This is a genomic window from Arthrobacter sp. D3-16, assembly GCF_054408515.1.
Genome location: NZ_CP096437.1, coordinates 4,207,586 through 4,263,664, shown reverse-complemented (window position 1 = coordinate 4,263,664; position 56,079 = coordinate 4,207,586). Strand labels below are relative to the sequence as shown.

The 56,079-nt window shown below is 65.4% G+C and carries 54 protein-coding genes (2 of these 54 only partly in view); 33 read left to right on the top strand and 21 right to left on the bottom strand.

What is annotated here, in order from left to right; translation table 11 throughout:
• The 21 genes from M1D32_RS19900 to M1D32_RS19800 form a co-directional block, all read left to right on the top strand.
• Window positions 1–1,397, top strand: partial view of a glycosyltransferase family 87 protein gene (locus M1D32_RS19900; protein ID WP_458780316.1) — the 3' portion only. It extends 70 nt beyond the left edge of the window; the window shows 1,397 of its 1,467 coding nt (coding positions 71–1,467); its start codon lies beyond the left edge, outside the window; its stop codon occupies window positions 1,395–1,397.
• Window positions 1,390–2,838, top strand: coding sequence for a phytoene desaturase family protein (locus M1D32_RS19895; protein WP_458780315.1), 1,449 nt, complete (start codon window positions 1,390–1,392; stop codon window positions 2,836–2,838). Before M1D32_RS19900 ends, M1D32_RS19895 begins: the two co-directional genes overlap by 8 nt.
• A 77-nt stretch (window positions 2,839–2,915) precedes the next feature.
• Window positions 2,916–4,904, top strand: coding sequence for a penicillin-binding transpeptidase domain-containing protein (locus M1D32_RS19890; RefSeq protein ID WP_458780314.1), 1,989 nt, complete (start codon window positions 2,916–2,918; stop codon window positions 4,902–4,904).
• Window positions 4,905–4,986: 82 nt separating this feature from the next.
• Window positions 4,987–6,726 carry an ATP-binding cassette domain-containing protein gene (locus tag M1D32_RS19885; RefSeq protein WP_458780313.1) on the top strand — a complete coding sequence of 580 codons (1,740 nt, stop codon included), beginning with the start codon at window positions 4,987–4,989 and terminating at the stop codon, window positions 6,724–6,726.
• Window positions 6,727–6,899: 173 nt separating this feature from the next.
• Window positions 6,900–7,676, top strand: a complete 777-nt coding sequence (locus M1D32_RS19880) for a DeoR/GlpR family DNA-binding transcription regulator (protein ID WP_458780312.1) — start codon at window positions 6,900–6,902, stop codon at window positions 7,674–7,676.
• Window positions 7,673–8,869, top strand: a complete 1,197-nt coding sequence (locus M1D32_RS19875; protein ID WP_458780311.1) for an MFS transporter — start codon at window positions 7,673–7,675, stop codon at window positions 8,867–8,869. Before M1D32_RS19880 ends, M1D32_RS19875 begins: the two co-directional genes overlap by 4 nt.
• Window positions 8,870–8,929: 60 nt before the next feature.
• Window positions 8,930–10,426: a phosphatase PAP2 family protein gene (locus M1D32_RS19870; protein ID WP_458780310.1), complete on the top strand. Its 1,497-nt coding sequence runs from the start codon at window positions 8,930–8,932 to the stop codon at window positions 10,424–10,426.
• Between the two features lie 173 nt (window positions 10,427–10,599).
• On the top strand, window positions 10,600–11,547 hold the full coding sequence (locus tag M1D32_RS19865) for an ABC transporter ATP-binding protein (RefSeq protein WP_458780309.1): 948 nt from the start codon (window positions 10,600–10,602) through the stop codon (window positions 11,545–11,547).
• Window positions 11,548–11,552: 5 nt separating this feature from the next.
• Window positions 11,553–12,449: an ABC transporter permease gene (locus M1D32_RS19860; protein ID WP_458780308.1), complete on the top strand. Its 897-nt coding sequence runs from the start codon at window positions 11,553–11,555 to the stop codon at window positions 12,447–12,449.
• 22 nt (window positions 12,450–12,471) lie between these two features.
• Window positions 12,472–13,821 (top strand): sensor histidine kinase, encoded by a 1,350-nt coding sequence (locus tag M1D32_RS19855; RefSeq protein ID WP_458780307.1) that lies wholly within the window; start codon window positions 12,472–12,474, stop codon window positions 13,819–13,821.
• Window positions 13,818–14,510 carry a response regulator gene (locus M1D32_RS19850; protein ID WP_458780306.1) on the top strand — a complete coding sequence of 231 codons (693 nt, stop codon included), beginning with the start codon at window positions 13,818–13,820 and terminating at the stop codon, window positions 14,508–14,510. The genes M1D32_RS19855 and M1D32_RS19850 overlap by 4 nt, the downstream gene beginning before the upstream one ends.
• Before the next feature lie 57 nt (window positions 14,511–14,567).
• Window positions 14,568–15,452: an intradiol ring-cleavage dioxygenase gene (locus tag M1D32_RS19845; protein WP_458780305.1), complete on the top strand. Its 885-nt coding sequence runs from the start codon at window positions 14,568–14,570 to the stop codon at window positions 15,450–15,452.
• Between the two features lie 10 nt (window positions 15,453–15,462).
• Window positions 15,463–16,773, top strand: coding sequence for a M18 family aminopeptidase (locus M1D32_RS19840; protein ID WP_458780304.1), 1,311 nt, complete (start codon window positions 15,463–15,465; stop codon window positions 16,771–16,773).
• A gap of 305 nt (window positions 16,774–17,078) precedes the next feature.
• A complete protein-coding gene (locus M1D32_RS19835) occupies window positions 17,079–18,491 on the top strand; it encodes an amino acid permease (RefSeq protein WP_458780303.1) in 1,413 nt (470 codons plus the stop codon).
• Window positions 18,492–18,721: 230 nt separating this feature from the next.
• Complete coding sequence (rpsF, locus tag M1D32_RS19830) at window positions 18,722–19,027, top strand: 30S ribosomal protein S6 (protein ID WP_015939036.1); 306 nt, start codon at window positions 18,722–18,724, stop codon at window positions 19,025–19,027.
• 73 nt (window positions 19,028–19,100) lie between these two features.
• The gene (locus M1D32_RS19825; protein ID WP_066272611.1) at window positions 19,101–19,691 is read left to right on the top strand and encodes a single-stranded DNA-binding protein; all 591 of its coding nucleotides are present in this window, start codon (window positions 19,101–19,103) and stop codon (window positions 19,689–19,691) included.
• A gap of 126 nt (window positions 19,692–19,817) precedes the next feature.
• A complete protein-coding gene (gene rpsR, locus M1D32_RS19820) occupies window positions 19,818–20,057 on the top strand; it encodes a 30S ribosomal protein S18 (protein ID WP_003800144.1) in 240 nt (79 codons plus the stop codon).
• A gap of 17 nt (window positions 20,058–20,074) precedes the next feature.
• Window positions 20,075–20,527 (top strand): 50S ribosomal protein L9, encoded by a 453-nt coding sequence (gene rplI / locus M1D32_RS19815; protein WP_458780302.1) that lies wholly within the window; start codon window positions 20,075–20,077, stop codon window positions 20,525–20,527.
• A gap of 169 nt (window positions 20,528–20,696) precedes the next feature.
• Entirely contained in the window at window positions 20,697–21,548 is an 852-nt protein-coding gene (locus M1D32_RS19810; RefSeq protein ID WP_458780301.1) for a PhzF family phenazine biosynthesis protein, read from the top strand.
• A gap of 92 nt (window positions 21,549–21,640) precedes the next feature.
• Window positions 21,641–22,267: an FMN reductase gene (locus M1D32_RS19805; protein ID WP_458782243.1), complete on the top strand. Its 627-nt coding sequence runs from the start codon at window positions 21,641–21,643 to the stop codon at window positions 22,265–22,267.
• 78 nt (window positions 22,268–22,345) lie between these two features.
• Window positions 22,346–22,651, top strand: coding sequence for a TFIIB-type zinc ribbon-containing protein (locus tag M1D32_RS19800; protein WP_458780300.1), 306 nt, complete (start codon window positions 22,346–22,348; stop codon window positions 22,649–22,651).
• A 49-nt stretch (window positions 22,652–22,700) separates the two neighbouring features.
• On the opposite strand, the gene M1D32_RS19795 is transcribed toward M1D32_RS19800, so the two are convergent.
• Window positions 22,701–23,273: a hypothetical protein gene (locus M1D32_RS19795; protein ID WP_458780299.1), complete on the bottom strand. Its 573-nt coding sequence runs from the start codon at window positions 23,271–23,273 to the stop codon at window positions 22,701–22,703.
• Between the two features lie 3 nt (window positions 23,274–23,276).
• On the bottom strand, window positions 23,277–23,555 hold the full coding sequence (locus M1D32_RS19790) for a hypothetical protein (RefSeq protein ID WP_458780298.1): 279 nt from the start codon (window positions 23,553–23,555) through the stop codon (window positions 23,277–23,279).
• Window positions 23,556–24,221: 666 nt separating this feature from the next.
• Here M1D32_RS19790 and dnaB point away from each other — a divergent pair.
• Window positions 24,222–25,604 (top strand): replicative DNA helicase, encoded by a 1,383-nt coding sequence (gene dnaB / locus M1D32_RS19785; protein WP_458780297.1) that lies wholly within the window; start codon window positions 24,222–24,224, stop codon window positions 25,602–25,604.
• A 51-nt stretch (window positions 25,605–25,655) separates the two neighbouring features.
• Here the strand turns inward: dnaB and M1D32_RS19780 are convergent, their stop codons facing one another.
• From M1D32_RS19780 to M1D32_RS19770, 3 genes are all read right to left on the bottom strand, one after another.
• On the bottom strand, window positions 25,656–26,627 hold the full coding sequence (locus M1D32_RS19780; RefSeq protein ID WP_458780296.1) for an acyl-CoA thioesterase: 972 nt from the start codon (window positions 26,625–26,627) through the stop codon (window positions 25,656–25,658).
• A gap of 129 nt (window positions 26,628–26,756) precedes the next feature.
• Window positions 26,757–31,157, bottom strand: a complete 4,401-nt coding sequence (locus M1D32_RS19775) for a rhamnogalacturonan lyase family protein (RefSeq protein ID WP_458780295.1) — start codon at window positions 31,155–31,157, stop codon at window positions 26,757–26,759.
• A 382-nt stretch (window positions 31,158–31,539) separates the two neighbouring features.
• Window positions 31,540–31,974, bottom strand: a complete 435-nt coding sequence (locus M1D32_RS19770; RefSeq protein ID WP_458780294.1) for a DoxX family protein — start codon at window positions 31,972–31,974, stop codon at window positions 31,540–31,542.
• Window positions 31,975–32,082: 108 nt separating this feature from the next.
• Here M1D32_RS19770 and M1D32_RS19765 point away from each other — a divergent pair, with 108 nt between their 5' ends.
• The 3 genes from M1D32_RS19765 to M1D32_RS19755 all read left to right on the top strand — a co-directional run bounded on the left by M1D32_RS19765 (window position 32,083) and on the right by M1D32_RS19755 (window position 34,512).
• Window positions 32,083–33,435, top strand: a complete 1,353-nt coding sequence (locus tag M1D32_RS19765) for an MATE family efflux transporter (RefSeq protein WP_458780293.1) — start codon at window positions 32,083–32,085, stop codon at window positions 33,433–33,435.
• Between the two features lie 25 nt (window positions 33,436–33,460).
• Window positions 33,461–34,051, top strand: a complete 591-nt coding sequence (locus M1D32_RS19760) for a hypothetical protein (protein WP_458780292.1) — start codon at window positions 33,461–33,463, stop codon at window positions 34,049–34,051.
• Between the two features lie 104 nt (window positions 34,052–34,155).
• On the top strand, window positions 34,156–34,512 hold the full coding sequence (locus M1D32_RS19755; RefSeq protein WP_458780291.1) for a hypothetical protein: 357 nt from the start codon (window positions 34,156–34,158) through the stop codon (window positions 34,510–34,512).
• A 4-nt stretch (window positions 34,513–34,516) separates the two neighbouring features.
• Here the strand turns inward: M1D32_RS19755 and M1D32_RS19750 are convergent, their stop codons facing one another.
• On the bottom strand, window positions 34,517–35,062 hold the full coding sequence (locus M1D32_RS19750; RefSeq protein ID WP_458780290.1) for a CGNR zinc finger domain-containing protein: 546 nt from the start codon (window positions 35,060–35,062) through the stop codon (window positions 34,517–34,519).
• A 71-nt stretch (window positions 35,063–35,133) separates the two neighbouring features.
• On the opposite strand from M1D32_RS19750, the gene M1D32_RS19745 reads away from it, so the two are divergent.
• On the top strand, window positions 35,134–36,231 hold the full coding sequence (locus M1D32_RS19745; protein ID WP_458780289.1) for an EamA family transporter: 1,098 nt from the start codon (window positions 35,134–35,136) through the stop codon (window positions 36,229–36,231).
• A gap of 83 nt (window positions 36,232–36,314) precedes the next feature.
• Here the strand turns inward: M1D32_RS19745 and M1D32_RS19740 are convergent, their stop codons facing one another.
• The gene (locus M1D32_RS19740; protein ID WP_458780288.1) at window positions 36,315–36,578 is read right to left on the bottom strand and encodes a WXG100 family type VII secretion target; all 264 of its coding nucleotides are present in this window, start codon (window positions 36,576–36,578) and stop codon (window positions 36,315–36,317) included.
• Window positions 36,579–36,791: 213 nt separating this feature from the next.
• Here M1D32_RS19740 and M1D32_RS19735 point away from each other — a divergent pair, with 213 nt between their 5' ends.
• Window positions 36,792–37,064, top strand: coding sequence for a DUF2277 domain-containing protein (locus M1D32_RS19735; protein ID WP_458780287.1), 273 nt, complete (start codon window positions 36,792–36,794; stop codon window positions 37,062–37,064).
• Window positions 37,065–37,085: 21 nt separating this feature from the next.
• On the opposite strand, the gene M1D32_RS19730 is transcribed toward M1D32_RS19735, so the two are convergent.
• The 6 genes from M1D32_RS19730 to M1D32_RS19705 form a co-directional block, all read right to left on the bottom strand.
• The gene (locus tag M1D32_RS19730) at window positions 37,086–39,398 is read right to left on the bottom strand and encodes a heavy metal translocating P-type ATPase (RefSeq protein WP_458780286.1); all 2,313 of its coding nucleotides are present in this window, start codon (window positions 39,396–39,398) and stop codon (window positions 37,086–37,088) included.
• 21 nt (window positions 39,399–39,419) lie between these two features.
• A complete protein-coding gene (locus tag M1D32_RS19725) occupies window positions 39,420–39,659 on the bottom strand; it encodes a heavy-metal-associated domain-containing protein (protein WP_458780285.1) in 240 nt (79 codons plus the stop codon).
• A 67-nt stretch (window positions 39,660–39,726) separates the two neighbouring features.
• Window positions 39,727–40,089, bottom strand: coding sequence for a metal-sensitive transcriptional regulator (locus M1D32_RS19720; protein ID WP_458780284.1), 363 nt, complete (start codon window positions 40,087–40,089; stop codon window positions 39,727–39,729).
• Window positions 40,090–40,373: 284 nt separating this feature from the next.
• Window positions 40,374–40,889 (bottom strand): universal stress protein, encoded by a 516-nt coding sequence (locus M1D32_RS19715; RefSeq protein WP_458780283.1) that lies wholly within the window; start codon window positions 40,887–40,889, stop codon window positions 40,374–40,376.
• Between the two features lie 56 nt (window positions 40,890–40,945).
• Window positions 40,946–41,689 carry a class F sortase gene (locus M1D32_RS19710; protein WP_458780282.1) on the bottom strand — a complete coding sequence of 248 codons (744 nt, stop codon included), beginning with the start codon at window positions 41,687–41,689 and terminating at the stop codon, window positions 40,946–40,948.
• A 103-nt stretch (window positions 41,690–41,792) separates the two neighbouring features.
• Window positions 41,793–42,521, bottom strand: coding sequence for a hypothetical protein (locus tag M1D32_RS19705; RefSeq protein ID WP_458780281.1), 729 nt, complete (start codon window positions 42,519–42,521; stop codon window positions 41,793–41,795).
• Window positions 42,522–42,806: 285 nt separating this feature from the next.
• Between M1D32_RS19705 and M1D32_RS19700 the strand changes: the two genes are divergently transcribed.
• The 3 genes from M1D32_RS19700 to M1D32_RS19690 all read left to right on the top strand — a co-directional run bounded on the left by M1D32_RS19700 (window position 42,807) and on the right by M1D32_RS19690 (window position 44,538).
• Complete coding sequence (locus tag M1D32_RS19700; RefSeq protein ID WP_458780280.1) at window positions 42,807–43,007, top strand: hypothetical protein; 201 nt, start codon at window positions 42,807–42,809, stop codon at window positions 43,005–43,007.
• 63 nt (window positions 43,008–43,070) lie between these two features.
• Entirely contained in the window at window positions 43,071–44,177 is a 1,107-nt protein-coding gene (locus M1D32_RS19695) for a WD40/YVTN/BNR-like repeat-containing protein (protein WP_458780279.1), read from the top strand.
• Between the two features lie 88 nt (window positions 44,178–44,265).
• On the top strand, window positions 44,266–44,538 hold the full coding sequence (locus M1D32_RS19690) for a MoaD/ThiS family protein (RefSeq protein WP_458782242.1): 273 nt from the start codon (window positions 44,266–44,268) through the stop codon (window positions 44,536–44,538).
• Between the two features lie 97 nt (window positions 44,539–44,635).
• On the opposite strand, the gene M1D32_RS19685 is transcribed toward M1D32_RS19690, so the two are convergent.
• Window positions 44,636–44,872: a hypothetical protein gene (locus tag M1D32_RS19685; RefSeq protein WP_458780278.1), complete on the bottom strand. Its 237-nt coding sequence runs from the start codon at window positions 44,870–44,872 to the stop codon at window positions 44,636–44,638.
• Between the two features lie 165 nt (window positions 44,873–45,037).
• On the opposite strand from M1D32_RS19685, the gene M1D32_RS19680 reads away from it, so the two are divergent.
• On the top strand, window positions 45,038–45,433 hold the full coding sequence (locus M1D32_RS19680) for a hypothetical protein (RefSeq protein WP_458780277.1): 396 nt from the start codon (window positions 45,038–45,040) through the stop codon (window positions 45,431–45,433).
• Between the two features lie 60 nt (window positions 45,434–45,493).
• On the opposite strand, the gene M1D32_RS19675 is transcribed toward M1D32_RS19680, so the two are convergent.
• Together M1D32_RS19675 and M1D32_RS19670 are read right to left on the bottom strand one after the other, a co-directional pair.
• A complete protein-coding gene (locus tag M1D32_RS19675; protein WP_458780276.1) occupies window positions 45,494–47,188 on the bottom strand; it encodes an alpha-amylase family protein in 1,695 nt (564 codons plus the stop codon).
• Entirely contained in the window at window positions 47,185–48,225 is a 1,041-nt protein-coding gene (locus tag M1D32_RS19670; protein WP_458780275.1) for a TIGR03885 family FMN-dependent LLM class oxidoreductase, read from the bottom strand. Before M1D32_RS19670 ends, M1D32_RS19675 begins: the two co-directional genes overlap by 4 nt.
• A gap of 170 nt (window positions 48,226–48,395) precedes the next feature.
• Between M1D32_RS19670 and M1D32_RS19665 the strand changes: the two genes are divergently transcribed.
• Together M1D32_RS19665 and M1D32_RS19660 are read left to right on the top strand one after the other, a co-directional pair.
• Entirely contained in the window at window positions 48,396–49,319 is a 924-nt protein-coding gene (locus tag M1D32_RS19665; protein WP_458780274.1) for an AEC family transporter, read from the top strand.
• 64 nt (window positions 49,320–49,383) lie between these two features.
• On the top strand, window positions 49,384–50,460 hold the full coding sequence (locus tag M1D32_RS19660; protein WP_458780273.1) for an ATP-dependent DNA ligase: 1,077 nt from the start codon (window positions 49,384–49,386) through the stop codon (window positions 50,458–50,460).
• Window positions 50,461–50,465: 5 nt separating this feature from the next.
• Here M1D32_RS19660 and nikE read toward each other — a convergent pair whose 3' ends face one another.
• From nikE to M1D32_RS19635, 5 genes are all read right to left on the bottom strand, one after another.
• Window positions 50,466–52,085, bottom strand: a complete 1,620-nt coding sequence (nikE, locus tag M1D32_RS19655) for a nickel ABC transporter ATP-binding protein NikE (protein ID WP_458780272.1) — start codon at window positions 52,083–52,085, stop codon at window positions 50,466–50,468.
• The gene (locus M1D32_RS19650) at window positions 52,082–52,912 is read right to left on the bottom strand and encodes an ABC transporter permease (protein ID WP_458780271.1); all 831 of its coding nucleotides are present in this window, start codon (window positions 52,910–52,912) and stop codon (window positions 52,082–52,084) included. Before M1D32_RS19650 ends, nikE begins: the two co-directional genes overlap by 4 nt.
• A complete protein-coding gene (locus tag M1D32_RS19645; protein WP_458780270.1) occupies window positions 52,905–53,846 on the bottom strand; it encodes an ABC transporter permease in 942 nt (313 codons plus the stop codon). Before M1D32_RS19645 ends, M1D32_RS19650 begins: the two co-directional genes overlap by 8 nt.
• A gap of 25 nt (window positions 53,847–53,871) precedes the next feature.
• Complete coding sequence (locus M1D32_RS19640; RefSeq protein ID WP_458780269.1) at window positions 53,872–55,428, bottom strand: ABC transporter substrate-binding protein; 1,557 nt, start codon at window positions 55,426–55,428, stop codon at window positions 53,872–53,874.
• A 270-nt stretch (window positions 55,429–55,698) separates the two neighbouring features.
• On the bottom strand, window positions 55,699–56,079 hold the 3' end of the coding sequence (locus M1D32_RS19635) for an MFS transporter (RefSeq protein ID WP_458780268.1). The gene runs 939 nt beyond the window's last position; only the last 381 of its 1,320 coding nucleotides appear in the window; its start codon lies off the right edge, out of view; the stop codon is at window positions 55,699–55,701.

The following is a 56,079-nucleotide window of genomic DNA, read 5'->3' as shown; positions in this document are numbered from 1 at the left end:
TGCTGCGCAACTTCACCGAGGTCGTCGGCGGCCCCCTCGGAAGCAGGGCTGCTCCGGGCATCGTATCCCCGGGCATCTTCACCGTTGAACGTGTACTGATACTGCTCACGGTCCTGGCGGCCCTTGCAGGCATCCTGGTCAAAGGATATTGCCGCGTCAACGGCTGGGAATCCCCCACGCAGTTCTACGCCACCTGCTATTCGGACTTTCCCGAGCTTTTTCGGAACCGTGGACTGGCAGAAGGAACCTTTCCCATCCTTGGTGCCGGAAGCCAGTTTGAGTACCCGGTCCTGATCGCCCTGATCGCGGGGGTGACGGCATGGCTCGTTCCCGGGACCGGGATATCGGATTCACGTGTCCTCGCCTACTTCGACATCAATGTCGCCCTTCTGGCCGCGGTCACGGTGGTCGCGGTCCTGGCCACCGCCCGGATGACCGGCCGAAGGCCCTGGGATGCTGCCATGGTGGCTTTGGCACCGGGCATCGTGTTGGCCGGCACCATCAATTGGGATCTGTGGGCAGTAGCCCTGCTCGCCCTGGGCATGTACTTCTTCTCGCGGGAGCGGTTGGTGCTTGCCGGAGTCTTCATCGGGCTGGGGGCGGCGACGAAGCTGTACCCTCTGCTTGTCCTTGGCGCGATCCTGCTGCTGGCCCTCCGGACTGGACGATTCCGGCCCCTGCTGGTGACGGCGTGCGCTGCCGCCGTCTCTTGGCTGGCCGCCAACCTGCCCTTCGCCGCTGCCAACCCTGCCGGCTGGGCCTACTTCTTCCGGTTCAGTGCGGACCGCGACGCCGGTTACAGTTCGCCCTGGTTCGCCTACGACCTCGTGGCAAATAGGCTGCGATGGACGGAACTCAGCCCTGCCGCCGTCGACCTCTTGTCGCTTGGCTTTTTCCTGTTGTCCTGCCTGGCCATTGCAGCCGTCGCCCTGACCGCCGGCCGCCGCCCCCGTCTGGCCCAACTGGCCTTCCTGATCGTGGCGGCGTTTATCCTGACCAGCAAGGTCTATTCCCCGCAGTTCGTGGTGTGGCTGATCCCCCTCCTTGCGCTGGCGCGGCCCAAATGGCGTGACTTCTTGATTTGGCAAGGGATTGAGGGCCTGCACTGGGCAGCAGTGTGGATGTACCTTGGTCAGGTGACCAGTGCAGGTTCTTCCCAGCACAATCTGGATATGCCCTACTATGTCCTGGCCGTGGCGGCTCACATGGCTGCGGTGGGTTACCTGATGCTGCGCGTGACCTGGGACATCTACAACCCGGACTATGACCCCATCCGCCGGCATCATCTTGATGATCCCCACGGCGGTCCCTTCGCCGGCACACCCGACTGGCTACGCTTAGGTCTCCGGGGACGTTCAGACTCCCTCCTGCCATGGAAGAAGGGTTCCAATGCCTGACGTAGCGGTAGTAGGCGCCGGGCCCAACGGGCTTGCGGCCGCAGCGGTCATGGCGCGGGCCGGGCTGTCCGTGGAGCTCTTCGAGGCCGGCAAAACCATCGGCGGGGGGACCCGGACCAGCGAACTGATGCGGCCAGGGTACTTCCACGACATCTGCTCCGCCGTGCATCCGATGGCAGTGGCTTCACCCTTTTTCAAGGCCTTCCAACTGTCCCGCCGCGTGAACCTGATAACCCCCGACTTGTCCTATGGGTCCCCCCTTGACGGTGGCAGGGCCGCCCTCGCCTACCGGTCGCTGGACCGGACGGCTGACGGGCTGGGACGCGACGGTGCTGCCTACCGGCGACTGATGGCACCCCTGGTGGACCACATCGACGGGGTTATGGACTTCACCCAGAACCAGCTGATCCGCATCCCCCGCAGCCCGTTGGCGGCGGGGCTGTTCGGGTTGAGGACCGTGGAGCAGGGAACCGGACTGTGGAATGCCCGGTTCAAGGAAGAATCCGCACCCGCCCTCCTGGCCGGGGTTGCCGCCCATGCCATCTCCCATCTGCCCTCCTTCGCAGCGTCCGGAGCGGGGCTGATGCTGGGGGCGCTCGGGCATGCCGGCGGGTGGCCCATCCCCGAAGGGGGATCGGCGTCAATAGCTGCCGCCTTGGCGGAGGACATCATTGCCCATGGGGGTGTCATCCACACCGATGCACCCATCGACCGGCTGGAGGACCTTCGATCCGCACGCACCACCTTGCTGGACGTCGCCCCGCAAGGGTTGCTGAACATGGCCGGTAACGTCCTTCCTGCACGGTACCGGGGGGCGCTGGAATCGTTCAGGTACGGGAATGGCTCGTGCAAAGTGGATTACATCCTCTCGGGACCCGTACCGTGGGCGGCAAGGGAGTTGGCCGACGCCGGAACGGTGCACCTCGGTGGCACCCGTGCCGAGGTGGCACGCGCTGAGAACGACGTCAGTGCGGGCAGGCACCCGGACCGCCCCTACGTCCTGGTGGCCCAGCAGTCACGCTTCGACTCCAGCCGCGCCCCCGCCGGACACCACACCCTATGGGCCTACTGCCATGTCCCCTCCGGATCGACAAGGGACATGACTGAGGCCATCACTGCACAGCTGGAGCGGTTCGCGCCGGGGTTCCGGGACCTTGTGGTGGAGTCCAAGGCCATCACCGCTGCCGGGCTGGCAAAGTACAACCGCAACTATGTCGGCGGGGACTTCAGCGCGGGCACCATGGACATGCTGAACCTTGTCCAGCGGCCGGTCGTGTCAACGGTCCCGTGGCGTACCCCCTTGCGCGGCGTCTACCTGTGTTCATCCTCCACCCCGCCAGGGCCTGGTGTTACAGGTATGCCGGGCTACCATGCCGCCAACTATGCCCTTCGGGACATGTTCGGCCTTTCCGTCCCGGCTCTGGGCCTGGCGGAGGCTTAGTGCCGCCAGTTTCGCGTCTTGAAGGCACTGCAGAAGGGCGTGACAAAGTAACCCCAAAAGCAGGAGATAATGGCGCGATGGGGATATCAACAAAACTTTCTTTGGGCATCGCTGCCGTCATTCTCGGAACGTCGCTGGTTGCCTGCGACGACGGCAGGAGCGGCGCTGAAGCAGCTGCGGGGCAGTTGGCCGCGGCAGTAGCCGGACTGGATGTGGGCTCGGTGCCCTTCGACGGCAAGGATGCCGCGGCTGCAAATGACCAGCTGAAAAAAGTTTTTGCGGCACTGGATCCCCAGAAGCCCGCTGTTGAGGCAGGCGAACTGGCCCTCGACGGCGACAACGCGTCCGCACCGCTCAACTACACCTGGAACTTCGGCGGCGCCGAATGGAAGTACACCGTCTCCGCCAAATTCAAGAAGTCCGGGGACAAATGGCTGACCGTCTGGGATCCGGCCACCCTGGCGCCGGACCTGGCCGACAGCGAGATCCTGACTAAAGGCTCCCAGTCACCCCAGCGCGCCGACATCCTGGGCGCCGGTGACGTACCCCTGGTGACGTACCGACCTGTGGTCAATGTGGGTATTGATAAGCCCCAGCTTGGGGCTGGGGATCCTGCTGATTCCGCCACCAAGCTGGCAGCGCTTGTCAAAGTGGACCCGGCCGCCTACGTCCAGCAGGTACAGGCCGCGGGTGCCGAAGCTTTTGTTTCAGCGATCACGCTGCGGGAAGAAGGCCGCACCATCACCAATGAGCAGATTGCGGCGATTCCGGGGGCCCGCGCCATCCCGGCCTCCATGCCGTTGGCTCCCAGCCGCACGTTTGCCCGAGCCGTCCTGGGCTCCGTGGGCGAGGCCACGGCTGAGCAGATCGAAGCATCCGGCGGCGAGCTGACAGCCGGTGATGTCACCGGCGTCGGCGGCCTCCAGCAGCAGTACGACGACCAGCTCAGGGGGACGGACGCCGTCGTAATCCGTGCACAGCGCGCCGACCTGACGAGGGAACAGATCCAGTCCGCCGCAACCGATCCGCGCCGGGTGCTTTTTGAAGTGAAGCCCACGCCGGGAACCCCACTGAAGACAACCCTGGATCCCACGCTGCAGTCGCTGGCGGAGAGCACGCTGGAAGGCGTGGAACCGGCATCTGCGATTGTTGCGCTCCGGCCTTCAAGCGGCGCTGTCCTGGCGGCCGCCTCCGGCCCGGGGAGCAACGGCTATAACACAGCGATGCTGGGCCAGTACGCGCCCGGCTCCATCTTCAAGATGGTGGATTCGCTGGCGATGTTCCGCAACGGGCTGACCCCTGAGTCGAAGGTTGAATGCACACCCACGTTGACGGTGGATGGACGGACTTTCAAAAACGCGGAGGGGTACCCGGAAGGGTCATTGGGTTCAGTGACGCTCCGTGACGCCTTTGCCCACTCCTGCAATACAGCGTTCATCGCTGCCCGTGACACCGTTTCGCAGGGTCAGCTTGAAGCAGCCGCCATGGCGATGGGCCTCGCCGTCGAAGCGCCGACGCTCGGCGCCGCCGCCTTCCTGGGATCTGTCCCCGGGGAGGCCGCGGGAACTGAGCACGCCGCTTCGATGATCGGCCAGGGAAAGGTGCTGCTGTCACCATTGGCCGCCGCCATGATGGCCGGCTCCGTGGCCAAGGGTGCGCCGGTTGCCCCGCAGCTGGTGTTGAATCCCGACTCCGGCGCCGCTGCCGAGGGAACGACCAGCGGCTCCACTGCTCCCGCGGCGCAGCCCTCCGCCACGGCGACCGCTGAGGCTCCGTCCCAGGCCTCTGAGAATCCCATCACCGCCGAGGAGGCGGCGTCCCTGGCGGACATGATGCGGGCCGTGGTGACGTCCGGCCACGCAGGTTTCCTGTCCAGTGTTCCGGGTGCCCCGGTTGGAGCCAAGACCGGCACGGCCGAGTTCGGCAAAGAGAATCCGCCAAAGACGCACGCTTGGATTGTCGCCGTACAAGGCGATCTCGCCGTAGCCGTTTTTGTGGAGGATGGCGGACTGGGGGCAACAACGTCGGGGCCGCTGCTGCAAAAGTTCCTGACCGCCGCGGGCTAGAGTTTTTGTCCGGGTGTGCGGACCTCCAGCCCTGCACAGCTTGACAAAAATGTGGCTGGGCCGCCGTGGGAAGATGGAATACGTGGCCCATATTGACGTTTCCGGTATCGATTACTTCCTTTCCGACGGCACCCAACTGCTGAACGGCGTGACCTTCAAGGTTCCGGACGGCACCAAAACGGCCCTGATCGGCCCCAACGGTACTGGCAAAACGACCCTGTTCCGGATCATCGCCGGGGATCTGGTTCCCGACGAAGGCGTGATCGGCCGCTCCGGGAACATGGGCATCATGCGCCAGTTCGTGGGCCAGGTCCGCGACGGCTCCACCGTCCGCGACCTGCTGGTCTCCGCGGCGCCGCCCGCCCTGGCAGCGGCGGCCCACGAGGTGGACGACGCCGAGCTCGCCATGGTGGAGCACGACGACGAACCCAGCCAGATGCGCTATGCCCAAGCCATCGTCGACTGGGGAGACGCCGGAGGCTACGACGTTGAGACCGTCTGGGACGAAGTGTGCATGGCCGCGCTTGGACTCCCCTTTGACCGCGCCCAGCACCGTCCGGCGTCGAGTCTTTCCGGCGGTGAACAGAAGCGGCTGGTGCTGGAAGCGCTTTTTGCCGGCCCGGATGACCTGCTGCTGCTGGATGAACCGGATAACTACCTGGACGTGCCGGGCAAGCGCTGGCTTGAGGACAAGCTGAACGAATCGAAGAAGACGGTGTTCTTCATCAGCCACGACCGTGAACTGCTGAACAACGCAGCGGGGCGCATCGTCACGTTGGAGCCCGGAATCAGCGGCGCCGGAGCCTGGGTCCACGGCGGCGGGTTCGGCTCCTACGTGGAGGCACGGGCGGACCGCAACGCCCGCTTTGAGGAACTCCGCAAGCGATGGGACGAGGAGCACATCAAGCTCAAGGAACTCGTCAACATGTACAAAAACAAGGCCGCGTTCCGCTCCGACATGGCCAACCGGTACCACGCAGCCCAGACCCGCTTGGCGAAGTTTTTGGAAATCGGGCCGCCCGAGGCACTGCCCATCGAGCAGAACGTGAAGATGCGCCTCAAGGGCGGGCGGACCGCCAAGCGCGCCATCGTGGCGGAGAAGCTTGAACTCACCGGCTTGATGAAGCCGTTCTCCACCGAGGTGTGGTTTGGGGACCGGGTAGGCGTGCTGGGCTCAAACGGTTCGGGTAAGAGTCACTTCCTGCGGCTGCTGGCCACGGGCGGCACGGACCCGGAACGGGAGCACCTGCCCGTGTCCGCGCTGTCTGCGGCTCCCACCCCTCGCAAGCTCGGGGAGGGGCCCTCGCCGGAGCCGCTTAGTCTCATCGCCGAAGTGCCGCACGAGGGCACTGTGAAACTCGGTGCCAGGATCCGGCCCGGGTTCTTTGCCCAGACGCATGTCCGGCCCGACCTGCTGGGCAAGACGCTGCTGGAAATCCTGCACCGCGGTGACGAACACCGGTCCGGCCTGGGCCGCGAGGCAGCAGCCGGGGCATTGGACGGTTATGGGCTTGCAGGGCAGTCGGAGCAAAAGTACGAGTCCCTTTCCGGCGGGCAGCAGGCCCGGTTCCAGATCCTTCTCCTGCAGTTGAGCGGTGCCACCCTGCTTCTATTGGATGAGCCCACGGACAACTTGGATCTGCACTCGGCCGAGGCACTGGAACGGGCGATTGACCACTTCGAGGGCACGGTCCTCGCCGTGACTCACGACCGCTGGTTTGCCCGTACGTTTGATCGCTTCCTGGTGTTCGGATCGGATGGCAAGGTGTACGAGTCCGCAGAGCCGGTGTGGGACGAGAAGCGCGTGGAGCGCGCCCGCTAACGAAACGCCCTCTCACTTCCTGCACGTTTTTGGCCAACGCTCTTGCACAGGTGTAAGAGCGTTGGCCGTTTTCCTGCGGTAAGTGAGAGAGCGTTTGCGTTTAGGCCGCATCAAGTGAGAGAGCGTCGTGGTTAGCTTCTGATTAAATGAGCAGAAGTTGTTATCATTTGATCATGAGGACGGATGACCGGCACCGCGCTATTGCGGAGTTGCTTCGCCAGCGGCACGAGGTGACGGTGGACGAGCTGGCTCTCGCCTGCGACGCTTCGGGAGCAACCATCCGGCGGGACCTTGAAGTCCTGGCCGCCAACGGCGTTCTCCGTCGCGTTCACGGCGGGGCGCGGAGCCTCATCGGCCGCGGCCAAACTCCAGGCTACGGCCAGCGTGAACTCGAGGACCAGGACACCAAGAAGCGCATCGCAGCTGCTGTAGCAAGCCTGCTGCGCGACCGTGAGCATGTCTGGCTGGACAGTGGAAGCACCGCCACGGAGGTGGCCCGGGCCTTGGTAAGCAGGGACCTGACCGTCATGCCGATGTCACTCCGGTCACTCAACGTCCTCGCGGGTGAGGAATCCGCCGCCGCCGGAATCCGCCCCACGCTGCTCCTGCCGGGAGGAAGCCTTGTCCCCGGCGAGCTGAGCTTCCGGGGCCCGCTCACGGAATCGAACGTCCGCTCCCTGCGCTTCGACACTGCAGTTGTCACGCCCTGCGCGGTAGGCCTTCGGGACGGCCTCCTGGCCCACGACCTGGACGACGCAGCCGTAAAGCGGGCTGGTCTCGAATCAGCTTCCCGCGTTGTGCTTGCCGCCTCCGCTGCCAAATGGGACGCGGTGGCCAGGGCCCTTGTGGGCGGCCTTGACCGTGTGGACATCATGGTCACCAACAAAGAGTTCAGCCCTGAAGAACAACGGCGACTCGATGACAACTCTGTGGAAGTAGTGAATGTATGAGCTTAAATACCGGAACGGCACAGCAGGCTGGCCTGAAGGCAGCGGCTGCCGCCACGTTCGTTGTCTTCGGCATTAACGGCCTGGTTTTCGCCAGCTGGGCAGCGCGGATCCCTGCGGTCACCGAAACCCTGCAGATAACCTCCGGCCAGATGGGTACCCTGCTGCTTTGCACCGCGATCGGCTCTTTGCTTGCCCTGCCAACGGCCGGCTGGGTAGTGGGCAGGATCGGCACAGCCAACACCGTGCGGTTCGGCGGGTTGCTGGCCTCGGTGGCCGGGGCGGGAATAGCCCTGTCCCTCTCCATCGCCTCCATTCCGGGCACGGCTGTCGCGTTGTTCTTTTTTGGCATCGCCATTGGGCTCTGGGATGTGTCGCAGAACCTTGAAGGGGCCGACGTTGAACACAAGCTCCGGCGGACCATCATGCCCCAGTTCCATGCTGCATTCAGCGGCGGGGCCTTCCTGGGCGCACTGATTGGAGCAGGCCTTTCGAATCTGGGAGTCGGCCTGCCGGTGCACCTGCTGGTCATTGTGGGCATCGTGCTGCTGGTAACGATGATTGCTCCCCGCTATTTCCTTCCGCACATCCCGGCACCATCGCCGGCCGAGGGCGAGACTAAGCCTGCCAGGGGCCCGTCCGCCTGGCGGGACAGCCGGACGCTGCTCATCGGCGTCGTTGTCCTTGGGGCCACCCTGACCGAGGGTGCGGGCAATGACTGGATTGCCAAGGCGTCCGTAGACGGCCTCGGCACCTCCGAGTCCACCGGCGCCCTGATGTTCGCGCTCTTCGTCCTGGCCATGACAGCGATGCGTTTCCTGGGCGGCCGTGTCATCGACACATACGGCCGGGTTGCCGTCCTCCGTGCCAGCATGGCAGCGGCAGCCGCCGGTCTTTGCCTCTTCGTGCTTGCAGGCAACGTGTGGCTCGCGGCCGTAGGCGCGGCGCTCTGGGGTGTAGGAGCGGCCCTGGCCTTCCCGATGGGGATGTCCGCTGCCGCCGATGACCCCCAGCATGCAGCAGCAAGGGTTTCCGTTGTGTCCACACTCGGATACACCTCGTTCCTGGCCGGACCGCCGCTGCTCGGGTACCTGGGCGACCTCACAGGAATCCACCTCGCGCTGCTGGCGATCCTGGCGCCCATCCTCCTCGCGCTCCTGCTCGCCGGCGCAGCCAGGCCGCTAAAGCTCAAGTAAGGCCTGCGGGGAACCCGGCATTCCGCGGTGGCCCTCCAGCGGCGGCGGTAGGGTGAGGGCATGCACAGGAAATGGCGCCGGGGCCACCAGTGGATCAGCCGCACAGACAGATACCTTCTACGGTATGTATCGAAGCTGCCGGGCGGAAACCATGACGACTTCTTTCGCCGGCTGTCAGCCTCCGCGAACCATGGAGAACTGTGGATGGGCATCGCCGCCGTCCTGGCCACCATCCCGGGCAGGCCGCGCCGCGCAGCACTTCACGGACTGATCGCGCAGGCTGTGGCCTCCGCCGTTACCAACGGAGTTTTCAAGACCCTGCTGCCCCGTGCCCGCCCGCTCCCGGAGCACCTTCCCGTGTTCCGGTTCGTGCATCCGCAACCGAAAAGCTCGTCCATGCCGTCCGGCCATTCGGCGTCGGCTGTGGCGTTCGCAGTTGGGGCAGGCCTGGTCAAGCCTGCCCTGGGCGCGGCACTGACCCCTGCGGCGCTGGCGGTGGCCTATTCGCGGGTCCACACAGGGGCGCATTGGCCCTCGGACGTATTGTTCGGGTCCGCGATTGGTGCCGGCGCGGCCCTGGTCACCAAGCGGTGGTGGCCGGTACGCCCCCCGTTCCCCCAGACTGCGAGGACCTGGACCCCTGCGCCACGACTGCCCGAGGGGGAAGGGCTGGCGATCGTGGTTAACACTTTGGGCGGCTCCTTCACCAAGGAGACAGCTGCCGCACTTCAGCAAGTATTCCCCAAAGCGTATATAACGACGGTGCAGTCGGACGACGACCTGCTCGGCGCAATTGGCGGCGCGTCTGATCGTCCCGGGACCCTTGCACTTGGCGTCTTTGGCGGTGACGGGACGGTGGGTGCGGCGGCCGCGGCAGCCATCGAGCGCTCGATCCCGCTGCTGGTCCTGCCCGGCGGAACTATCAACCACTTCGCCCGCGACGCCGGAACGGGGAGCCTCAGGGAAGCGTTGGCAGCGGCGTCAGACGGCGAAGCTGCCCTGGCCGACGTCGGGGCCGTGACGGTTGAGCGAGGCGTGGCCGGGAAGCCCGAAAAAGCGGAAGTGACGATGCTCAACACGTCCAGCGTCGGCGTGTATCCCAACTTCGTGCGGCGGCGGGAGCAGCTGCAGCCGGCAATGGGAAAGCCCCTCGCCGGAGTAGTGGCCATGTTCCGCACGTTCGCTGCCGGCACCCCCACCACCCTCGCGGTGGACGGCAGGCTGCACAAGGTGTGGATCGCGTACGTGGGACGGGGCCGGCATTACCCCCGGGACCATGCCCCGTTGCTGCGGCCCGTGATGGACGACGGCGTTCTGGACGTGCGCATGATCACGGCAGACGAATCCTTCGCCCGGTTGCGGCTGCTCTGGTCCGTGCTGACCGGCACGGTTGCCACCTCAGGCATCACCCATGTGTCGGAGGCAAGCGAGGTGCGAATCGAAGCAGGTGGATCGCCGTTGGTGCTGGCGGTCGACGGCGAGGCGTTGGCCGGCGTTCGCAGTGTGGAATACAGGGTGCGGCCGCGGGCGCTTGCCTACTACTCCCCCCGCCCCTGACAGAGCCTTCCCCTGATGGGGACGCCGCCTCATCCAGGGGGACTACCCCGGTTCACCCCTGAATCATCCCTGAGACCGGCGAAAACAGGGCTTCGCATCGGTAGCGTGGTGGATACACAAGCGTCCCAAAAACATCTGCCGCAGCCATCTGCCGCCGTCCGAAGGAACAACACATGATTGAGGCACAAGGCCTGACCAAGGTTTATGGCGGAAAAACCGCCGTGGCAGGGGTCAGCTTCACCGTCCAAGCAGGGCTGGTCACGGGCTTCCTGGGCCCCAACGGCGCCGGTAAATCCACCACGATGCGTATGATCATGGGCCTGGACCGGCCGACGTCGGGTTCCGTCACCGTGAACGGCCTGCCGTACGCACACCACAAGGCACCGCTGCACGAGGTGGGGGCGCTGCTGGACGCCAAAGCCGTGCACACGAGCCGCAGCGCCTACAACCACCTGCTGGCCATGGCCGCCACGCACGGCATTCCCAAGACCAGGGTCCATGAGGTCATCGAGATGACCGGCCTGGAGGCGGTGGCCCGCAAGAAGGCAGGCGGTTTCTCGCTCGGTATGGGCCAGCGGCTGGGAATCGCGGCCGCGCTTCTGGGCGATCCCCAGACGCTCATCCTGGACGAGCCCGTCAACGGCCTGGACCCGGAGGGAGTCCTGTGGGTCCGCAACCTGGTCCGGTACCTCGCGAACCAGGGCAAAACCGTCTTCCTGTCCTCGCACCTCATGAGCGAAATGGCGCAGACCGCTGACCACCTGATCGTTATTGGCCGTGGACGGATCATTGCCGATGCACCGGTCAAGGAGATCATTGCCGGAACTCGGCAGGCCAGGACCCTCGTGCGCACCAGCGAGGCCCTGCGACTCTCTGCCCTCCTGGCAGGGGACGGTGTCACCGTGGACCAAAGCGAGCCCGAAACCCTTGAGGTCATGGGAATGGATTCCCGCCGGATCGCGCAGGTGGCCCTGGACAACGGCGTCCTGCTGTACGAGCTGACCCCACAGATGTCCTCCCTTGAAGACGCGTACTTCGACCTCACCAAGGACGAAGTGGAATACCACTCGCACCTGACCGGCGGACCCGCAGTGGCCGCACCGGCAGCGGCAGGAAAGTAAGGACGATGAGCACCATGACTGAAACCCGTACCGCCCCCACCCGGTCCTCTGCGGGAACACGGGGCGTGACCTTTGGCGGCGTCCTGCGGTCTGAATGGATCAAGCTTTGGTCCCTGATGTCCACCCGAATCCTGCTCCTGTTGACGCTGGCAGCCATCGTCGGCGTTGGCGCGCTGACCGTCCTGATCCGCTACACCTACCTCGAAGAGATGATCCGGAGCGCCAGGGAGCAGGGCCAGACGATGGCGCCAGAAATGCTCGAGGCGTCCTTCCCGCCGGGCTCCGGCTTCGACCTCTACAACCTGCCCAACGCAGGCCTGCAGATCGGCATCCTGATCCTCGGATCACTGGCGGTGCTCTTTATGTCCTCCGAATACGCCACCGGAATGATCCGTTCCACCATGAACGCCGTACCTCGCCGCACGCCCGCTTTTGTGGCCAAGGCAATCATCCTTGCGGTCATTTCCTACGTGATCACCACCATCGCCGGAGCAGCAACCTTCCTGATCGCCATGCCCGTGTTCCAGGGCATGGGCTTCGACCTGGACTGGTCCACCGACGGCGTGCTGTACAGCATCTTCACCGGCGGCCTCTATGTGGCCGGCGTTGCCTTGATCGGCCTTTCCCTGGGGACGCTGCTGCGCAACTCGGCCGGCGGCATCACGGTGCTGGTGGCCATGTTCTTTGTCCTCTCCATCGCCGCCGGTTTTATGACCCTTATCCCCGGTGAATTCTGGAAGTACGTTCCGCAGTACATTCCGAGCGAGGCCGGCGGACGCTTCCTCTCCATCGGCCACACAGACGGCGTGATCGATCCCTGGCACGGCGGCCTGATCTTCCTGGGCTACGTGCTGTTGTTCCTGGTCCCCGCAATGATCGTCCTGAAGAAACGCGACGTCTAAACAGGGACCAAGAACCAGGACCATGACAGAAACGGCAGTTGGAAAGGACGCGCCGGCCGGACAGGCCGACGCGTCCTTTGCCGAGCTCACCGCCAGGCGCAGGGGGCACGTCCGCCGCTACCTGCACCGGCATCCCCTTGTGATGGACGGCGTGGTGGCCATCAGCTACAGCCTGCTGGTGGCACCCACGGTGGTGGACGCCACCAGGTCCGGCAACTGGCCCGCCATCGCCCTGCTGGTAGCGGTGGCCGCGGCGCTGTTCCTCCGCCGTTTCCACCCCGTGGGCCTTGTTGCCTTTGTCGCCGTGGCGGAGGTGGCGGTCACACTGCTGCATCCGTGGGGTTCCAATGTGTCGGCCGGCCTCTGGTTCTCGCTGTACGCCGTGGCAGTGGCCCACACCCGCCGCTTCGCGCTCATCACCATGGCGGTGGCCACCGCGCCGCTGGCCCTTCTCTACCTGCTGGCCGCCGTCGGCCCGATGGAGAACTCCTTCGTCAACGACACCGGAGTCAACCCGGGCGACTTCCACCTGCTGACCAGCATCGCCACCGGAGCCACCATCACCCTCTCCAACTTCATCGCCACCGGCATCGGGATCTCGGTCCGGCAACGGCGGGAACACGAGCAGGAAGTTGCCGCGTGGGCGGCCCGGACCGCCCGGCTCGCGTCGGTGAACGAACGGAACCGGATCGCACGGGAAATGCACGACGTCGTTGCCCACTCCCTGACGGTGATGATCAGTTTGTCGGACGGCGCCGCCGTCGTGGTCCGGAAAAGTCCGGATCGCGCCGGTGAGGTGCTGGGTGAACTGTCCCGGACCGGGCGGACCGCCCTCGCCGACATGCGGCGTGTCCTGGGTGTCCTTCGGGATGATGCGGGGGCAGCGGCGCCGCCACCGCTGGCTGCGGGGGACAACCTTTCCAAGCTGCTGGAGGGGTTCCGCACCGCGGGCCTGCCCCTGCACTACTCCCATACGGGTCCGGCGCTGCCCGACGATGCCGCCTTCCAGCTCACCGTGTACCGGATTGTCCAGGAATCACTGACCAACACGCTCCGCTACGGCCGTTCCCTGGGGCGCGTGGACGTCTCGATTGTCCGCACGGGTTCAACGGTCACCATCGACGTGCTCGACGACGGCGCAGGAGTTCCAGGGCATCCCGCCCCTGGCGACGGCGCGGCGCCTGCCGCGGGACACGGCTCCTACGGCACCGGCCAGGGAATCACCGGAATGGCTGAACGGGCCCGGATCTATGCAGGCACGGTGGAAGCCGGCCGCAGCGGGCGCGGCTGGCGAGTGCACGCCGTCCTTACCTGGCCTGGCGATGATGTTTCCGAGTCCCTCACTAATTACGAACTCCAAGGCAAAGCATGACCAATAATCAGGCCATTACCGTCCTGCTGGTGGATGATCAGCCGCTGCTCCGGATGGGTTTTCGGCTCATCCTCGAGGGCGAGGATGACCTGCGGATCGTGGGTGAAGCGTCCAACGGCGCAGAAGCCGTCCGCCAGGTCCGGGAATTGAACCCGGATGTGGTGTTGATGGATGTGCGGATGCCCGTGCTGGACGGTATCGGGGCGACACGTGCCATCACGGAATCCGGAGCCTGCTGCAGGATCATTATCCTGACCACCTTCGATGTGGATGAGTATGCCTTCTCGGGTCTCCAGGCGGGCGCATCTGCGTTCCTGCTGAAGGACGCTGCGCCGTCGGAATTGATCAACGCGGTACGCGTGGTGGCCAGCGGGGACGCGGTAGTGGCACCCAGAATCACCCAGCGCTTGCTGGAAACGTATGTCCGCGGTGCGGCCAAGCCGGTGCCGTCGGCTCCTTCACCCGATCCGCTCCTGGCCGACCTGACGCCCAGGGAGACCGAAATGCTGCAGGCCATGGCCGAGGGCCTGTCCAATGCGGAGATTGCCCACCGGTATTTCCTGTCCGAGGCCACGGTGAAAACGCATGTCCGGCGCATCCTTACCAAGCTCCACCTCCGCGACCGCGTCCAGGCAGTGGTTTATGCGTACGAAACCGGCCTGGTGGTTCCCAGCAACCCGGACTACTGACGCACGCTCACGCCGGAAACCCTATGCAGGCGGGAGGCGGGGCGGTTGGATAGTGGCATGAACAACCATGTCCCCCACCCAAACCACGACCGCGGGCTTGAATTCGACCTGTCCACCATCATGAGCCGCCGGTCGCTGGGCATGTTCTTGGGCGCAGGCGGTGCCGCCGCTGCCTTGGCTGCCTGCACCCCTGGCGGGCCGCCCACCAGTGCCCGCCCTGCGACGTCGTCCGCCGCCCCGGCAACCGCAGGGTCGGGCGGTGCTGCTGTGTCCGGGTCGCCGTCACCCACCCTGACCCGGGCCATTGCCGAGTGCGGCGTGGAGATTCCGCGGGAAACGGCCGGGCCCTTTCCGGCCGACGGCTCGAACGGTCCCAACCTGCTGGAAGCCTCGGGAGTAGTGCGGCGGGACATCGCATCCAGCTTCGGGACCGGGACCGCCAGGGCCGAAGGGGTACCGCTGACGTTCACCCTGACGCTGCTGGATAACGCCAACGGGTGCGTCCCGCTGGCCGGGACGGCCGTCTATGCGTGGCACTGCGACCGGGAAGGCAGGTATTCGATGTACGACCCGGAACTAACGGACGAAAACTACCTGCGCGGCGTCCAGGAAGCGGACGCCAACGGCCAGGCTACCTTCACGTCGATCTTCCCCGGCGCCTACCCCGGACGCTGGCCGCACATCCACTTCGAGGTGTTCGAGTCGATGAACAACGCGACGGCGGCAGGGCAGGTACTGGCCGTTTCGCAGATTGCGCTCACAAAGGCGTCCTGCGACGACGTTTATGCCTCCCCGGGCTACGAGGCGAGCAGGCGCAGCATGGGCCGCACTACCCTGCAGTCGGACAGCGTGTTCAGGAACGACGGCGGCATCTACCAGCTCGCCACCATGACCGGATCAGCAGCGGCAGGCTACACGGCGGGGCTCAACGTCACCCTCTAGACTCGGGAGCATGCCTTCTTCATCCTCCGCTGCAGACCACATCCAGGACCTTGGCGACTACGTCAGCGCATCGCCGTCGAGCTTTCACGCCGTGCACGAAGCGGGCCGCCGGCTGCTGGACGCCGGGTTTGTCCGGCTGGATGAGCTGGAGCCCTGGGAGGGCGGTACCGGTTCATTCTTCATCATCCGCGACGGCGCGCTGATCGCCTGGGTGGTCCCCGAGGGCGCCGGACCCACCACTGGGTTCAACATCCTGGGGGCGCACACTGATTCGCCGTCCTTCAAGCTCAAGCCCAAGCCCAGCATTGGTGCGCACGGCTGGCTGCAGGCCGGGGTGGAGGTGTACGGCGGGCCCCTGCTGAACTCCTGGCTGGACCGGGAGCTGCAGCTGGCCGGGCGGCTGGTCATGCTGGACGGTACCGAGCACCTGACGGCAACCGGTCCCATGCTTCGCTTCCCGCAACTGGCCGTCCACCTGGACCGCGCCGTGAATGAGGGCCTGACGCTGGACAAGCAGCGGCACATGAATCCCGTGTGGGGGCTCGGCAATTCCGGGGATTCTGACGTGCTGGCGGTGCTGGCTTCCCATGTTCCCGGTGCTGCCGTGGACCCTGCCCGGATTGGCGGGTACGACGTCGTCATGGCAGACACACAGGCACCTGCGGTTTTCGGGGGCAACGGGGAGTTCTTCGCGTCCGGGCGGCTGGATAACCTTTCGGCCACCCATGCGGGGTTGGTGGCGTTGATTGGCCACGCTTCTTCTGTTGGCAGTGCGGCCACCGGTGGGCCGATCGCAGTCCTTGCTGCCTTCGATCACGAGGAGATCGGCTCCAACTCCCGCTCAGGGGCCTGCGGGCCCATCCTTGAGGATGTGCTGGTGCGCATCTCGGACGGCCTCGATGCCACCGTGGGCCAACGGCGGCAGGCACTGGCGGCGTCGTTCTGTGTCTCGGCGGACGCCGGGCATGCCGTCCACCCCAACTACGCCGAGCGGCACGACCCCGCTAATCACCCCGTACTCAACGGCGGCCCGCTGCTGAAGATCAATGCCAACCAGCGCTACGCCACGGACGCCAACGGGGCAGCTTTCTGGGCCCGGCTGTGCGGCGAAGCCGGCGTCCCGTACCAGGAGTTTGTGTCCAACAACGCGATCCCCTGCGGCTCGACCATTGGCCCGCTGACTGCCACGCGCCTGGGCATCAGGACCGTGGACGTAGGCGTTCCGCTGCTTTCCATGCACTCTGCCCGGGAGCTGTGCGGGGTGGAGGATCCTCACATGCTGGCGGCTGTGACAGAGCTGTTCTTCCGAAGTGTTCCGTAGCGTTTTCGGCATCCGGCCCCTGGCGGCACGTCACCGTATGCCACTACCGTTAGGCGAAGATTTCATCAGGGTTTCGCATATGCCCGACAGGAATCATCTGGTTCATCAAGGGCCCACAAAATAGGAACCCGCCCAATCCGGAACAGTGGTTTTTGTGCCGCTGCACTGTCGTGGAGCCGGGATGGCACGTCTAGGGTGGGAGAAACCTGTGATCGACTGTACCGGGTGGCACGTTCCCGGCGCTGTCTTGGTCCGTGCTGAGCCTGGTGCCATCCCCTCCGAGCAAACCTAAGGACGGCGCACCCATGCCCGCTGACCAGCAATTAGCCAAGTCGCTCAAACCGCGGCACCTGTCCATGATCGCGATAGCCGGCGTTATCGGTGCCGGGTTGTTCGTCGGCTCCGGTGCGGCCATTCAACAGGCAGGGCCGGGAATCCTGCTGGCCTACATGGCTGCCGGCGTGGTGGTGATCCTGGTCATGCGCATGCTCGGCGAAATGGCCGCCGCCAACCCTGAGACGGGCTCGTTCTCCACCTACGCGGATAAGGCGCTTGGACGGTGGGCCGGGTTCAGCATCGGCTGGCTGTACGCATGGTTCTGGATCATCGTGCTTGGCATCGAAGCAACTGCGGGCGCAGCCATCATGCACCGCTGGGTTCCCGGCATTGACCAATGGGTCTGGGCGCTGATCCTGATGGTCCTGCTCACCCTTACCAACTTGGGCTCCGTGAAGTCCTACGGGGAGTTCGAGTTTTGGTTCGCCTCCATCAAGGTTGCCGCGATCGTGCTGTTCCTGCTGTTTGGCGTGGCTGCCATCCTGGGGCTCGTGCCCGGCGTTCCCGCGCCCGGACTGAGCAACCTGGTCGAGAACGGCGGCTTCCTGCCCAATGGCCCGGGGGCAGTGCTGGCCGGCATCCTGGTGGTGGTTTTCTCCTTCTTTGGCGCCGAAATCGCCACGATCGCCGCCGGTGAGTCGGAGAATCCCGTGGATGCCGTGAAGAAGGCCGTGAAGTCGACCGTCTGGCGCATCCTGGTGTTCTACATCGGCTCCATTGCCATCGTGGTTACGCTGCTGCCGTGGAACGACGCAAGTGTTGCCAAAAGCCCCTATGTGGCAGTGATCGAGCTCTTCGGTATCCCGGGTGCGGGCACCATCATGGACATTGTGGTCCTCACATCCGTGCTGTCCTGCCTGAACTCCGGCCTCTACACCGCCAGCCGCATGCTCTTTTCCCTCTCGCGGCGCGGCGACGCCCCCGCATCCTGGACAAAGATCTCCAGGCGTGGAGTGCCCGCAGCGGCAGTGCTCGCCTCCACCGTGGTGGGATTCGTCACCGTGGGCCTGAACTACATCGCCCCGGATACGGTGTTCCTGTTCCTGGTCAACACCTCCGGTGCCATCGCCCTGTTCGTGTGGCTGGTCATTGCCTCCTCGCAGCTGGTCCTGCGCAGGCGCATGGGCGCTGCTGCCAAGGACCTGGCACTGAAGATGTGGCTCTTCCCCTACCTCACATGGGTGGCCATCGCCAGCATCGTGGCCCTGCTGATCGGCATGCTGATCCTGGAGTCCACCCGTGAATCCCTGTTCCTCTCGCTGGGCCTGGCTGCCGTGGTGGTGGTAATCGGCGTCTGGCGTTACCGGAACGGCGGCCGGGGCACAGCAGCTGACGACGCAGGCAGCAAGGATGTGACTGTGGGTGCCGGTCCGGCGTCATAAGCGACCCGAGGGTTTTCCACATAGCCGCATTCGCCGTGCAAGCTGCACCATCATGGCCGATAGCCTTGAGTCAAGCGCGAATCGCCTATCCGGTCCAAATGCACTAAGATATTGAAGTCTGTGCTGCGTCCTGCCTCCGTTCCGGCGGCGGGGCCTTGCACGGCATCGCAAATGAACCTCCTGTTACGGAAATGCCGTAACCGCTTAGCCCAAAGGAGGTGGGTTCACATATGCGTCCTTACGAATTGATGGTAATCATCGACCCCGAGGTCGAAGAGCGTACCGTTGAGCCGTCGCTTCAGAAGTTCCTGAACGTCATCACCAACGATGGTGGAACCATCGAAAAGGTTGACATCTGGGGCCGTCGCCGTCTGGCTTACGACATCAAGAAGAAGTCCGAAGGAATCTACGCCGTGGTGAACTTCACCGCCAAGCCGGAAACCGCCAAGGAACTTGACCGCCAGCTGTCTCTTAACGAGACCATCATGCGCACCAAGATCACCCGCCCCGAAGAGCAGAAGGTTGTTGCTGAGTAATTTCAGCCCCATCTTCATTCTTTACCCCGCAGGAAACGCACTCTTCACCCAGGATCGAACAAGGAGGCAGTAGATGGCAGGCGAGACCACCATTACGGTCATCGGTAATCTCACCAATGACCCGGAATTGCGGTTCACACCGTCCGGTTCGGCAGTAGCGAACTTCACCATCGCTTCCACCCCCCGCACCTTTGATCGCCAGTCCAACGAGTGGAAGGACGGGGAAACCCTGTTCCTCCGCGCCGCTGTGTGGCGTGAAGCGGCCGAGAACGTCGCCGAGTCCCTCACCAAGGGAATGCGCGTGATTGTTACCGGGCGCCTGAAGAGCCGTTCCTACGAAACCAAAGAAGGCGAAAAGCGCACCGTTATTGAGCTGGAAGTCGATGAAATCGGCCCCAGCCTGCGCTACGCCAATGCCAAGGTCAACCGTACCCAGCGCTCCGGCGCTGGGGGTGCCGGAAGCGGCGCCCAGGGTGGCTTTGGCGGCGGCAACAGCGGCGGTGGCTTCGGAGGAGGCAACTCTGGTGGGAACCAGGGCGGCAACTCCGGTGGAGGCTGGGGCGGCGGCAACCAGCAGGCTGCACAGGATGATCCTTGGGCTACGCCCGGTGTCTCCAATGCAGGCGGCTGGGGCAACGGCCCCGATTCCGAACCTCCCTTCTAACAACCAATAAAGGCCCGACGCCGGGACCACCGGAGGAGCCGCAAGGCACCAAGGTGACTGCCGCCGTCGGACCACCACCATCCCGTGGATCAACATCCACGGGCTCCCTAGATTAGGAGCTCCACGATGGCTAAGGCTGAACTCCGTAAGCCCAAACCAAAGTCCAACCCCTTGAAGGCCGCTGACATCACTGTCATCGACTACAAGGACGTAGCATTGCTGCGCAAGTTCATCTCCGACCGCGGAAAGATCCGCGCCCGTCGCGTCACTGGCGTCACGGTGCAGGAACAGCGCAAGATCGCACAGGCAATCAAGAACGCCCGCGAAGTTGCCCTGCTGCCTTACTCCGGCGCTGGCCGCGGCTAAGGAAGGGATTAACTAACATGGCAAAGCTCATTCTGACCCACGAAGTAACCGGTCTCGGTGCTGCTGGCGATGTTGTAGAGGTCAAGGACGGTTACGCACGTAACTACCTGCTCCCCCGCAACTTCGCCCTGACCTGGTCGAAGGGTGGCGAGAAGCAGGTTGAGTCCATCAAGGCTGCCCGCGCCGCCCGCGAGCACGCTTCCCTGGAAGACGCTCAGAAGCAGGCCTCGGCACTCTCCGCCAAGCCGGTCAAGCTCGTTGTCAAGGCTGGCGAGACCGGACGCCTGTTCGGCACCGTCAAGCAGGCCGACGTGGCTGATGCTGTTGAGGCCGCTGGCCTTGGCCGCATCGACAAGCGCAAGGTTGAACTGCCGGCACACATCAAGTCGGTTGGTTCCTACCAGGCCAACGTCCGTCTGCACGACGACGTTGCTGCTGTGATCGAACTCGACGTAGTGGCAGGCAAGTAGTTTTAACTGCAGAATGACCCCCGTCGCCGGGCTCCGGCGGCGGGGGTCTTTCGTCTGCCCAAGAAACGCTAGGGGCTGGCTCCGCCATCACGTGGTGGTAGCCCGTCCGCACCGTCCCGGCGAGCACGTCGGCCGCCTGCCTGCCAGCACCCGGTGATAGCCTGCACCGGTGACCTCACCATCCCAGCGCAGCCGCCCCTTCCACCAGGTTGATGTCTTCTCCCGTGAGCCGTACCGCGGCAACCCCCTCGCCGTCGTTCTTGACGCCGAGGGACTGTCCGCGGAACAGATGCAGCAGTTCGCCCACTGGACCAACCTTTCCGAAACCACGTTCCTGCTGCCCCCAACAGATCCCCGGGCCGACTACCGCGTGCGGATATTCACGGGCAGCGAGGAGTTTCCGTTCGCCGGGCATCCGACACTTGGCTCGGCGCACGCCTGGCTGCAAGCGGGAGGTGTGCCAAAGACTGACGGCTTCGTGGTCCAGGAGTGCGGCGCCGGTTTGGTCCGCGTTAAGCACGACGCCGGCCGGCTGGCCTTCGCGGCGCCGCCGCTTACCCGCTTTGGCCCCGTGGAGGACACCCTTCGGGCCCAGCTGGCGGCCGGCCTGCGCCTTCCCGAATCCGAAATCCTTGACGCTTCCTGGCTGGTTAACGGTCCCGAGTGGATCGGCGTGCTGCTCGGGTCTGCTGAACAGGTGCTGGCGGTCCAGCCGGATTTCGCTGCGATGGGCGGGTTGAAGGTGGGAGTGGTCGGAGCCCGCAATCCAGGAGCCGATGCGGACTTTGAAGTGCGGACGTTCCTTCCCGGTGACGCCATCATAGAGGACCCCGTCACGGGCAGTTTCAACGCCGGAGTGGCGCACTGGCTCATGAGCAGCAACAGGGCCCCGGAAGACTACGTGGCCGCGCAGGGGACTGTGCTCGGCCGCGCCGGCCGGCTTCACATCAAGGCTGAAGACGGCGACATTTGGGTAGGCGGACATTCCACCACCTGCATTCGGGGATCAGTGGTGTTGTAAGCCCGCAAGCGGGAATACCTGGAGAGCTGCCTCCGTTCAGGTGATAGATGCAAACGCATGTATGATCAATGAACAAGCAACAGGAGAATGCCATGGAGACCCGCCGCATCACAGTCCTTTCCGCCGGACTAGGCGTACCGTCGTCGAGCCGCCTGCTGGCGGACCAGCTGGCCGCCTCCGCCGAGCGGCAGCTCAACGCGGCAGGCTTCAGCGTGCAGGTGGACGTCGTGGAACTTCGCGACCTTGCTGTGGACATCGCCAACAACTTTGTGACCGGCTACGCCGCCCTCCGCCTCGCTGAGGTGATTGCGGGCGTGGAAGCCTCGGACGGCATCATTGCTGTGACGCCCGTCTTCAGCGCGTCCTACAGTGGCCTCTTCAAGTCATTCATCGACGTCCTGGACCCCAAGTCACTGGACGGCAAGGCTGTCCTGCTGGGTGCCACCGGTGGCACGGACCGTCACCAGATGGTCCTCGACTACGCCCTTCGTCCATTGTTCAGCTACCTTCGCACGCGGATAGCAGCTACCGGCGTCTTCGCCGGCCCCCAGGACTGGGGCACTGCGGACGACGGCGGCTCAGGCCTTGCCGAGCGCATCGACCGGGCCGCCGGCGAATTTACGCGACTGCTTGAAGGACCGCAGCCGGGCCGGAAGCCCGCCCCGATGGAGTCCCTGCCTTTTGAGCAGCTGTTGGCAGGCATCTCGGGCGCCCGATAAGACCGCCGCACCGAACTTTCGGGCGGCCCGGGACGTTGTGTGGACATGAAATGTCCTGTGGATTCAGTGGAACTGTTGATGACCGAGCGCAGCGGGGTGGAGATCGACTACTGCCCCCAATGCCGGGGGGTGTGGCTCGACCGCGGGGAACTGGACAAGATCCTGGACCGGGCAGCAGATTCCCTGCCCGGCCCGGCCCCGGCACGTCCATCGATGCCAACTCCCGCTGTAGTACCCCCGCCCCTGTATCCCAACTTTGAACCGCGCCGGGAGCAGCACGGCCACGACGACCGCCGGTACGGCAAGCAGGACTATGACCGGGACGGTGACCGGCGGCGTCATAAGAAAAAGGAAGGCTGGCTGGGAGAGATGTTCGACTTCTAGCCCGGCCCACCCGGAACGCATCTCGCATGGAAGGCCGACACCGCGCAGGTCAGTCGTCCAGTAGTTCGATGAACTCCCTCGCCTGCTTCAGGTTAATGTCCGAGTGCCGGGTCAGGGCGGCGGCCGCAGCTTCCGTATCGCCGCTCCGGGCCAGCGTGCGGATCCTTCCGTAGATCTCGTCATTGAGCATGTTGCTGCTGACTTCCCGGGTCACATCGCCCTTGCTGGCAATTGCCCGGTAGCGGTAGGGGAAGCGCTCCGGTTCTTCGTCCTCGTCGTCTTCAACGGGGGAAGCGGGCGCCTCTGTTCCCCGGTACGGCTGGGGGTGGGCTGCCAGCGCCCCGACAGCGTCGCGGGACGCCCGCAGGCCCTCCCCCGTGATCTCGTAGTACAGCTTAATGGCCGCCATGGCCTGGCCCTGTGCGATCAAGGCATAGAGCCTGCGGTGCTCCTCTTCGGAAAGTTTGCCAGCGGCCGTGCGCGCCAGCTCAGCGGGCGTAACGGCCGGTTCCGCCGGCTCAGCGCTGCGGGCGGTCTTCCGTCTGCTGATGGCGCGGGCAGCCAGCGTTACTCCCGCAATGACTGCCAGGAGGATAAGGACAGGGGCCACAAGCGATTCCATTGTTTAAAGCCGTTCTATGTGCTTCCTGGCAGCAGCCAGATCTGATTGCTTTGCCTGGGCGGTATTCTGGCTGGGCATCGTATTCCGTTCCAGCCTGGCGCGGGCGGCGGTGGCAGCCTCGACCTGGGCTGCGTAGTGCTGCGCCGAACGCTCCGCCAGGTCGCGCTGGTATCTTTCGGCGTCGGACATCCCGGAATCCCGCGGGCTCAGGGCTGTGAAAAGACCCCAGATGAGCGCCACCAAAACAATTGCAGGCAACAGCATCAGCAGTAGTTCGCCCATGCATAGAGCTTATGCCAGATCCGGGTTATCCACAGCAATATTCGGCAGCGTGCATAGAGGCGGCGAGGGTGCCGGGTCAAATCGGCAGGGCGGAATATGATGCCCCCCACATGGGGCGCCCGCAGTATCCGGCGGCCCCTCCCCGTGCACCTCTCCCTGCCCGCGCTCCCGCGCAGGCTGTGGATGAATTTCCGCAAAAGAAATATTTGCTCCACATGCTGGGCGGCGCGTTTCCGCAGGTCAGACGCCTAAGGTGCGTCAAAGTTTTTTAGTTTCCACAGCTTTCCCCACAGGCTGTGCACAAGCTATGCCCGGTACTGCACAGGTTATCCACACCCTCCGGGGCATGCTGGCTTTGACGCTGAACTCCTGGCGGCTAGCGTAGCGGGGTACCTGTTCTTCGCCGCCCGGGACGGCTCTCAAAAGGACGGTGAAACGGTACGGGGCGGACCGCTGCAACCTGCAGGGACGGCCAAATGTGGAAAACCTGTGGATAGTGGGGATAACTCCGGCGAAGGCCCGCGCACCCGCGGGTGCGCAGGATTGTCAGACCCCGCCGGTAAACCTGGACAGGTGGCTGAGCGCAGCGTCTGCGGCGCGATGCCTTTAGCAGGATGGTTAGCCCCGGGGACTTCGGTCCCCGGTACACAGTGGAGGACGGCAGCTTTGTCAGTAGCGCATCTGGACCCGATCGAGGCCACCCGCGGATCGGACGTGAGCCGGAAGCCTCCGCAGGACATCCCCGCCGAACAATCGGTCCTCGGCGGAATGATGTTGTCCAAGGACGCCATTGCCGATGTTGTTGAAATCCTCCGTGGCCAGGACTTCTACCGGCCTGCACACGAAACCATCTATGAAGCCATCATTGACCTCTACGGCCGCGGCGAGCCCGCTGACGCCGTCACGGTCTCCGACGAGCTCACCAAGCGCGCGGAGATCAACCGGATTGGCGGGCCTGCCTACCTGCATGAGCTGATCCAGACCGTTCCCACCGCGGCCAACGCGGGGTATTACGCCGAGATCGTTGCCGAACGGGCCGTGCTCCGGCGTCTGGTGACTGCTGGCACCAAGATCGTTCAGCTGGGCTACGGCTCGGACGGCGAGGTGGAGGACCTGGTGAACCAGGCCCAGGCGGAGGTATACGCCGTAGCCGAGCGGCGCACAGCCGAGGATTACGTAGTGCTCAAGGACGTCATGGAGTCCACCGTGGACGAGATTGAGGCGTCCGGCCACCGCGGCGAGGGCATGACCGGTGTGCCCACCGGTTTTTTTGAACTCGACGAGCTCACGCACGGGCTCCACCCGGGCCAGATGATCGTTATCGCCGCCCGTCCCGCCGTGGGTAAATCCACCTTCGCCCTGGACTTTGCCCGCTCCGCCGCCATCAAAAACAATCTGGCTACTGTTATGTTCTCGCTCGAAATGGGCCGGAACGAGATCGCCATGCGCCTCCTCTCGGCCGAGGCCACCATCGGGCTGCAGGATCTCCGCAAGGGCACCATCAAGGACGAGCAGTGGTCCAAGATCGCCACCACTATGGGCCGCATGAACGATGCCCCGCTGTTCATCGACGACAGCCCCAACATGTCCCTGATGGAAATCCGCGCCAAGTGCCGCCGGCTGAAGCAGCAGCACGATCTCAAGCTCGTCATCCTCGACTACCTGCAGTTGATGAGTTCCGGCAAGAAGGTGGAGTCCCGCCAGCAGGAAGTCTCCGAGTTTTCCCGTGCCCTGAAGCTGCTGGCCAAGGAACTGCAGGTTCCCGTGATCGCCCTGTCGCAGCTGAACCGTGGGTCGGAGCAGCGCTCGGACAAGCGGCCTATGGTGTCGGACCTCCGTGAATCCGGCTCCATTGAGCAGGACGCGGACATGGTGATCCTGCTCCACCGCGAGGACGTCTATGACAAGGAATCACCGCGTGCGGGTGAGGCCGACATCCTGGTGGCCAAGCACCGTAACGGCCCCACCAAGGACATCGTGGTGGCCTTCCAGGGCCACTACTCCCGCTTCGCCAACATGGCGGCCGACGCCGGCGGCGGAGGCTTCTAGGCTGGCGTGCTCCCTCCAGGGGCGTCCTGCAGGACTTTTGGACGCTGGTCTTCAGCCCTGCGCCAGCAGATGGTTCGGCAGCCGGTTCCCCGGCGCAGTGCCCCTGATTTCCAGCAGTTCGCGGGCATGGGCGTGGAGCCTCTTGTCCTCTTCGCTGGCGGGCACCCAGGGTGGAACGGGCACGGAATTTCCGTCGGCGTCACGCGCCACCATCACGGTGAGGCAGTAGGTGGTGAGGTTCAATTCGCCGCCCTTGGGATCGCCGGAGCGGACATGGACGGCGATGTGCATGCCCTTCGTCCCCGTGTACACCAGGCGGGCTTCCACCTCGACCACATGGCCGATCAGCAGCGGGCGGTAGAACCGGACTCCACCGGAAAACACGGCCACGGTGTCCATCCCGCAGTAGCGGGACGCGCAGACGTAGGCGGCCTCGTCAATCCACTTCATCACGATGCCGCCGTGAACTTTTCCACCCCAGTTCACGTCCGTGGGAGCGGCCATGAACCGCAGCGTTACCCGCTCGGCAGTGCCCGCATCCGTATATTCCTGGCGGTTCATGGCTTCGACGATCTGCTCGCGGATTTTGATGCGGGCAAGGGCATGGTCGCGCTGCTCAATCTCCTCAGCCGTCACCGGCTCGAACTGCTTCACCGGGATCGGTTTTCCGTCCTCGCCAACCGCCACAAAGATGACCATGCACTGGCTGCGCATGGTGGCCGGGCCGCCCTTCGGATCCCCCGAGGACACCACGGTCCGGATGTGCATGGACGAACGCCCCGTGTAGACGATGGTCGCTTCCACTTCCACCATGTCTCCACTGTTCACGGGATCGGCGAAGTGGATGTTCCCCACATAGGCCGTGACGCAGTAGGACTTTGCCCAGCCCACGGCGGCAGCGTAGGCAGCCTTGTCCACCCACTCAAGGACCGTTCCCGCGTCTACGGAACCGCTGTGGCCCACGTCCATGGGGGCGGCAAGGAAGCGGAGGGTCACGGAGCTGGGAGTACCGGTCTCAGTCATGGTGCGATCTTACTGACGCCACTGGTTACCCATCGGTTGGGCATGCAACATTTGAACCAAACAGCAATGCCCCGCCCGCCGAAGGGCGGACGGGGCACAGCTTGACCAGCTCAGTGCGATCGCGGCGACTTAGCCGGCGCGGGTGTACATAATGTCCGGCTGGGCAGGAAGCTCCATGCCTTCTCCAATGAAGAAGCCGGGGTGCGGCGGCTGGTTGTAGGCGATGTTCTCGCGCGCAACCGAGAGCCGGTACACCGGATCATGCATCAGGGTGCGGAGCCGGACATCCGTGGCTGCGGAGGTGGTGTAGATCCGCAGCTCCGTGCTGTCGGCCGACGGCCACGCCAGTTCCTCCCGCCAGTCACCCAGGAGATCCGCCTGGATGGCCGGGTTCCCCTTGGTGCTGTTGTTGGTCTTGGCACCGGTCGCTGTCAGCAGCCTGTCGCTGGACTCCGTCTCCCAGTTCCACTTGGCGATGCTGGGAGTGCCCGTGTTGGTGGCGGCGTTCCAGTCATGGTCCACGATTTCGCGCAGCAGGTCGCCGTCCCACCAAGCCAGGAAGTTGGCTGCCGGAATCTTGTTCGCAATCAGCTGGCCCTTGGCTGAGCGGAGCTCACCGACAGGGGAGTTCCAGGCGGCGTCGCCGCCGATGGCCCAGCCTTCAGCACCCGCGTGGCGGGGGTCGATGTCTCCGGCTGCGGCGCGTCCGGTGTCCTTGGTGGCAGGAATGCTCCACAGCACTTCACCGGTCCGTGAATCCCGGAACGTTGCACCCTTGTTGCCGCTGGAACCCATGTCCTCGTGAGCGGCGAACGTCTCCAGCCCCGGGCGGGACGGATCGAGGTCGCTGGTGTGGATGGCGTCCCCGTGGCCGAGGCCGGTGTTGTACAGCGGTTTGCCGTTGTCGTCGATGGTCATGGACCCGAAGACGAATTCGTCCTTGCCGTCGGCATCAACGTCAGCGACGGACAGGTTGTGGTTGCCCTGGCCGCGGTACTGCGCCCCCGCAGCGTCCGAATCAAACACCCAGCGCTTCACGATTTTGCCGCCCACCAGGTCGTACGTTGCAAGCACGGCACGGGTGTAGTAGCCGCGGCTGAACATCATTGAGGGGTGCTCGCCGTCCAGGTACGCCACAGCGCCGAGGAAACGGTCCACGCGGTTGCCGTAGGTGTCGCCCCAGGCCCCCACGTCGCCGCGGGGAGGATCGTACTTCACCGTATCCATCACGGTGCCGGTGGCACCGTGGAACACTGTCAGGAATTCATCACCGGTCAGCACGTAGCCGGTGCTGTTGCGGTGATCGGCGCTGGGGTTGCCAATCGCTGTGCCGGCAGCGTCCCGGGTGCCGTCGGCCGTCTTCATGGCCACCTCACCCTTGCCGTCGCCGTCGAAGTCATAGGCGAGGAGCTGGGTGTAGTGGGCACCGGCACGGATGTTCGGCCCCATGTTGATGCGCCAGAGCCTGGTGCCGTCCATCTTGTAGGCGTCCACGTAGACGGTGCCGGTGTAGCCTGCCTGCGAGTTGTCCTTGGAGTTGGACGGTGACCACATCTGGATGACTTCGTAGGTCCCGTCGCCATCCAGGTCCGCCACGCTGGAGTCTCCCGCGGAGTAGCTGTAGGGCTGGCCGTCCTTGGTATAGTCGTCGGCGGGCTTGTCCAGCTTGATGGCCAGGTAGTCCTGTGCCAGCGGCATGAACTCGGCGGTGAGCTGGTCCCCGCCGTTGCCCACGGTCTTGATGACGTACTTGGAGGACGCTGTTCCAGCGGGATCCAGGTAGGTGGTGCTGCTGCGGATCGGCTCGTCCGTCAGCTGGACGCCGTCCCGGATTACATGGAAACCTACTTGCTCAGGGTCCAGGCCCAGCATGCGCCAGCCCACCCGGACGCCGTCACCGGTCAGCAGGGCCACGGGGGCGCGGTCCAGCTGCTCCATTTGCCGGTTCACCACGGTGACCTTTTCCGTTCCCACCACGGGGGAGGGCACGGACTCGCCGCCCTTGCTCACGGTGGTAACGCGGTAGTAATACTTGATGGTGGTCAGCACGGTGTAGTCGGTGTAGTTCACCTCGGTGGCACGGCCCACGTAGTCAAAGGGGCCGTCGGGTGAGGTGGACCGGTAGACCTGGTACGCGGCAGCGCCGGAGACTTTCTGCCACTTGAGCGTGACACTGGTCTTCTCGACAGCCTTCACGTCCACCTTGCTGGTGGCCGCCGGGACTGGCGTATTGGGATCCACCAGGGCGGTCTCCACAGTGTTTGAGGGCACCGATTCAAGTCCCGTGTTGTCCAGCGCGGTGACGAAGTACTTGTACTTCAGGCCGGCGAAGGCAGTGGTGTCCTGGAAGAACGCTGCCGTCACGTTTTCGGCGATCAGCTGCGGCTCAGCTTCAAAGGATGCCTGGCGGAATACCTTGTAGGTGGCGGCGTCTGCCACCGCATCCCAGGCGAGGTCCACGGTAGGCGGTTCTGCAGCGGCGTTGACCGCAGCCGTGTGCAGGTTGGTGGGTCCCACCAGCAGCGGGGTAACCTCCAGGCCGTTGAGCCGCTGACCTGAACCGCTGATGGACAGGTTCAGCTGTCCGTCGGAGACCAGGACCTGGTTGATGATCTTGGTTGCCGAGGATGCCCGGCTGGAAGACACCTGGCCGAAGGGAGTGCCCTCGGCGGCGACGTCCGTCCGCGTGGAACCGATCCAGTCGCTGTGGTACGTCTTCAGGGCGTAGGTGCCGTTGGGAACGTCGAGTTGGAAGTCGAAGCTGGAGCTGCTGAGGACGAAGTCGCGCAGCAGGTTGCTGGTCACCGCTCCCCGGTCCCGGTCGCTGAGCACTGAGATGTCCTTGAAGCCGAAGCCCCGCTGCGGGGTGTACGCCATGGTCCGGTTGACTTCGGTATAGCCGGCTTCAAGCGGTGCCCCCACGGGTCCAAAGTCGAACTTGTATGTCGCCTGCTTGGTGGTCACGTTGAGGGTGTCGCTGGGTTCGGAAAGTCCCTTGCCGTTCATGGCGGCGACCCGGACGTTGTAGGCGGTACCTTCGGCCAGTCCGCCCAGGTTGGCGGTGGGGACAGTTGAAGTGGTGGTGAGCTTCCAGGCGCTGTTCGGCTCGGAGGCCAGCTTGCGGTACACCTTGTAGATGTCCGCGCCTTCGACGGGCTGCCACTTCAAAAGTGCCCCCGCGTTGGAGACGCTTCCGGCCACCAGTCCCTGCGGCGTGGCAGGAACGGACGACGGCGGCGCGACCTCCTTGACGCGCGAGGCCAGCGGAACGCTGAGCTGTTTGACCCCGCCGGCAACCAGGCGCGCGATCTGGATGGCGCCGTACTCCTGGAAGTGGGTGTTGTCCACCGTGCCGGTGGGGCGGTTGGGGTAGACGCCGGCATCGACGTGGAGGAAGACCGACTTGGTGTCCTCCGGGCCGATTGTGTCGTAGTAGGCGCGGCTCGAGGCGGAGAGGTCAACCAGCGCCACTTTCTCCTCAGCGGCCAGTTCCTGCATCTTGGCCACGTACTCCGGGAAGCTGACCCGGAACTTGCCGGTGGCTTCGTCGTAGTCCCGGCGTCCCACGGGGGTGACCAGGACGGGGGTGGCACCGCGCTGGCGGGCGCCGTTGACGTACGTCCGGAGGTATTCCTTGTAGTCGGCCGGGGAGGCGTAGCGGTCATCGACGCCGACGGTGGCATCGTTGTGGCCGAACTGGACCATCAGGTAGTCGCCTGGATTGATGACGCGCAGGATTTCGTCCAGCCGTCCCTGGCTGATGAAGTTCTTGGAGCTCCGGCCGCCGATGGCGTGGTTCTTGAAGGAGACGCTGTCGTCGAAATACCGGTCGATCATCTGGCCCCAGCCCGCTTGGGGAGCGAAACCTGGATCGTAGGTCTGCATCGTGGAGTCGCCCGCAAGGTAGACGCCGGGGTCAGTGGTGGCGGTGCGCGGAGCACGGGCCGCGATGACCAGGGAATTGATCTTGGCCGCGGTACCGATGAAGTCCAGGTTGAGCTGCCCATCCACCAGGGAGATGGGGAATTCCATCTCCAGATACTGGCCGGCGGGCTTGTCCGTTGCCTGGACCTTGGCCATCTTCTCGGCTGTGATGGCGATGTTGGTGGCTTCCGACGCGTCGCCGGCGATGAGCTTAACGGTGTAGTCCCCGTTGGGCAGGTCCACCAGGAACGAGCTCCCCTGGGCCTGGACAAAGTCGGACCGCAACGGATCGCCCGTGCCGCGGTCAACGCCGGAGGTAACGGCGGTATCCGTGAAGCCGAACTTGGTGCCGGCCGAATACTGGGTGCCGGCGGCTACGGCCGTGTAGCCGTCTGCCGTGGAGCCGGGGCCAAAGTCAAATTTGAAGCCGCTTCCCACCGGGGGCAGGGCGGTATCCGCGTGAGCTGCCGGAAGCCCGGTAAAAGCGATGGCAGCGGAGGCCACGGCGGCTGTGACTGCTTTCGCTGCGGCCGGGAGCCTGTGCTGGCGGGGCGGCGGAGCTTCCTTGGAAAGTGGAGGCATTTGCGGGGGTGTGTTCACGGACATCTCCTTCGATGAGCGATGGCAAAGCGGTACCCAGGAAGGTTGGAACGATTCAAAGCAAAACGCGCAGCGGTGGCAGCGCAAGTGAAGCTAAGGGTAGGCCGGGGGTGGCCGGCGATGGGGCTGAGACCTGGGATGAAGTGGTGCAGCTCTCACTGCAGCACTCATTGGTTTATCAGCCCGGCCGGTACCCTGGCAAGCGTTTTCCCATCTTTCCCGTGACTTTCTGGTGCCGGATGTTCCGGTTGTTCGACGCCACGAGCCGGCCCGGCGGTAAGTGCCGCCCCCGTCCGTCCAACGTTCAGCGGTTAACGCGCGACGGCGGATGCGCACCTGGGTGCCCATCCGCCGTCGCGCGTTTCCCGGCTAAGCCGGACGTAGGTGGTTAGGCCAGGACGGCCAGGGTTGAGTTGCCTCGGCCAAAGAGGGCTCGGTCCACGGAGAGGCGGCCGGCACCGGTGAGGGCCAGGGCGAACGCTGCTGCGGCAAGGAGCAGGACCAGTTCATAGCCGCCGTTCGCGGCGAAAACGCCGGCAGAGGCGTGGACCAGGAACATGGCGCCCAGCATGTCCAGGGCAAGGAGTGCTGCAACCACGCGGGTCAGAATGCCAAGGATCAGGGCGATTCCGCCGGCCAGTTCCAGTACGGCGATGGCGGGCGCAGCGATTTCCGCTGCCGGGACTCCCATCTTGGCAAATGACGCCTGGGTGCCTGCGATGGTCCATTCGTTAAACTTCTGCCAGCCGTGGGCTGCAAAGAGGAAGCCGAGGACAATCCGGAGGGCGGTGATGGCGGTGGTGGTAAGTCGTGACTGGTTCATGGGACTTAAGTCTTCCTGCAAATAGTTGAAGAGTCAACCAATTGCGTCACAATGTGGCCTTTGTCATGCGCTCGTGGTCATAGGCGGAAGGCGCATTAAGCTGGCTGGGTGCCCCATTTACCTGCCCCGGCGGCGGCCGCGCCACCGAAGGGACATACCCGCGAAATCCTCCGGCTGGCCGTGCCGGCTTTCGGTGCGCTCGTCGCCGAACCCCTGTTCCTGCTGGCTGATTCGGCCATCGTCGGCCACCTTGGCGTAGCGCAGCTCGCGGGCGTCGGACTGGCATCGGCAGTGCTCCACACCGCCGTCGGCCTGATGGTCTTCCTGGCCTATTCCACCACCCCCGCCGTGGCCCGCGCCATCGGAGACGGCCAGCTGGGCAAGGCCCTGGCGGCCGGGCGCGACGGCGTCTGGCTGGCACTGCTGCTCGGTACCGTCCTCGCCGTGGCCGGTTTCCTGGCCGCAGACCCGTTGATCGGACTGCTGGGGGCGGAGGGCGAGGTGCGCACTTTCGCCGTCGACTACCTCCGCTGGTCCATGCCGGGGCTGGTGGCCATGCTGCTCATTTTTGCCGGCACGGGACTGCTCCGCGGCCTGCAGGACACGCGGACGCCCCTGGTGGTGGCCACCGCCGGGTTCGCACTGAATATCGTCCTGAACCTGTGGCTGGTCTACGGCCTGGGCTGGTCCGTCACGGGTTCCGCCGTAGGCACCAGCGTGGCCCAGTGGGCCATGGCGGCCGTCTACCTGGTGATGGTGAAGCGCAACGCCCGGCGCAACGGCGTCAGCCTCCTGCCAAGCTGGCGTGGCATTCGGAGCATGACGCGGGTGGGGTCCTGGCTGATGCTGCGCACGCTCAGCCTGCGGGTGGCCATCCTGGCGACGGTCGTGGTGGTGACCGGGCAGGGGCCGGTCAACCTCGCGGCCCATCAACTGGCCATGACCATCTTTTCGTTCCTGGCCTTCGCCCTGGATGCCCTCGCCATTGCCGCGCAGGCGTTGATCGGCAAGGAGCTCGGTGCCGCCAACCCTGCAAAGGCACGGCTCCTGACCAGGACCATGACCCGCTGGGGGCTTGGGTTCGGAGCCGTCACCGGCGTGCTGCTGGCGGTGGCCGCGCCTTGGGCCGGCGCCCTCTTTACCTCCGATCCTGACGTGCACAAAGTTTTGGCCGTCGCCCTGTTGATCCTTGCCGCCGGCCAGCCAATAGCGGGTTATGTCTTTGTGCTGGACGGGGTATTGATCGGCGCCGGTGACGCCAAGTACCTGGCGCTCGCAGGGGTGGTCAACCTGGCCGTGTACGCGCCACTTCTGGTTGCCGTGGCGCTGTCAGGGGTAGGGGGCGCGGCAGGCCTCGGCTGGCTGTGGGCAGCCTTTGCCCTGGGCTACATGGCGGCGCGTGCCCTCACGCTCGGCGCCCGCGCGCGGTCGGACCATTGGATGGTGCTGGGTTCGCCGTAGCCCCGGGCCCCACTAAACTGGACCGGTGACCCAACCGAGAACACCCGCAGGTACTGCTTCCGGAACGGCTCCCACGGCTGACCTGTGGAAGCCGGTGCTGCTCCGTTCTGCGGCGGCGCTGGTTTTTGGGGCGGTGACCATCTTCTGGGCAACGCCGTCCGTGGAGGTTATGGGCTGGTCCGGCGGGCTCTACCTGCTGGCAACCGGGCTGCTGCTGATGTGGGGTATTCCGGCAACAGGATTCCAGCGGGACAGCAGGACGGGCAAAATGCTTTCCGCCGCCGGCTCCGTGCTGGCCGGCGCGGGGTTTGCGCTGGTAGTGCTGCACGGGGACCTGCTGTTTGGTGTGATTGCCGCCCTTGGTCTGGGTGTGGCGGGAGCGCTGGAGCTGTACTGCGGGCTGGCATTCCGCGGCCGGCACGTGCTGGCCAGGGACTGGATCGCCTCGGGAATTATTGGCCTCGGCACGGCGATGATCCTGCCCTTTTTTATCAGCCTCGGGGCGCATGCGCTGCTGGGCGTTGCCGGCGGCGGGGCCATCATCTCCGGCGTACTCTGGGCCCTTGCCGGGCTGACCATCCGGCACGATGCCCGCACTGCAGCGGCGAACCCGTAAACTAGGAGATGTCCGGTTCTACTTCTCGTAGAAGATAGCCGGGCGTACTACCGAAAGACATTAACCCAGGCCGGCCGGCGCGCCGCCTGCAGGGAGGAATCACCGTGGCAGACCAGCAACCAGGAAATCCGCGCAAGATGCGGACCTCGGTGAAGGGCCCGCTGATGTTCTCCGCATTCTGGGCCGTGATCGCCTTCGTCGCGGTCGTGATTTTCGCATCCGGCGGCAGCGCGCGTGCCCCACGCTTCGATCTGGCCTTCACCGCTGCCGGCATTGCCTTCATCGTTACCCTGGTGATTGCCGCGATGCTCTCCATGAGTCACAAGGACAACGCCGATTACCTGGGCAAGGGGTCGGGCGTGAACCTCAGCTCGGCCCCGAAAAAATCACACGGCTTCGGTGCCCCGGGTCCGCAGGACCCGGCCTCCCCTGACGAATCCGGCAACCCGGGCCAGCGCTAGGCAGCTAACCTGTTGCCGCCTGGCGTGCCCGGTACGCGGCAACGTGCGCACGGTTGGCGCAGTTGCCGGTATCGCAGTACCGCTTCGACCGGTTCCTGCTGAGGTCCAGCACCGCAGCATCGCAATCCTCCGCCTCGCAGATCCGCATCCGGTCCATCTCCTTGCCGCGGATCACGTCCGCCAGGGCCATGGCCGCTTCCGTGCTCATGCGGTCTACCAGCGGGGCCTCGGGAGTGGTGGCATGAAGGTGCCAGTCCCAGTCGTCGTGCTTCACCAGCTGCGGCAGGGCCCGGGCTTCCCTTAGCAGGCGGTTGATGGTCTCCACTGCAGAATCTTCGTCCGCGTTCCACAGCGCGGCCAGCTGCTGGCGCAGCCGGCGTACGCTCACCAGTTCGTCGTCATCACGGGCGCGCGATCCGCTGAATCCTTCCGCTGCCAGGAAGCGGTCCAGGTCCTCCGCGGTGGCCAGTCCCTCGCTTCCGTTGGCCGCCGAGTTGACCAGATTTACCACGCTGCGCAGAGCCACCTCAGTGTCAGGGGCAAAAACCATCTTGACTCCTTACAGAGGTGTCCCGTAGTGTCATGACCATAACCCCACTTTACTCCTGACAGGAGGCAGCGATGTCTGCCGCAAGCGATCGCACCCCCGGACTGAGGGTGCCCGCAGAAAAACGCAGCTTCCTCGCCTCCGGCCTCGGCATTGCACTGTTTTCGTCCGCCGTTTTTGGCCTCTCCGGGTCCTTTGCCAAGGCCTTGCTGGAAACAGGATGGTCCCCGGGGGCTGCTGTCACTGCCCGGCTCACCGGCGCTGCCCTGATCCTCGCCATTCCTGCGGTTCCCGCCCTGCGCGGCCGCTGGCACCAGCTCCGGGACAACTGGATCACCATCCTTCTGTTCGGCCTGATCGGCGTTGCGGCCTGCCAGTTGTTCTACTTCAACGCCGTTGCCCGGCTGTCCGTGGGCGTGGCACTCCTGCTCGAGTACCTCGCTCCGGTGATCATTGTGCTCTGGCTCTGGGCGGCCAGCCGGAAGCGGCCACGGGTGCTGACCTTCGGCGGAACGTTGCTTTCCCTCGCCGGCCTGGTCCTGGTCCTGGACCTCACGGGTGCGGTGAAAATCGACCTCGTGGGGGTCCTCTGGGGCATGGCAGCGGCAGTGTGCCTTGCCATCTATTTCTTCATCACCGCCAAGGAGAACGACTCACTTCCGCCGATCGTCCTGGCGTCCGGCGGACTCCTGGTGGGGGCAGCCGTCATGTGGCTGGCGGCGGCCACCGGCCTGCTGCCCATGGCCTTCAGCACGGCCGACACCAGACTCGGCCCGTGGGTGGCTCCGTGGTGGGTTTCGCTGGCCGGGCTGGTGGTCCTGGCCACGGTGCTGGCGTACGTGTCCGGCATTATGGCCGCCCGGGCCCTGGGTTCGAAGGTGGCGTCTTTCGTTTCGCTGACCGAGGTCCTATTTGCCGTGGTGTGGGCGTGGCTGCTGCTGGGCGAACTCCCGGGCGCCGTCCAGCTCCTGGGCGGCGCGCTGATCGTGGGCGGCGTCATCCTGGTCCGGCTCGACGAACTGCGGGGCCCCGGCCTCCCTGCTGCCCGGGTGGGTGGGCCGGAAGCACCCAGGGCGGCGTCCCCCCTCGACCACGCGAACGACGTCGAACCCGTCCCTTTAGGCGCGCCCATCGACTGGGGTCAACGTCGCCTTCACATCCCCGATTCTTAAATGCCTGGGGCCCGGACACTCTCGACAGTGTCCGGGCCCCCGGCAGTGCTGCGGCTCCTACGGAGACCTGCACGGCTGCGGGACTAGCGTGAAGCCTGGTCCTGCTCTTCGGCGTTGCGCTTGGCCTTGTCGCCGGCTTCCTTAAGTGCTTCCGCCACCTTGGTCAGCATGGTGGTGTGGGTTCCGGACCACTCGTTGCGGAACTTGTCAGCGTCGGGGCCCTCCCAGTTGGTGCTGCTCAGGACCTTGGTGAGAGTGGACTTCTGCATCTCGATCTCGGACGCACCTGCCTGAAGCTTGCTGCCCAGCTGACGAAGCTGCTGAACGTCTGCACCCCAAATAGCCATCAGTTTCTCCTTGTAAGAAAAGTGGATCCGAATAAGGTCGGCATCCCCAGCGGCCCCCCGGCTCATCCGGAAGATCCATTGCCTAAAACCTACCCCGCCCCTCAAAACAGTGTCGATGGGCACCCCTGCCCATGCCGCGCTCCCATGGAAGCGGGCGTGCAAACCCTTTGCGGAGGGGTCGATCCCAGGCGCTCCAGAGCCTAGCATGGCTGTATGTGCCGGAATATCCGAACCCTCCACAACTTCGAACCGCACGCCACCTCGGAGGAAGTGCACGCCGCAGCTTTGCAGTATGTGCGCAAAGTCAGCGGAAGCACCAAGCCGTCCAAGGCCAACCAGGAAGCCTTTGAGGAGGCGGTCCACGAGATTGCCCACATCACCCAGCATCTCCTGGACTCGCTGGTGTCGCAGGCCCCGCCCAAGGACCGGGAAACGGAGGCCGCCAAGGCCAAGGCGCGTGCCACAGTGCGCTACGGCGCCGCCTGAGGCCTCGGCTCAGGGTGCGCCCTAGGCCTTCTTTCCGAAGCTCCGCAGCCGCAGCGAGTTGGCAACCACCAGGACCGAGCTCGCCGCCATCGCGGCGCCGGCGATCATCGGGTTGAGCAGCCCCAAGCCTGCCACCGGGATGCCCACGGCGTTGTAGAAGAACGCCCAGAACAGGTTGGTCTTGATGGTGGCCAGCGTCCTGCGGGACAGTTCGATGGCCTGCACCACCTGCGAAAGATCATTGCCCATGACGGTGAGATCGGCAGCCTCGATGGCAACGTCGGTGCCGGATCCCATGGCAATGCCGAGGTCGGCCTGGGCAAGCGCAGCAGCATCATTGACGCCGTCCCCGGCCATGGCCACGGTGGCACCGCTGGCCTGCAGCGCGCGCACCACGTCCACCTTGCCCTCGGGCAGGACTCCGGCGTAGACGTCCGCGGGATCAATGCCGACGGCGGCAGCCACCTGGGCAGCTACGGCAGCGTTGTCACCGGTCAACAGAAGGGGCCGCAGGCCCAAGGCCTTCATCCGTCCTACCGCGGCCGCAGAACCTTCCTTGATGGTGTCCCTAAGGTTGATGATTCCGGCAGTGGTACCGTCCACGGCAAGCCAGATGGCGGTGGAGCCCGCGGCTTCCGCTGCTGCAAGCACCTTCAGCTGCTCCTGCGTTATGGCGATGCCGTTTTCCTGCAGCCAGCCGGTGCGTCCCGCGGTTACCAGCCGGCCTTCGACGGTTCCGGTGACACCGCCGCCCGGAGCGGAACGGAAGTTTCGCACGGACGGCAACCGCGCGCCGTCGGGTGCTGCTTGAGTGGCTGCCTCCGCTTCCCTGGCTACTGCCGCCGCCGCAATGGCGCGGGCGATAGGGTGCTCGGAAGCCGCTTCCACAGCGCCGGCCAACCGCAACACCTCGCGCTCCGCGAACCCTTCGAAAGCAAACGTGGACTCCACTGCCAGCATGCCGGTGGTGACGGTGCCGGTCTTGTCCAGCAGAATGGTGTCCACGGTGCGCGTATCCTCCAGGACCTGCGGGCCCTTGATCAGGATGCCCAGCTGGGCGCCCCTGCCGGTCCCCGTGAGCAGGCCGACGGGGGTGGCGAGACCCAGCGCGCAGGGGCAGGCGATCACCAGGACGGCGACGGCTGCGGTAAAAGCCGAACGCAGGCCTCCGTCTTCCGCTCCTGCAAAGAGCAGCCAGAGGACGAAGGTGAGAGCGGCGATTGCCAGGACCACCGGAACGAACACGGCGCTGATCCGGTCCGCGAGGCGGGCAATCGGGGCCTTGCCCGTCTGCGCCTGGGAGACAAGCCGCGCCATTTGGGCGAGCGTGGTCTCCGAACCCACCCGGGTGGCCCTGACCAGCAGGCGGCCGGAGGTGTTGATGGTCGCGCCGGTGACGCGGCTGCCAGGGCCTACCTCTACCGGTACTGATTCGCCTGTGACCAGAGAGGCGTCCACAGCCGAGGCCCCTTCGGCCACCACGCCGTCGGTGGCGATCTTTTCGCCTGGCCGGACTACCAGGACGTCGCCTACTTGGAGCCGTTCGGCGGGGATCCGCTGTTCGGTGCCGTCGCGCAGAATCGTGGCGTCCTTCGCGCCGAGGCTGAGGAGGGCGTGCAGGGCGTCGCCGGCCTTTTGCTTGGCGTTGGCCTCCAGGTACCGGCCAAGAAGCAGGAACGTGGTGACGACTGCTGCGACCTCAAAGTAAAGACCGCCAGGCTCCATTCCCTCCATGCCCGGGTGCTGGGTCATCAGGGGATCCGAGAACAGCTGCCAGGCCGAGAAAAGGTACGCCGCGGCCACGCCAATGGACACGAGTGTGTCCATGGTGGAGGCGAAGTGGCGGGCGTTGATGGCCGCTGCCCGGTGGAACGGCCATGCTGACCAGGTAACCACCGGCAGGGCAAGGATGGCCACCACCCAACCCCACTGCGGGAACTGGAAAGCGGGGACCATGGACATCAGGAACACCGGCACCGTAAAGGCTGCGGCGAGGATGAGGCGCGGGCGAAGCCGGGCGGCGGCACCGGTTGCACCATCATCGGTCATCCCGGTGCCGTCAGCGACGGGGTCGGGCTCCACCACCGGAGCGGCCTCGTGGACCTTTGCTTTGTATCCGGCTGCGTTGACGGTTTCTACCAGTTGCTCATCGGTGATTCCTGCCGGCACTGTGACGTAAGCGGATTCCAGGGGCAGGTTGACCAGGGCCTGCACGCCGTCGAGCTTGCCGAGCTTCTTTTCCACCCGGTTGACGCAGGAGGCGCAGGTCATGCCCTCGATGTCGAGTTCCACCACCCGGGTTTCGGGCTGGTGAAGAAGTTCCTGGTTGCTCATGCGGCTCCCCACGTTGGTGGACTAGGCTTCGTTGGCGACGACCAGGTAACCGGCCTCCGCTACGGCTTCGCCGATTTCCGAAGGTGGCAGTTCTTTGGTCGAGGTGATGGTCACGGTGGAAATGCCGCCGGCGTTGAGCTCGACGTCCACTGCCTCTACGCCCTCGAGGGCCTCGAGTTCTTCGCTGACTGCCGAGACACAGTGCCCGCAGGTCATTCCTGAAACGCTGACGGTGGTTGTGGTGGGAGATATGGTGCTCATGTGCTGCTCCTTGTTGTTGGGAAGGCTTTGATGGTGGCGCTTGGCGGCATTCGGGCGGGGTGGGCTCCTACCGGAGGAGCCGGCCGATGGCGTCGGCTGCTTCCTTGACCTTCGCGTCGATGGCCTCTGCGCGAAGTTCGGGGTTCGGTTCAGAGGCGGCGCCTACCACGCAGTGGCCGATGTGCTCTTCGACAAGTCCCAGGCTGACGGCGTGCAGCGCCTTGGTGACGGCGGATACCTGGGTGAGGATGTCGATGCAGTACTTGTCCTCATCCACCATGCGCGCGATGCCCCGCACCTGGCCTTCGATGCGCTTGAGTCTGCGGAGGTAGGCATCCTTGTTCCCGGTGTAGCCGTGCTCCGCTGCCGTCTGGTCCGGTACTGCCGGCTCCGCGGCAGTTTCCCTGAATGCTTCATCAGTTGCGCTCATGGATTCAGAATATACCCCGTGGGGGTATCCCTGCAAGGTACCCCCAGGGGGTATGGGAACGGGAGGGGGTGCCGATTCTGGACACAAAAAAGCTCCGGAGTGCGTTATTGGGGGATACGCACTCCGGAGCAGCTTTTGGGCAAACCTGGCTTCCACGTCTGTGGAACCGGCCTGCTTGAATCAGCTTACTGGCTGGTAGTCCACGATGCCAGCACCCGGAATAACTACTTTCGCTTTACTTTCTTTGCCTTAATTTCCGGGCCTCCGGGAGGGCTTTTCGCAGGTCACGGCCGGTCCTCGTGGGCGGCCATCCGGTACGGGACGATGAGTACCGGCCTGCTCTGGTGGTGCGTGAGCCAAGCGCCTACCGATCCGCTGAGTGCTTCCGCAAGGCGGTGGGAGAATCCGCGCTCGGAGGTGCCCACGATAATCATCGGTGCGTCGGTTTCGGCGGCCAGCTGGGCGAGGGCACGGGCAGGGTCGCCCGTGAGGGTTTGAAGAGTCCATTCCGCAGCCGCGGTGCCGGGCGGCACTTGGGCGACCGCAGCTTCGATCGCAGCCTTAAGCTCCATCGTCACGCCGCCGATGTTCTCCGCATCAGCGTCAGGGTGGAGGGAGAGCCTGTGGGCGGACCGTGCCGGGTCCCATTCCACCAGGTAGCTGGCCTCATCGACGTAGGCACAAAGCAAGCGGGTACCCAGTTTCGCAGCGAGGTCGGCGGCGGTTTGCAGGACCTCCGGATGCTGCTTGGGGGCTACGCCTACCAGGAGGGGAGAAGTACCGCGCATGTGTTCTGACATAGTCTATTTTCAGCCTCGGTGAACCGTCTTGAACAGCGGCATTCCGCCAGGGATGGTCAGGGGGTGGCAGGCGAAGCCGTAACCACCACGTTTTTGCCCCAGGGATCTTCGGTATAGCAACTGATCAGTACCAGCCGGTTGGGCACGATATCCCAGATGGGGCTGTCTTTCAGGCTCGACTTTAGGTACGTCGTCACGCTTTCCACTTCGTAGGTGATGGTGCCGCTAGTGGTGTCCACTTCAAAGAGGTCACCAACGGTGGCTGCTGAACTCAGCTGGTTGAAGGGCGCATCGGCCCCCTCCCAGCTGTGCCCGATGACGTACGTGGTGTTGGTGGAGGCGTGCCCCGGTGTTCCGAACGGGGTCAGCCAGTAACCGTCCTTGGTGGCCGGTGGCACGATCGTCTGGCTCGCCTGCGCGGCGCCGTCCAATGCCAACGCATGCACGGGTACATCGAAGGCGGCAGACGCATACCGGATCCGTACCGGTTGCGCCGCTGCCGGAAGGACGGGAGCCGGGACGAGTGGCCCAGGGCGATCCGCCGGGGCTGACTTTCTTCCTTCAGGTGTACCCGTTACGGCTGTCGGTGCAGGTTGGGCGGAATGGATGGGGGAGGGGATTGCTTCGATGGCGGTCCCGCTTCCACCGGCTGTAAGTTGCGCCTGATGGAACAACGGGGCCCCGAATGTGATGGACAAAAAGGCAAGGACGCCGCACAGGAGAATGGCCAGGTCGCCCCGGTTCCAGCGCGGCCGCCTGCGGTCTTTTGGGGCCGCGTGCCGGCTGTGGTTCTTGGACATGCTGCTCCTTAACACTTGCAACGTGGCAGGGAGGAAGGCGCCCCGCCGGGCACTGGCGGGACGCCTTCCTGTCAGGTGGCCGCGTCTTGCGGCTCAGCCGGCGTCAGCCAGCCAGGGGCAGCGTGCGGGACTTGCGCCGAAACGCTACTGCCGCCGCCGCTGCAAGCAGTGCGCCCAGGCCCGCCAGCCAGGAGGGTGCGCTGTCCGGGCCGCCCACGGCAGTCTGTGCGTTGTAGCCCTGGTTGGTTCCCAGGCTCGAGGCCGCAGTGGCTTTGGCAACGGGGGCCGCTGCTGCCCGCTGTGGGGCGCGTACCTGCGGTTGGACGGTCCCCGGCTGTTCCGGCACCACGACGGGCAGTTGGACCGCAGGAGGGTTGACGGGTGGGATTTCGACTGGCGGGTTGTCGACGGGTGGGTGCACGACTGGCGGGTTGTCGACGGGTGGGTGCACGACTGGCGGGTTGTCGACGGGTGGGTGCACGACTGGCGGGTTGTCGACGGGTGGGTGCGCGACTGGCGGGTTGTCCACGGGTTTATCCACGACCGGCAGGATGACGCATCCGTTGCCATGGATTGCCCTCCCGGCATCGTCCCAGTTCTGTCCGTATTTCAACCCGTCGTTCGGCGGGATGATGTCCGCGGGGTGGTTGTCATGGCCGTTCAGTCCTGGGAGGGCAACCATGTTCATGGTGAAGTGCCCGGAGTTGGAGCCCGAACCGGCGTGGCAGATGGCGATCTTGTCGTCGTCCGATCCGCGGTCAGCTACGGCCGGAGCCGCGACGGCAAACGCCGCCAGGCCCAGTACCCCTAACGTTGTGATGGCTCGTTTCATGGTGATTCTCCCCAGTGCTCGATGTGAAACGGACCATGGCGGGGGAGGACCAGCGAATGCGCCGAATGCCCCAGCGGCACGGTCAGCTTGCTTGAGTTTTCAGGCTAGGGTGGGGCCCTGTTGCCGGTCGCGAGTAGGGGGTACTCGTCTTTCGCTTACTCCCGGTGGCCGGGTTACTTGCCGGTACCTCAAAAAATGGACGCACCACTTGGTGCCGCCGCAATACCTTGAAGCCCGACGTGCGCGCGCCTACCGTTGAACCAGGCGACGAAAGGGCGTGGAGGCATGGAGATTTTCATGTGGTGGCTGGACCTGGATCTTGCGAGCAAGGAATGGCTTCGGGAGAACCTTCGGGCTGAGGAGCTTCCGCTTCCGGTGCTGCAAGGCATCGCGGAGGCCGGTGGACCACATCCGGACAACCCCGCGGCTGTCCTGACGGCGGCGGACTGGGACTTCATCGAAACCCAGTCGGAGTTCGTGGACTAGCAGCCGCCGCGGCTGGCCCTCCAACCAAGAAAACCGTTGCGGGGTGCCCGGGGCGGTGGTTGCATGGTGGGCATGACAACCGAAGAGAGCTTTCTCTTAGCCATTGGGACAAAGAAGGGCCTGTGGCTCGCCACCAGCCAGGACCGGCGTGAATGGTCCTTTACTGGCCCGCATTTCCTGATGAGCGAGATTCCCAGCATTGGGGTCGACACCCGGAACGGCCGCACCCGGATCATGGTCGGGGTGCGGAACGAGCATTGGGGGCCGACTGTGGCCCACTCGGATGACCTTGGCGCCACGTGGTCCGAGCCCGAGCAGGGCGCCATCAGGTTCCCGGAAGACACCGGCGCCGCACTGGAGCGGATCTGGCAGATCTATCCGGATGCAGAGTCCCGGCCGGGCGTCGTTTGGGCAGGAGCGGAGCCCATCTCTGTGTGGAAGTCCACGGACGGCGGGGAACACTTTGAACTTAACCGCGGCCTGTGGGACCACCCCCACCGCAGCGAATGGGGCGCGGGCTACGGTGGCGCCGCCGCCCACTCCATCGTGGTCCACCCCGCCCGCGAAACCGTGCACGTGGCCATGAGCACCGGCGGCGTCTACCGCTCGCTCGACGGCGGCACCTCCTGGGAGGCGCGGAACCGGGGCATTTCGGCGTACTTCATGCCGGACCCGAACCCTGAATTCGGCCAGTGCGTGCACAAGATAGCTGCGGACGCCGCCGTCGACGGCCGCCTCTATGCGCAAAACCATCACGGCGTCTACCGCACGGATGACAACGCCGAGACTTGGAACTCCATTGCGGAGGGGCTGCCCGCCGACTTCGGATTCGTGATGCTGACCCACCCCCGCCGGGAAGGTACCGCCTGGGTTGTGCCGCTCAAGGCCGACGGCGAGCGTATCCCGCCCAACGGTGAGCTGGCCGTCCACCGGACGGATGACGCCGGCGGCACCTGGAAGAGGCTCAGCAACGGGCTGCCAACCGGTGAGTACAACAGCGTCCTGCGGGATGCTGCCTCCGTGGACACAGCGGAGCCCGCGGGCGTCTACTTCGGCACCCGCGGCGGCGCCGTTTACGCCAGTACGGATGAGGGGGAGACGTTCACCGAGGTGGCGGCCCACCTGCCGGACGTGCTGTGCGTGCGGGCGGCAGTGGTGGCCGGTGGCTGACAGCACGTTGCCGGGCAGCGAACCATCCCGGGGCGCGGCGCCGACGGCAGGTGGCAGCGGGCAGGCCGTCGCTGCGCGCGGTATCACCGTGGTTCTTCCGAGCATCCTTCAGCCCTTGGCCGGCGGGCAGTCCCTACTGACTGCGCCCGCCGACGGGCCCGTGACGGTTGCGGAACTGTTGGATGCCATTACCGCCGACTTCGCTGTGCTGGCCCGGCGGCTGCGCGATGAAACGGGTGCGTTGCGGCGCTTCGTGAATATCTACGTGGATGGTGACGAAGTGCGGCGGCTGCAGGGTTTGGACACCGAAGTGGCACCCGGCCAGGAGGTGCTGGTCATCCAGTCAGTGGCCGGCGGCTGAACACGGTTGTTCCGGGCCCCCTGCTTCGCGGGCGGCGGGCAGTCCTTAGTGACTACACCCGCCCTCCAGAGAAGGCACAGCTACCCGGGAGCGTGTATCAAGCAATCCGCCACACGCTGCATTCGTCCGTATTGATGGCTTTCCGCAGGCCGGTGATCCGGTCCAGAATCCACACCACGCCGATGCCGGGAGCGGTCTCCTGGACACTGCCGCGGCGGATCACTACGTCATCGTAGGAAGGGCCCACCGAGAGCCGGGCTTCAATTTCGTCGCCGCGGTGGAGCTGGTCCAGGGCGCGGACTCTGGTTACATTGGCTGCTGCTTCCTTCAACATGGCGGGGCCTCCTGGCTGGAGCTGGTGCCGGCTCTTGCCTGCACTACCAAGTGTGGTTGGCCAATGTTGCGCCCTGGTTTCCTCGCGGTTAGCCCCCGGTTAGTTCTTGAAGCCGGAACTGTTTCCCAACGGCCGTCCGCACCAACCGGGACCTAAGGTGGTGCCATGGAGATCGTTGAAGGGATCCGGGCCGCCTTGCTGGGTGCGGCGGCGATAGCGCCGCTGGCAACGTTCGGCGTGGTCCTGGTGGCCTACCTGACCTACCGGCAGCGGTCGCGGGCAGACAGGAGGGACCAGTGGTGGAAGCGGGCGCAATGGGCCATTGACTCCGCTCTGAATGACGCGGACCCGCAGCGCCGCCTGGCCGGCTTGAAGGTGTTGGTCCAGCTCATTGGCAGCGACCTCGCCACCGCCGAGGACGCAGAGCTGATGAGCGCCCTGGCCGTGGGCATACGCGACCAGGAGCAGGACGGCCGCCGGACGGTGACGGTGTCCCCTCCGGTGAAAGAACGGATCCTGGCTGAAGCCGAGCGCCTGTTGCAGGTGGCTTCCGCCCGTTGACGGTGTCCACACTGGCATCCGAACTTATTGCCCGTCGGCGCGGGGCCGCCCGTGTGGCACTCAAGGTGCCAGCCGGTCCCCTTTTCCGTGCACCCGGAACCACCGGTAACCGTAACGTCCCAGATCGACGGTGAAGCCGCCGTCGGGCTCCAAAGCCACGTTGTCGCCGTCGAACAGGTCCAGCAGGATCGCGCCCTTGAACGCCTGCCGCGGCCCGTCCTCCGGGCCCACCCTGCCGGCGACCTTCACAGGTTCCCCGCCGAGGTTGTGCAGGAGGACCAGGGTGCTGCCGTCCGAGCTGCAGGTGTGCGCGAAAACCGCCGGCTCCGGCTGGTCGATAATGGCGAACGCACCCCATCCCAGCTCCGGGGATTCCCGGTAGCGGCTGATCACGGTGGCCATGAAGTTGAACAGCGAGTGGGGGTCGCGTTTGGCGGCGGCGGCGTTCACCTTGTCCGGGCCGTACTCCCCGCGGACCAGCGGCACGACGAGGTCGGCTGTGCTGGCGGTGGAGAATCCCCCGTTTTTCGCGTCGCTCCACTGCATGGGGGTGCGCACCGCGGCGCGGCTCTTCTGCCGGAGGTCTTCCCCCATGCCGATTTCCTCGCCGTAGAACAGTACCGGCGTACCGGGGAGGCAGAACATGAGCGAGTACACCATCCGGAGGCGTTCCGGATCACCGCCCAGCATCGGGGGAAGCCTCCGGCGCAGGCCCCGTCCGTAGATCTGCATGTTCTTGTCCGGGCCAAAGGCGGCAAACACTTCCCCGCGCTCGCCCTCGCTGAGCTTGTCCAGGGTGAGCTCATCATGGTTGCGAACGAACATGGCCCACTGGTTGTCCGGATGCAGGGGCGGGCGGCTCTTCAGCGTCTCCGCCAGCGGCCGTGCATCCTGCCGGGCCAGGGACAGGTAGAGGTGCTGCATGGTCATGAAGTCGAACTGCATGTTCAGTTCGTTGCCGTCCGGGCCGCCGAAGTACTCCAGCTGTTCCTTGTATGGCAGGTTCACCTCGCCCAACAGCACTGCGCTGCCGTTCCGCCGGCTGACGAAGCTGCGCAGGGCCGTAAGGTAGCCGTGCGGATCCAAGTTGGCGGCCTCGTCCTTGGGCTGGCCGCGGGTCTCCAGGAAGAAGGGCACGGCGTCCAGCCGGAAACCGTCCAGCCCGAGTTCCAGCCAGAGTCCCATGGCCTTGGCGATCTGGTCACGGACCCCGGGGTTGGTCACGTTCAGGTCAGGCTGGTGCTTGGCGAACATGTGCAGGTACCACTCCCCGGTGGTGTCATCCTGGGTCCACAGCGAGGTCTCCTCGCCGGGAAACACCACCTCCGAGGACGTGTCCGGGGGAGTGTCGCTCCGCCACACGTAGAAGTCCCGGTAGGGGTTGTCGGTTGATTTCCGTGCCTCGACAAACCATGGGTGCTGGTCCGAGGTGTGGTTGACCACGAAGTCGGCAATCACGCGCATGCCGCGGTCCTTGGCGGCCCGAATGAACTCCACCAGGTCACCCATGGTGCCCAGCCGGGGGTCCACCGTGAAGAAATCCGTCACGTCGTACCCGTCGTCCCGGTCCGGTGAGGGATAGAACGGCATGAGCCAGATGCAGGTCACACCCAGGGCGGCCAGGTAGTCCACGCGCTGGGTGAGGCCGGCGAAGTCGCCCGTTCCGTCGCCGTCGTCATCAAAGAACGTCTCGACGTCGAGGCAATAGATGACGGCGTTTTTCCACCAGAGGTCCGAGGTTTCGGCAATCCTCATGCCGGGGTGCCCGACGCCGGTTCGGCAGCGGAGGTGACAAGCTGCGGCTCAGCGGGGGTACCGGCCGTGGTGCTGCCCGGAGTGCGCAGCTGCGGGAGGACCTCGGCGGCGAAGGTGTCGATGAAGGGACCCTGCTCCTGGCCCACAAAGTGCAGGTAGAGCTCGTCGAAGCCCAGGTCCGCGTAACCGGCGAGCCAGTCCACGTGCTGTTCCAGGCTTGCTGAGATGTTGACTGTTGTCCGGACCTGGTCCTCAGTGACGTGTTCGCCCACGAGGTCGAAGTGTCCGGCCGTGGGGAGGTCCCAAGGAATGGGCGGATCGTAGGTGTTGGTCCTCCACTGGTCGAGGGCCACGCCAACTGCTTCGTCCTCGTTTCCGGCCCAGGACAGATGGACCTGCAGGGCAGCCTTGCCCCGCCCCCCGTTGTCCCGGTACGCGGCCAGCATCTCCCGCAGCTTGTCCGGAGGCTGGTTCACGGTGACCAGGCCGTCCGCCCAGGAGGCTGCCCGGCGGGCAGTATCCACGCTCACCGCGGGAGCAATAAGCGCCGGTGGACTGCCCGGAACGTCCCAGATCCGCGCCTGCTCCACGGTGACCAGGCCGCGGTGGGTGACCTCCTCGCCCCGGTGCAGCCGCCGGATCACCTCAACGCATTCCTCCAGCCGGCGCTGGCGGATGTCCTTGGCCGGCCACCCGTCGCCCGTAATGTGCTCGTTCATGTTCTCGCCGCTGCCGGGAGCGAACCAGAAGCGGCCCGGGAACATGCTGGCTAAGGTGGCCGAGGCGTGGGCGATGATGGCCGGGTGGTACCGCTGGCCCGGGGCCGTCACCACGCCAAAGCGGAGATTGGTGGTTGCCATCGCTGCACCCAGCCAGGACCAGGCGAACCCGGAGTGCCCCTGCCGGCCGGACCACGGCTCGATGTGGTCCGAGCACATGGCCGCGTCGAAGCCGGCACGTTCCGCGTGCTGGACGTCCTTCAGCAACTGGCCGGGACTGATCTGTTCGTGGGAGGCGTGGAAGCCGACAGTAACCATCGTTAACCTCTACCGTCCGGCGTGGTGCTGTGTCGAGGTTTTTCTCGCCTGCGTCGCCGGGCAGCGTTAAGTGCCGGCCCTAAGCCACTTGTCAGATAAGTTTGTAACTTGTAGTACTGCGCTTCCCGGAACTCCTGCGCAGGCGGCGGAACTGGAAGGAAGTACCACTCGTGGGCGGTGTGCTGATCGGGCTGGCAGTGATCGGCGTCGTGATTGCAGTGGGTTACATCGCCGCCCGCTGCGGGCTGGGCGGGGAACCAACGGTTTCGGCGCTGACCCGAACAGCCTTCTTCATCACCAACCCCGTCCTGCTCTTCACGGTGGTCCTGGAATCGGACCTCACCGTGGTCTTTTCCGCATATGTTCCACTGGCGCTGATGACGGCCGTTGCCACAGCCCTGTTGTATGTCCTGGCCAGCCGGCTGTGGTTCCGGCGGCCGCTCGCTGAGACCACTATCGGTGCGATGGCCAGCTCCTACGTCAACGCCAACAACATCGGCATTCCGATCACGCTGTATGCCCTGGGCGATGCAACTCCCGTGGCCCCTGTCCTGCTGGTCCAGCTGCTTCTCTTCGCCCCGCTGGTCCTTACCGTGCTTGATCTCTCCGAGGCCGGCCGGTTTTCCCCCCGCCTGCTGCTCACGCAGCCGTTCCGGAACCCCATGATCATCGCCTCCCTCCTGGGCGTGGTGCTGGCCGCGTTCAACGTGGAACTTCCTGATCCGGTGATGGCGCCGCTAACACTCCTGGGCGGCGCTGCGGTTCCGGTGGTGCTGCTGGCTTTCGGGATGTCGCTGCATGGCGCCCGGATGCTGCAAAGCGCCGGGCACACGGCAGAGATCCTTACGGCCACCGCGCTGAAATCCGCGGTGATGCCGGCGCTGGCGTTCGTCGTCGGACGCTTCGTTTTCAACCTGGACCAGCACATGCTCCTGGGCGTGGTGCTGATGGCGGCGCTTCCCTCAGCGCAGAACGTGTTCCTGTTTGCCGGCAAATACGGGCGCGGAGTGGCGGTGGCCCGGGAAACGATTCTCCTCTCGACGGCGGCAGCGGCCCCGGCGCTGATCCTGATCGTCTGGCTGCTGGCGGGGTAAGCCCGGACTTCCCGTGGGGCGTGTGGGGTTCCGCGAGCGGCTGCCCCCGGGCAAGAATGGGCACATGGAACTTCCCGTGATGCCGCCCGTCCCGCCCATGCTCGCCAAGGCCGTCAGCGGCATCCCGGAAGGGGACCTCAGTTATGAGCCAAAGTGGGACGGCTTCCGGTCCATCATCTTCCGTGACGGCGACGACGTGGAGATCGGCAGCCGCAACGAAAAGCCGATGACCCGCTACTTCCCCGAGCTCGTGGCGGCGCTGAAGGAAAACCTGCCGCCTCGTTGCGTGATTGACGGGGAAATAATCCTGGTGGGCGCCTCGGGGGACCGGCTGGATTTCGATGCCCTGCAGCAGCGCATCCATCCCGCCGCGAGCCGGGTTAAGCTGCTCGCTGCCCAGACACCTGCCTCGTTTGTGGCGTTCGACCTGCTGGCCCTCGGCGACGATGACTATACGGACCGGCCCTTCACCGAGCGGCGGGCGGCGCTCGAGAAGGCGCTCGCGGCGAGTAAGGCCCCTGTCCACCTCACAGCTGCCACCGCGGACAAGGACACGGCCGAGCAGTGGTTCCGGCAGTTTGAGGGCGCCGGGCTGGACGGGGTGGTGGCCAAACGGCTGGATGGCCGGTACGAGCCGGACAAGCGGGTGATGTTCAAGACCAAGCACGAGCGCACCGCCGACTGCGTGGTGGCCGGCTACCGCCTGCACAAGAGCGGGCCGGACACCATCGGTTCCCTGCTGCTCGGCTTGTACAAGGACGACGGCGGCCTGGCCAGCGTCGGGGTGATCGGTGCCTTCCCCATGAAGCGCCGTCAGGAGCTGTACGAACAGCTTCAGCCGCTGGTTACAGACTTTGAGGGCCATCCGTGGGCCTGGGGCAAGCAGGAGGAAGGGGAGAGGACCCCGCGCAACGCCGAAGGCAGCCGCTGGAGCGCCGGCAAGGACCTCTCCTTCGTGCCGCTGCGCCCGGAACTGGTGGTGGAGGTCCGGTACGACCATATGGAAGGCGACCGGTTCCGGCATACGGCGCAGTTCAACCGCTGGCGGCCGGACCGGGACCCGGAATCATGCACCTACGCCCAGCTTGAGGAACCCGTCAATTTCGACTTGGCGTCGGTACTGGAGACCGGCCGGCCGTAGCGCATCTAGGGCTTCGCCACGTCCAGTACGCTCCACAAGCCGTCCGCCCGGCACGGAATCGAGGCTTCAACCAGCGCCTGGCTGTGCGGGTGCCGGGGTGCCGCGAAGAAGTCCTTGGTTTCCGCCACCTCCACGACGCGCCCCTCCAGCAGGACGGCAACGCGGTCGCACATGTACCGGACCACATCCATGTCGTGTGAAATGACGATCAGGGACAGGTTCCGTTCACGCTGCAGGCGCAGCAGCAGGTTCAGGATGGTGCGTTGCGTGAGGGCATCGAGGGCCGAGGTGGCTTCGTCGCAGATCAGGACCTGCGGTTCCAGCAGCAGGGCCCGCGCGATGGTGGCGCGCTGCAGCTGCCCACCGGAGCACTGGCCCGGCCGCTTGTCGAGCAGTGCCGCATCCAGCTCCACCTCGGCCATCACGGCCGCAATCCGCTCGTCACGCTGTTCCGGTGAAAGCTCACGGTGTGGGCGGAGCGGAGCCTGCAGGCTGGTGCGCAGCGTCATCCGCGGGTCAAAAGCGCCGTGCGGTTCCTGGAAGACGAGCTGCACCGCGGTGGCTTCACGCTGTCCCGCACGGTCCAGCTGCCGGGAGACCGATCCTGCGCTCACCGCCTCCAGGCCCACAATGGCCTTGGCCAGGGTGCTCTTGCCGGACCCGGACTGGCCCAGGACGCCCAGGATCTCCCCGCGCTTCAGGGTCAGCGAAACGTCCTGCAGCGCGGCGTGGCCCAGCTTCCGCCGCGATCCGAAGTGCTTGCCTAGGCCGTCCAGCACCAGGATGTCGCGTTCCCTCGAAGGCGGACGACGGCGGGACTCCGGCGCCAGGCGCGCGGCCGCCAGCAGTTCGCGGGTGTAGTCAGTCTTGGGCCGGGTGAGGAGCTCGCCCACGGGACCTGCCTCCACAATGCTGCCCGAGTTCATCACCAGCACCCGGTCTGCGTAGGCGGCAACGGACGCGATGTTGTGGGTGATGTAGAGGATGCCCAACCCCCGTTCCCGGCGCTCCCTGTCCAGCAGCTGCAGGATCTGGCGCTCCAGCACCTTGTCCAGCGCCGACGTCGGCTCGTCGGCCAGCAGCATGCCGGGCTGCCCGGCCAGGGCCAAAGCCGTCATGGCGCGCTGCGCCATGCCGCCGGAAAGCTGGTGCGGATAGGCCCGGATCCCCTTCCCTGGATCTGCGAAGCCCACCTCCTCGAGCAGCTCCAGCGCCTTGCTGCGCGCCTTCGAGCCACGCAGGCCGGCATGCAGGCGCAGCGGTTCCTTGAGGTGCTGCCCAATGGTCCGGTTCGGGTTGAACATCCGCTTGGGCTGCTGGAACAGCATCCCCAGCCGTCCGCCGCGCACCGAGTTGAGCTGGTGCTCGGAGGCGCGGGTCAGGTCCAGGTCCCCAAGCCGGACGGAACCACTGCTGATGGCCAGGCTGGGCGGCAGCAGCCGCAGGCAGGACATCGCGGTCAGCGTCTTGCCGGAACCGGAACTGCCCACCAGGGCCACAAACTCACCGGGCTCCACGGACAGGGACACATTGGAAAGCAGGGGTCTGCCGGACGTTCCGCCGTCGGGAGTTTTGTGGCTCACCTGAAGGCCGTCCAGAACCAGGTGCGTGTTCGCGGAGCTCATTTTTCTGCCATCTGCGGCATGAGCAGCGGCGCCGCGGCCATGTGGGCTGCGCGCTGGCCTATCAGGGTCACGCAGAGGGCAACCGTGAAAATGACCAGGCCCGGGGCGAGGATCCCCAGCGGTGCGCGGTCCGCGAACGGCTGGGCCGCCGCCAGCATCGAGCCCCAGTCCGACTGCGGCGGCTGAACGCCCAGGCCCAGGTAGGAGAGGGCACCCACGCTGATGAGCAGGTGCCCGAACCGCAGCGTCGCCTGACCCAAAATCGGGGCTGCGAGGTGCGGCAGGACGTGCCGGAAGATAATGAACGACGGCGTGCAGCCCACCACGCGGGCAGCGTCCACGAAGCCCCGGGCCGAGACGTCGTACGCCAGTGTGCGGGCGAGCCGGGCGAAGGGCGTCCACCCGGTGACCACGAGTGCGAGCAGCAGCGGCCCGAAGCCCGTGCCCAGCGCCGCCACAATGAACAGCGCCACCACCATCTCCGGCAGTGCCAGCAGGACGTCGTTGGTGCGGGTCAGGAACTCATCCACCCAGCCGCGCCGCCTGGCGCTAAGGATGCCGACCCCCACCCCCAGAAGGCAGGTCAGCAGCGTGGCGAGGGCGGCCACCGACATGGAGAACCGCCCGCCTTCGAGGATCCGACTCAGGGTGTCCCGGCCCAGGTTGTCCGTTCCCAGCCAATGCCCCGCTGAAGGTGGAGCCAAGCGTTCGGCAAGGTTCTGCTCCGCCGGCGGGTAGGGCGAGATCCACGGAGCCAGCAGCACTGCCAGCACAATCAGGGCAAGCACGGCCGCGGCCAGTGTGGTGACGTTGAACCGTTTACGCAAGGGATGCCCCCACCGTGCGGCTGAGGAACCGGTGCACGAAGTCAGCCAGGGTGGTCACGCCGACGGCGAGGGCCACCACCACCACCACGCCGCCCTGGGCAAGCGGGATGTCGCTGTTGACCACGGCGTCGAAGAGCAGCCTGCCCATGCCGGGCACGGCGAAAATGACCTCCACGATGACCGACCCGCCCAGCAGGCCTGCAAACCAAACGGCGAAGAGGGTGGAGAGCGGCACCAGCCCGTTCGGCACCACGTGGCGGAGTATTGCCTGGCCTTGGCTCAGGCCCCGGGCGCGGGCGGCGGGCACGTGCTCGGCCGCCGCAGCATCGATGATGCCCGCCCGTACCGCTGAGGTGAAGAAGCTGATGGGACGCAGGGCCAGCGTCAGGGCGGGCAGGACGGCGGACGAGAGATCGCTCCATCCAGCCGTGGGCAGCACGGACAGCTTCAGGGCAAAGACCAGCACCAGCACGGGGGCAACCCAGTATTCCGGCATGGCGATCAGGGCCTGGGTGACGGCGGTGATGGCCTTGTCCGCGGTGCTTCCCGGCCGCAGCCCGGCAATGATTCCGAGGGGGAGCGATATGGCCGCGGCCAGGACGAGCGCCATGGTGACCAGGCTGAGCGTGACCGAGAGCGCCGGGAGCACCTGCTCCGCCACCGGCGTGCGGCTGACGAAGGACAGCCCCATGTCGCCGCTGAAGAAGTCACCCAGCCAACGGAAGTACTGGACCGCCAGGGGGTCGTTCAGGCCAAGGCTCTCGCTGAGGCCCTGCACCGCCGACTCGTCGACGGAGTCACCCGCCACCCGCGACCGGATGATCTTCCGGACCGGGTCGCCCGGCGTGAAGTACGGGATCAGGAAGACCGCAAAAGAGGACACCACAACGGCGGCCACCAGGGTGGCCGTCCGTTTGGTGATGAACTGCAGCATTCGCGGCGGGTTTCGGGGAGCCGGACTAGGAAGCGGCCTTGCCCGTCCTGGCCGTCAGGACGTAGCGGGACAGCGGGTCCTGGACGTAGGAGAGGACGTTGGTGCGGATCGCGTCGGTGGCCTGTTCATTCACGAGCCAGGCGTTGACTGCCTTGTCCTGGAGGATCTGGCCGGCCTCGGCGTACAGCTTGTAGCGTTCGTTCGTGTCAACTGTCGTGGCGGCCTCGGCGATGATCCGGTCGTACTCAGGGTCGCAGAAGTGGCTCAGGTTGTAGGTGCCCTTGCAGGTGTAGTCGGCGGTGAGGAATCCGATGGGATCGGCGATGTCGATCAGCCGGTTCCGTTGGCTCAGCAGCATGTCGTAGTTGCCAGCCAGGACGTCGGGCTCCGCGGAGGCGTATTCCTTGGACTGGATGGAGACGGGGATGCCGATGTTCTTCAGGTTTTCCTGGACGACGGCGGCAACGTCGGCGAATTCGGCGCGCTCCACGATGGCGATGATTTCCAGGGGCCGGTCGGCTGTGTAGCCGGCACTGGCGAGCAGCTTCCGGGCTTCCTCAAGGTTCTGCTGCTGCTTGTCCTGCTTTTCGCCTGCCCAGGGCTCGGAGGGCGCGAAAGGTCCGGTGGCCGGGAGGGCGGCACCTTCGTAGACGCTGGCAGCGAGGGCGTCGAGGTCGAGGGCCTCCCGGACCGCCTTGCGGACGTCAACGTTGTCCAGCGGCGCGCGGCCGTTGTTCATGTACAGCGTGGCAGTGCGGGGGGAATCGGCACCCAGCACGGAGACGCCGTCGTCCGCTTTCAGCGCCGCGAGGCTCGCGACGGGGATGGAGAGTGAGATGTCGGCTTCGCCGGTCTGCACCTGCGCGGCGCGGGTGGCGCCATTGGTGATGAAGCGGATCTCGGCGCCCGCGAGCTGCACGTCGCCGCCCCAGTAGTTCTCGTTGCGGTCCAGGGTGAGGGACTGCTTTGCCTTCTCCGAGACGGGGGTGAAGGGACCGGTGCAGTGGCCGAACGGGTCCAGGCCTTCGGCCTTGTACGCGGCGGGCGCAAGGATTCCGGTGTTGACGCTGGCCAGCCGGTACGGGACCAGCGGGTTCTCTGCCGGGGTACTGACCCTCACGGTCTGGGCGTCCACCGCGGTGACGCTGCTGATCATGGTGCGGTTGAAGGCCCGGGCGGGGACTTTTGCGTCCAGGACGTGGTTGAGCGCGGACACCACGGACTCGGCGGTGAGGTCGGTGCCGTCCTGGAACTTGACGCCCTGGCGAATGCTGAAGTCCCAGTCCAGGGGCGAGGTTTGCTTCCACTCGGTAGCCAGCGAAGGCAGCACCTTGCCTTCGGCCTGGTTGTAGGTGGTCAGCGTTTCCAGGCAGCCGGACAGGGACAGGATGTAAGCGGCGTCGGACTCGACGGCCCAGTTGGCTACGGGTGCCCGGAAGTTGTCCACGACAATCCGCTGGTTGGTATCAGCCGCAGCGCTCGGCTGGGTGGACTGGGTCTGGGTGCCGCTGAAGCCGCAGCCGGTGAGGGCCAGGGCGGCTGCCGCAGCCACCAGGACGCGGGGACGAAGGAACGTACGCACAGAAAACCGCCTTGCAGGGCTGCCTCGGGGAGGGCAGAAATAAAAAAGGGGACGACTTAGGGTAGCCTTCCCTTCCGGTAAAAGAGGAATCGATGACGTGGCTGCTCAGCGCCGGGAAAGGGGGCGGAGCGCCTCGGCTGGGCACCCGGCGTCGTGTGTTCCCGTGCGCTTTCTGCTGGGCTCTTTGCCCCGGAGCAGCCGAAAGCCCGCCACTCCACGGGAATGGCGGGCTTTTTGGCCGCGGAGAGGAGCTTCGGGCCCTCCCGGAAGCTACTTCAGGCCGAGCTGCTTGGTGGGAACCTTGAACGTTTCCTTGGCGGTCAGCGCGGAGATGGCTGCAACTGTGCAGATGACGGCGGTGAAGATGCTGATCTGTACCCAGCCGCCGGCCTTGATGCCGCCCATGGCTGCCACAATGGCGGGGGCGAATCCTGCCATCAGGAAGCCGAGCTGGGTGCCGATGGCCAGGCCGGAGAAGCGGACCTTGGTGCTGAACATCTCGGCGTAGAAGGACGGCCAGACGGCGTTGGAGGCTGCGTAGCCGCAGGAGAAGAAGCCGATGGCTGCCAGGAACATCAGCGGCACGCTGCCGGATTCCAGGCTGAGCAGGAAGACGGGCGTCAGGGCGGCGCTGGACAGGGCGCCGTAGAT

What these genes read in the sequence shown, in the direction of transcription:
- rplI (WP_458780302.1), top strand. Translation starts at nt 20,075, where the DNA reads ATGGCAAAGCTCATTCTGACCCACGAAGTAACCGGTCTCGGTGCTGCT.
- M1D32_RS19715 (WP_458780283.1), bottom strand. Translation starts at nt 40,889, where the DNA reads ATGTCAGAACACATGCGCGGTACTTCTCCCCTCCTGGTAGGCGTAGCC.
- M1D32_RS19835 (WP_458780303.1), top strand. Translation starts at nt 17,079, where the DNA reads ATGCCCGCTGACCAGCAATTAGCCAAGTCGCTCAAACCGCGGCACCTG.
- M1D32_RS19675 (WP_458780276.1), bottom strand. Translation starts at nt 47,188, where the DNA reads ATGAGGATTGCCGAAACCTCGGACCTCTGGTGGAAAAACGCCGTCATC.
- M1D32_RS19775 (WP_458780295.1), bottom strand. Translation starts at nt 31,157, where the DNA reads ATGTCCGTGAACACACCCCCGCAAATGCCTCCACTTTCCAAGGAAGCT.
- M1D32_RS19895 (WP_458780315.1), top strand. Translation starts at nt 1,390, where the DNA reads ATGCCTGACGTAGCGGTAGTAGGCGCCGGGCCCAACGGGCTTGCGGCC.
- rpsF (WP_015939036.1), top strand. Translation starts at nt 18,722, where the DNA reads ATGCGTCCTTACGAATTGATGGTAATCATCGACCCCGAGGTCGAAGAG.
- M1D32_RS19770 (WP_458780294.1), bottom strand. Translation starts at nt 31,974, where the DNA reads ATGAACCAGTCACGACTTACCACCACCGCCATCACCGCCCTCCGGATT.
- M1D32_RS19730 (WP_458780286.1), bottom strand. Translation starts at nt 39,398, where the DNA reads ATGAGCAACCAGGAACTTCTTCACCAGCCCGAAACCCGGGTGGTGGAA.
- M1D32_RS19840 (WP_458780304.1), top strand. Translation starts at nt 15,463, where the DNA reads ATGCCTTCTTCATCCTCCGCTGCAGACCACATCCAGGACCTTGGCGAC.
- M1D32_RS19790 (WP_458780298.1), bottom strand. Translation starts at nt 23,555, where the DNA reads ATGGGCGAACTACTGCTGATGCTGTTGCCTGCAATTGTTTTGGTGGCG.
- M1D32_RS19860 (WP_458780308.1), top strand. Translation starts at nt 11,553, where the DNA reads ATGAGCACCATGACTGAAACCCGTACCGCCCCCACCCGGTCCTCTGCG.
- M1D32_RS19740 (WP_458780288.1), bottom strand. Translation starts at nt 36,578, where the DNA reads ATGGCTATTTGGGGTGCAGACGTTCAGCAGCTTCGTCAGCTGGGCAGC.
- M1D32_RS19865 (WP_458780309.1), top strand. Translation starts at nt 10,600, where the DNA reads ATGATTGAGGCACAAGGCCTGACCAAGGTTTATGGCGGAAAAACCGCC.
- M1D32_RS19845 (WP_458780305.1), top strand. Translation starts at nt 14,568, where the DNA reads ATGAACAACCATGTCCCCCACCCAAACCACGACCGCGGGCTTGAATTC.
- M1D32_RS19735 (WP_458780287.1), top strand. Translation starts at nt 36,792, where the DNA reads ATGTGCCGGAATATCCGAACCCTCCACAACTTCGAACCGCACGCCACC.
- M1D32_RS19880 (WP_458780312.1), top strand. Translation starts at nt 6,900, where the DNA reads ATGAGGACGGATGACCGGCACCGCGCTATTGCGGAGTTGCTTCGCCAG.
- M1D32_RS19680 (WP_458780277.1), top strand. Translation starts at nt 45,038, where the DNA reads ATGGAGATCGTTGAAGGGATCCGGGCCGCCTTGCTGGGTGCGGCGGCG.
- M1D32_RS19780 (WP_458780296.1), bottom strand. Translation starts at nt 26,627, where the DNA reads ATGACTGAGACCGGTACTCCCAGCTCCGTGACCCTCCGCTTCCTTGCC.
- M1D32_RS19685 (WP_458780278.1), bottom strand. Translation starts at nt 44,872, where the DNA reads ATGTTGAAGGAAGCAGCAGCCAATGTAACCAGAGTCCGCGCCCTGGAC.
- M1D32_RS19700 (WP_458780280.1), top strand. Translation starts at nt 42,807, where the DNA reads ATGGAGATTTTCATGTGGTGGCTGGACCTGGATCTTGCGAGCAAGGAA.
- M1D32_RS19705 (WP_458780281.1), bottom strand. Translation starts at nt 42,521, where the DNA reads ATGAAACGAGCCATCACAACGTTAGGGGTACTGGGCCTGGCGGCGTTT.
- M1D32_RS19720 (WP_458780284.1), bottom strand. Translation starts at nt 40,089, where the DNA reads ATGAGCGCAACTGATGAAGCATTCAGGGAAACTGCCGCGGAGCCGGCA.
- M1D32_RS19710 (WP_458780282.1), bottom strand. Translation starts at nt 41,689, where the DNA reads ATGTCCAAGAACCACAGCCGGCACGCGGCCCCAAAAGACCGCAGGCGG.
- M1D32_RS19890 (WP_458780314.1), top strand. Translation starts at nt 2,916, where the DNA reads ATGGGGATATCAACAAAACTTTCTTTGGGCATCGCTGCCGTCATTCTC.
- M1D32_RS19805 (WP_458782243.1), top strand. Translation starts at nt 21,641, where the DNA reads ATGGAGACCCGCCGCATCACAGTCCTTTCCGCCGGACTAGGCGTACCG.
- nikE (WP_458780272.1), bottom strand. Translation starts at nt 52,085, where the DNA reads ATGAGCTCCGCGAACACGCACCTGGTTCTGGACGGCCTTCAGGTGAGC.
- M1D32_RS19855 (WP_458780307.1), top strand. Translation starts at nt 12,472, where the DNA reads ATGACAGAAACGGCAGTTGGAAAGGACGCGCCGGCCGGACAGGCCGAC.
- M1D32_RS19745 (WP_458780289.1), top strand. Translation starts at nt 35,134, where the DNA reads ATGTCTGCCGCAAGCGATCGCACCCCCGGACTGAGGGTGCCCGCAGAA.
- M1D32_RS19750 (WP_458780290.1), bottom strand. Translation starts at nt 35,062, where the DNA reads ATGGTTTTTGCCCCTGACACTGAGGTGGCTCTGCGCAGCGTGGTAAAT.
- M1D32_RS19850 (WP_458780306.1), top strand. Translation starts at nt 13,818, where the DNA reads ATGACCAATAATCAGGCCATTACCGTCCTGCTGGTGGATGATCAGCCG.
- M1D32_RS19670 (WP_458780275.1), bottom strand. Translation starts at nt 48,225, where the DNA reads ATGGTTACTGTCGGCTTCCACGCCTCCCACGAACAGATCAGTCCCGGC.
- M1D32_RS19795 (WP_458780299.1), bottom strand. Translation starts at nt 23,273, where the DNA reads ATGGAATCGCTTGTGGCCCCTGTCCTTATCCTCCTGGCAGTCATTGCG.
- M1D32_RS19660 (WP_458780273.1), top strand. Translation starts at nt 49,384, where the DNA reads ATGGAACTTCCCGTGATGCCGCCCGTCCCGCCCATGCTCGCCAAGGCC.
- M1D32_RS19645 (WP_458780270.1), bottom strand. Translation starts at nt 53,846, where the DNA reads ATGCTGCAGTTCATCACCAAACGGACGGCCACCCTGGTGGCCGCCGTT.
- M1D32_RS19870 (WP_458780310.1), top strand. Translation starts at nt 8,930, where the DNA reads ATGCACAGGAAATGGCGCCGGGGCCACCAGTGGATCAGCCGCACAGAC.
- rpsR (WP_003800144.1), top strand. Translation starts at nt 19,818, where the DNA reads ATGGCTAAGGCTGAACTCCGTAAGCCCAAACCAAAGTCCAACCCCTTG.
- M1D32_RS19695 (WP_458780279.1), top strand. Translation starts at nt 43,071, where the DNA reads ATGGTGGGCATGACAACCGAAGAGAGCTTTCTCTTAGCCATTGGGACA.
- M1D32_RS19800 (WP_458780300.1), top strand. Translation starts at nt 22,346, where the DNA reads ATGACCGAGCGCAGCGGGGTGGAGATCGACTACTGCCCCCAATGCCGG.
- M1D32_RS19725 (WP_458780285.1), bottom strand. Translation starts at nt 39,659, where the DNA reads ATGAGCACCATATCTCCCACCACAACCACCGTCAGCGTTTCAGGAATG.
- M1D32_RS19875 (WP_458780311.1), top strand. Translation starts at nt 7,673, where the DNA reads ATGAGCTTAAATACCGGAACGGCACAGCAGGCTGGCCTGAAGGCAGCG.
- M1D32_RS19825 (WP_066272611.1), top strand. Translation starts at nt 19,101, where the DNA reads ATGGCAGGCGAGACCACCATTACGGTCATCGGTAATCTCACCAATGAC.